This is a genomic window from Pseudomonas frederiksbergensis (assembly GCF_003732275.1).
GTDB classification, from domain to species: domain Bacteria; phylum Pseudomonadota; class Gammaproteobacteria; order Pseudomonadales; family Pseudomonadaceae; genus Aquipseudomonas; species Aquipseudomonas frederiksbergensis_H.
In genome coordinates this window covers 170983-228653 of the sequence record NZ_MOBM01000019.1, presented here as the reverse complement: position 1 = coordinate 228653, position 57671 = coordinate 170983, and the positions used below count along the sequence as shown (strand labels likewise).

48 protein-coding genes, 2 tRNA genes and 1 riboswitch (1 of these 51 running past the window's edge) are annotated in these 57671 nt (G+C 60.2%); of the genes, 31 read left to right on the top strand and 19 right to left on the bottom strand.

The genetic code is table 11. The features are described 5' to 3' along the window. Positions 1-240 precede the first annotated feature (240 nt). The 3 genes from BK662_RS15105 to BK662_RS15095 form a co-directional block, all read right to left on the bottom strand. On the bottom strand, positions 241-1056 hold the full coding sequence (locus BK662_RS15105) for an aldo/keto reductase (protein ID WP_123358719.1): 816 nt from the start codon (positions 1054-1056) through the stop codon (positions 241-243). Next, entirely contained in the window at positions 1053-2228 is a 1176-nt protein-coding gene (locus BK662_RS15100; RefSeq protein WP_123358718.1) for an NAD(P)/FAD-dependent oxidoreductase, read from the bottom strand. The genes BK662_RS15105 and BK662_RS15100 overlap by 4 nt, the downstream gene beginning before the upstream one ends. A gap of 146 nt (positions 2229-2374) precedes the next feature. After that, the gene (locus BK662_RS15095; protein WP_052965993.1) at positions 2375-2707 is read right to left on the bottom strand and encodes a DMT family transporter; all 333 of its coding nucleotides are present in this window, start codon (positions 2705-2707) and stop codon (positions 2375-2377) included. Between the two features lie 102 nt (positions 2708-2809). On the opposite strand from BK662_RS15095, the gene BK662_RS15090 reads away from it, so the two are divergent. Beyond that, a complete protein-coding gene (locus tag BK662_RS15090) occupies positions 2810-3700 on the top strand; it encodes a LysR family transcriptional regulator (protein ID WP_123358717.1) in 891 nt (296 codons plus the stop codon). A 22-nt stretch (positions 3701-3722) separates the two neighbouring features. After that, positions 3723-5000, top strand: coding sequence for a lipid IV(A) 3-deoxy-D-manno-octulosonic acid transferase (waaA, locus tag BK662_RS15085; protein ID WP_123358716.1), 1278 nt, complete (start codon positions 3723-3725; stop codon positions 4998-5000). A gap of 101 nt (positions 5001-5101) precedes the next feature. On the opposite strand, the gene BK662_RS15080 is transcribed toward waaA, so the two are convergent. Beyond that, positions 5102-6535 (bottom strand): TolC family outer membrane protein, encoded by a 1434-nt coding sequence (locus BK662_RS15080; RefSeq protein WP_123358715.1) that lies wholly within the window; start codon positions 6533-6535, stop codon positions 5102-5104. A 193-nt stretch (positions 6536-6728) separates the two neighbouring features. Then, positions 6729-6834, top strand: a riboswitch (TPP riboswitch). A gap of 166 nt (positions 6835-7000) precedes the next feature. Between BK662_RS15080 and thiC the strand changes: the two genes are divergently transcribed. Beyond that, positions 7001-8890: a phosphomethylpyrimidine synthase ThiC gene (gene thiC, locus BK662_RS15075; RefSeq protein WP_123358714.1), complete on the top strand. Its 1890-nt coding sequence runs from the start codon at positions 7001-7003 to the stop codon at positions 8888-8890. A gap of 151 nt (positions 8891-9041) precedes the next feature. Beyond that, positions 9042-10334, top strand: coding sequence for a putative hydroxymethylpyrimidine transporter CytX (gene cytX, locus BK662_RS15070; RefSeq protein WP_123358713.1), 1293 nt, complete (start codon positions 9042-9044; stop codon positions 10332-10334). On the opposite strand, the gene BK662_RS15065 is transcribed toward cytX, so the two are convergent. Further along, complete coding sequence (locus tag BK662_RS15065; RefSeq protein ID WP_123358712.1) at positions 10303-11049, bottom strand: RsiV family protein; 747 nt, start codon at positions 11047-11049, stop codon at positions 10303-10305. The genes cytX and BK662_RS15065 overlap by 32 nt on opposite strands. 243 nt (positions 11050-11292) lie before the next feature. Here BK662_RS15065 and BK662_RS15060 point away from each other — a divergent pair, with 243 nt between their 5' ends. The 9 genes from BK662_RS15060 to BK662_RS15015 all read left to right on the top strand — a co-directional run bounded on the left by BK662_RS15060 (position 11293) and on the right by BK662_RS15015 (position 20675). Then, positions 11293-11910: an NUDIX domain-containing protein gene (locus tag BK662_RS15060; protein WP_052965984.1), complete on the top strand. Its 618-nt coding sequence runs from the start codon at positions 11293-11295 to the stop codon at positions 11908-11910. Continuing rightward, positions 11901-12353 carry a DUF1249 domain-containing protein gene (locus BK662_RS15055; protein WP_095634759.1) on the top strand — a complete coding sequence of 151 codons (453 nt, stop codon included), beginning with the start codon at positions 11901-11903 and terminating at the stop codon, positions 12351-12353. Before BK662_RS15060 ends, BK662_RS15055 begins: the two co-directional genes overlap by 10 nt. 111 nt (positions 12354-12464) lie before the next feature. Continuing rightward, entirely contained in the window at positions 12465-13280 is an 816-nt protein-coding gene (cpdA, locus tag BK662_RS15045; RefSeq protein ID WP_123358710.1) for a 3',5'-cyclic-AMP phosphodiesterase, read from the top strand. Between the two features lie 152 nt (positions 13281-13432). Then, positions 13433-14041, top strand: a complete 609-nt coding sequence (locus tag BK662_RS15040; protein ID WP_123358709.1) for a YqiA/YcfP family alpha/beta fold hydrolase — start codon at positions 13433-13435, stop codon at positions 14039-14041. 54 nt (positions 14042-14095) lie between these two features. Continuing rightward, positions 14096-16000 carry a DNA topoisomerase IV subunit B gene (gene parE / locus BK662_RS15035; protein ID WP_123358708.1) on the top strand — a complete coding sequence of 635 codons (1905 nt, stop codon included), beginning with the start codon at positions 14096-14098 and terminating at the stop codon, positions 15998-16000. Continuing rightward, positions 16000-16989: an esterase-like activity of phytase family protein gene (locus tag BK662_RS15030; RefSeq protein ID WP_123358707.1), complete on the top strand. Its 990-nt coding sequence runs from the start codon at positions 16000-16002 to the stop codon at positions 16987-16989. The genes parE and BK662_RS15030 overlap by 1 nt, the downstream gene beginning before the upstream one ends. Continuing rightward, positions 16986-17507, top strand: a complete 522-nt coding sequence (locus BK662_RS15025; protein ID WP_123358706.1) for a retropepsin-like aspartic protease family protein — start codon at positions 16986-16988, stop codon at positions 17505-17507. The genes BK662_RS15030 and BK662_RS15025 overlap by 4 nt, the downstream gene beginning before the upstream one ends. A gap of 10 nt (positions 17508-17517) precedes the next feature. Beyond that, the gene (gene parC, locus BK662_RS15020; RefSeq protein ID WP_123358705.1) at positions 17518-19785 is read left to right on the top strand and encodes a DNA topoisomerase IV subunit A; all 2268 of its coding nucleotides are present in this window, start codon (positions 17518-17520) and stop codon (positions 19783-19785) included. Positions 19786-19961: 176 nt separating this feature from the next. Then, on the top strand, positions 19962-20675 hold the full coding sequence (locus BK662_RS15015; RefSeq protein ID WP_123358704.1) for a PqiC family protein: 714 nt from the start codon (positions 19962-19964) through the stop codon (positions 20673-20675). A 253-nt stretch (positions 20676-20928) separates the two neighbouring features. Here BK662_RS15015 and BK662_RS15010 read toward each other — a convergent pair whose 3' ends face one another. Then, positions 20929-22464 carry an AhpA/YtjB family protein gene (locus BK662_RS15010; protein WP_123358703.1) on the bottom strand — a complete coding sequence of 512 codons (1536 nt, stop codon included), beginning with the start codon at positions 22462-22464 and terminating at the stop codon, positions 20929-20931. A 134-nt stretch (positions 22465-22598) separates the two neighbouring features. Between BK662_RS15010 and serB the strand changes: the two genes are divergently transcribed. Beyond that, positions 22599-23813: a phosphoserine phosphatase SerB gene (serB, locus tag BK662_RS15005; RefSeq protein WP_007902606.1), complete on the top strand. Its 1215-nt coding sequence runs from the start codon at positions 22599-22601 to the stop codon at positions 23811-23813. A gap of 128 nt (positions 23814-23941) precedes the next feature. Here serB and BK662_RS14995 read toward each other — a convergent pair whose 3' ends face one another. The 4 genes from BK662_RS14995 to BK662_RS14980 form a co-directional block, all read right to left on the bottom strand. Continuing rightward, a complete protein-coding gene (locus tag BK662_RS14995) occupies positions 23942-25732 on the bottom strand; it encodes a cyclic-di-GMP receptor FimW-related protein (protein WP_123358701.1) in 1791 nt (596 codons plus the stop codon). Positions 25733-25977: 245 nt separating this feature from the next. Next, on the bottom strand, positions 25978-26838 hold the full coding sequence (gene asd, locus BK662_RS14990) for an archaetidylserine decarboxylase (RefSeq protein WP_123358700.1): 861 nt from the start codon (positions 26836-26838) through the stop codon (positions 25978-25980). Between the two features lie 19 nt (positions 26839-26857). Next, positions 26858-27673, bottom strand: a complete 816-nt coding sequence (locus BK662_RS14985) for a rhodanese-like domain-containing protein (protein ID WP_123358699.1) — start codon at positions 27671-27673, stop codon at positions 26858-26860. Between the two features lie 270 nt (positions 27674-27943). Continuing rightward, positions 27944-29476, bottom strand: coding sequence for an HDOD domain-containing protein (locus tag BK662_RS14980; RefSeq protein WP_123358698.1), 1533 nt, complete (start codon positions 29474-29476; stop codon positions 27944-27946). A gap of 166 nt (positions 29477-29642) precedes the next feature. Here BK662_RS14980 and motA point away from each other — a divergent pair, with 166 nt between their 5' ends. Together motA and motB are read left to right on the top strand one after the other, a co-directional pair. Then, positions 29643-30494 (top strand): flagellar motor stator protein MotA, encoded by an 852-nt coding sequence (gene motA / locus BK662_RS14975; RefSeq protein ID WP_123358697.1) that lies wholly within the window; start codon positions 29643-29645, stop codon positions 30492-30494. A 3-nt stretch (positions 30495-30497) separates the two neighbouring features. Next, positions 30498-31526: a flagellar motor protein MotB gene (gene motB / locus BK662_RS14970; RefSeq protein WP_123358696.1), complete on the top strand. Its 1029-nt coding sequence runs from the start codon at positions 30498-30500 to the stop codon at positions 31524-31526. A gap of 365 nt (positions 31527-31891) precedes the next feature. Here motB and BK662_RS14960 read toward each other — a convergent pair whose 3' ends face one another. The 4 genes from BK662_RS14960 to rsgA form a co-directional block, all read right to left on the bottom strand. Beyond that, positions 31892-32377: a toll/interleukin-1 receptor domain-containing protein gene (locus tag BK662_RS14960; RefSeq protein ID WP_123358694.1), complete on the bottom strand. Its 486-nt coding sequence runs from the start codon at positions 32375-32377 to the stop codon at positions 31892-31894. Next, the gene (locus BK662_RS14955) at positions 32377-33336 is read right to left on the bottom strand and encodes a caspase family protein (RefSeq protein WP_123358693.1); all 960 of its coding nucleotides are present in this window, start codon (positions 33334-33336) and stop codon (positions 32377-32379) included. Before BK662_RS14955 ends, BK662_RS14960 begins: the two co-directional genes overlap by 1 nt. 3 nt (positions 33337-33339) lie before the next feature. Continuing rightward, positions 33340-33747, bottom strand: coding sequence for a TIR domain-containing protein (locus tag BK662_RS14950; protein ID WP_123358692.1), 408 nt, complete (start codon positions 33745-33747; stop codon positions 33340-33342). 213 nt (positions 33748-33960) lie between these two features. Next, positions 33961-34992, bottom strand: coding sequence for a small ribosomal subunit biogenesis GTPase RsgA (gene rsgA / locus BK662_RS14945; protein WP_123358691.1), 1032 nt, complete (start codon positions 34990-34992; stop codon positions 33961-33963). Positions 34993-35099: 107 nt separating this feature from the next. Here rsgA and orn point away from each other — a divergent pair, with 107 nt between their 5' ends. Together orn and BK662_RS14935 are read left to right on the top strand one after the other, a co-directional pair. Further along, positions 35100-35642: an oligoribonuclease gene (orn, locus tag BK662_RS14940; protein ID WP_123358690.1), complete on the top strand. Its 543-nt coding sequence runs from the start codon at positions 35100-35102 to the stop codon at positions 35640-35642. A 235-nt stretch (positions 35643-35877) separates the two neighbouring features. Beyond that, positions 35878-36489 (top strand): trimeric intracellular cation channel family protein, encoded by a 612-nt coding sequence (locus BK662_RS14935; protein ID WP_007902638.1) that lies wholly within the window; start codon positions 35878-35880, stop codon positions 36487-36489. A 90-nt stretch (positions 36490-36579) separates the two neighbouring features. On the opposite strand, the gene queG is transcribed toward BK662_RS14935, so the two are convergent. Beyond that, positions 36580-37644: a tRNA epoxyqueuosine(34) reductase QueG gene (gene queG / locus BK662_RS14930; protein ID WP_123358689.1), complete on the bottom strand. Its 1065-nt coding sequence runs from the start codon at positions 37642-37644 to the stop codon at positions 36580-36582. Between the two features lie 63 nt (positions 37645-37707). Between queG and BK662_RS14925 the strand changes: the two genes are divergently transcribed. From BK662_RS14925 to BK662_RS14870, 12 genes are all read left to right on the top strand, one after another. Beyond that, positions 37708-39207: an NAD(P)H-hydrate dehydratase gene (locus tag BK662_RS14925; protein WP_123358688.1), complete on the top strand. Its 1500-nt coding sequence runs from the start codon at positions 37708-37710 to the stop codon at positions 39205-39207. Further along, positions 39195-39665, top strand: coding sequence for a tRNA (adenosine(37)-N6)-threonylcarbamoyltransferase complex ATPase subunit type 1 TsaE (tsaE, locus tag BK662_RS14920; RefSeq protein ID WP_038978707.1), 471 nt, complete (start codon positions 39195-39197; stop codon positions 39663-39665). Before BK662_RS14925 ends, tsaE begins: the two co-directional genes overlap by 13 nt. Continuing rightward, the gene (locus tag BK662_RS14915; protein WP_123358687.1) at positions 39666-41093 is read left to right on the top strand and encodes an N-acetylmuramoyl-L-alanine amidase; all 1428 of its coding nucleotides are present in this window, start codon (positions 39666-39668) and stop codon (positions 41091-41093) included. It begins immediately after the preceding gene. Next, entirely contained in the window at positions 41090-43000 is a 1911-nt protein-coding gene (gene mutL / locus BK662_RS14910; RefSeq protein ID WP_123358686.1) for a DNA mismatch repair endonuclease MutL, read from the top strand. Before BK662_RS14915 ends, mutL begins: the two co-directional genes overlap by 4 nt. Further along, entirely contained in the window at positions 43000-43971 is a 972-nt protein-coding gene (gene miaA, locus BK662_RS14905) for a tRNA (adenosine(37)-N6)-dimethylallyltransferase MiaA (RefSeq protein WP_123358685.1), read from the top strand. Before mutL ends, miaA begins: the two co-directional genes overlap by 1 nt. Positions 43972-44065: 94 nt before the next feature. After that, positions 44066-44326, top strand: coding sequence for an RNA chaperone Hfq (hfq, locus tag BK662_RS14900; RefSeq protein WP_007902656.1), 261 nt, complete (start codon positions 44066-44068; stop codon positions 44324-44326). Positions 44327-44338: 12 nt separating this feature from the next. Then, positions 44339-45640 (top strand): ribosome rescue GTPase HflX, encoded by a 1302-nt coding sequence (gene hflX / locus BK662_RS14895; protein ID WP_008009827.1) that lies wholly within the window; start codon positions 44339-44341, stop codon positions 45638-45640. Positions 45641-45736: 96 nt separating this feature from the next. Continuing rightward, positions 45737-46909, top strand: a complete 1173-nt coding sequence (gene hflK / locus BK662_RS14890) for an FtsH protease activity modulator HflK (RefSeq protein ID WP_123358684.1) — start codon at positions 45737-45739, stop codon at positions 46907-46909. Next, complete coding sequence (hflC, locus tag BK662_RS14885; protein WP_123358683.1) at positions 46909-47778, top strand: protease modulator HflC; 870 nt, start codon at positions 46909-46911, stop codon at positions 47776-47778. Before hflK ends, hflC begins: the two co-directional genes overlap by 1 nt. Positions 47779-48093: 315 nt before the next feature. Continuing rightward, positions 48094-49281 (top strand): ATP phosphoribosyltransferase regulatory subunit, encoded by a 1188-nt coding sequence (locus BK662_RS14880; protein ID WP_007902665.1) that lies wholly within the window; start codon positions 48094-48096, stop codon positions 49279-49281. Between the two features lie 54 nt (positions 49282-49335). Further along, entirely contained in the window at positions 49336-50628 is a 1293-nt protein-coding gene (locus BK662_RS14875) for an adenylosuccinate synthase (RefSeq protein ID WP_008068879.1), read from the top strand. A gap of 149 nt (positions 50629-50777) precedes the next feature. After that, entirely contained in the window at positions 50778-52712 is a 1935-nt protein-coding gene (locus BK662_RS14870; RefSeq protein ID WP_123358813.1) for a methyl-accepting chemotaxis protein, read from the top strand. Between the two features lie 124 nt (positions 52713-52836). Here the strand turns inward: BK662_RS14870 and BK662_RS14865 are convergent, their stop codons facing one another. The 4 genes from BK662_RS14865 to BK662_RS14850 form a co-directional block, all read right to left on the bottom strand. After that, positions 52837-54402 (bottom strand): ABC transporter permease, encoded by a 1566-nt coding sequence (locus BK662_RS14865; RefSeq protein ID WP_123358682.1) that lies wholly within the window; start codon positions 54400-54402, stop codon positions 52837-52839. Then, on the bottom strand, positions 54402-55412 hold the full coding sequence (locus BK662_RS14860; RefSeq protein WP_123358681.1) for an iron ABC transporter substrate-binding protein: 1011 nt from the start codon (positions 55410-55412) through the stop codon (positions 54402-54404). The genes BK662_RS14865 and BK662_RS14860 overlap by 1 nt, the downstream gene beginning before the upstream one ends. A 334-nt stretch (positions 55413-55746) precedes the next feature. Further along, positions 55747-55833 (bottom strand) — tRNA-Leu (locus BK662_RS14855). Between the two features lie 165 nt (positions 55834-55998). Then, a tRNA-Leu gene (locus BK662_RS14850) sits at positions 55999-56085 on the bottom strand. A gap of 226 nt (positions 56086-56311) precedes the next feature. On the opposite strand from BK662_RS14850, the gene rnr reads away from it, so the two are divergent. Then, a protein-coding gene (gene rnr / locus BK662_RS14845) for a ribonuclease R (RefSeq protein ID WP_123358680.1) crosses the window boundary here: on the top strand, positions 56312-57671 show its 5' portion. Its footprint extends 1280 nt past the window's final position; 1360 of the gene's 2640 nt are visible here — the first part of the coding sequence; it begins with the start codon at positions 56312-56314; its stop codon lies off the right edge, out of view.

Here is a 57671-nt window from a genome sequence, read left to right as displayed (position 1 = left end):
GTTTGGTGGCGAACCGCGTTGCGCGCCAAAGAGCGCGAGGCAAGGCGCGGGATGCCGCCCATGGTTGTTCCCTTGGCAAATCCCGCAACGCAGCCTCGCGCTCTTTGGCGCGCAACCCGAAGGGACGTGGCCCATTTGGCGCAGGGCTGCGTTGCTCGGAACTTATTTGGAACAACCAAACCACGTTCCTCGCGCCTTGCCCTGCGCCAAATGGGCCGGCGTCGCGGTCGTCACCAAACGTCAACAGACCCTATGAAGGACCTGGGCAACGGTCGCGACGTTGTGGGCGAGGTGCAGCGGATTGATGGTCCCGACAATAGCACTGGCCACACCCGGGTGTTCAAACAACAACTCGAAGCTGGCGCGCACCGGGTCCACGCCCGGGCTCAAGCACACATGGCCGCTGGCCAGGGCTTTTTTGACCAGGATCGCTTTGCCGTGAGCAGCAGCATAGTCAATGACCGGCTTCTCGTTCTGATCGTTCAGATTGTAGGTGACCATCGCGCAATCACCTTGTTCCAGAGCCTTCAAGCCGCCTTCGACGGTTTTGCCGGAAAAACCGAAACCGCGAATCTTGCCTTCGCGCTTGAGCTCGGCAAGGGTCGCATAGACCTCGCTGTCATTGAGGATTGCCAGGTCGTTGCCGTCGGAATGCACCAGCACCAGATCGATAACATCCGTTTCCAGACGTTGCAGGCTGCGTTCCACCGACAGGCGAGTGTGGGCGGCGCTGAAGTCGTGGTGCGATTGGCCGTCGGCAAACTCTTCGCCAACCTTGCTGACGATCACCCAATCCTGACGTTGACCACGCAGCAACGGGCCGAGACGCTCTTCGCTGCGGCCATAGGCCGGCGCAGTGTCGATCAGGTTGATGCCCAAATCGCGCGCGAGTTTGAGTAGCATGCGCGCTTCGTCATCGCTGGGGATCTGGAAACCGTTGGGGTATTTCACCCCTTGATCGCGGCCGAGTTTCACCGTGCCCAGACCCAGGGGCGAAACCAGCAGGCCGGTGCTCCCCAAAGGGCGATGCAGATCGTGCAGGGTCGGTTGGCTCATGGCAGCAGTTGCTCCCAGGCAGGGACGCCCATCGGCGGTTTCGGCAGTTCCGGCAGCGGCGCCGGATGGCTCGGCTGGATGCCGTCGCGCTGCAGCGAAGCGATGACACGGTCAGCGAAGTCCGGCGCCAGGGCCAATTTGGTCGGCCAACCCACCAGCAGACGATTCTGCTCGGCGAGGAAGGCATTGTCCGGGCGAGTCAGGCCCGATTGCAGCGGCTCCGCGCGTTCGACCCGCAAGGTCGCCCACTGTGCGGTACTCAAGTCGATCCACGGCAGCAGGTTACCGAGTTCTTTTTGCGCGCTGGCGATCTGCGCCGCAGGCTCGCGGGCCACACCTTCGGCTTCGGCGATGTCGCCTCCCACGTACCAGACCCACTGGCCATCGGCGGCCGGGTGAGTGGTCACGGTGACGCGCGGCTTCGGCCCGCCGCCCAGGCAATGGGCGTACAGCGGTTTGAGGCCCGGGCCTTTGACGATGATCATGTGCAGGGGACGACGCTGCATGGCCGGTTGACTCAGGCCCAGCGCCGTGAGCAGGTCGGCAGTGCCGGCACCGGCGCTGAGAATGATGCGCTGGGCGCGGATCTCACGTTCGTCGATTTTCAAGCCGACCAGTTCGCCGTTTTCCAGCAGCGGTTCGATGTGCTGACCGGCCAGCAGACCGTCGCCAGCCAGATCGGCCAGGCGCTGGATCAGGCTCGGCACGTCGACCACCAGTTCCGTCAGGCGATAGACCTTGCCCTTGAAGCGCTTGTCTTGCAGCGCCGGCGGCAATTGATCGCCTTTAACCTGATCGACCCGCCCGCGCACGGCCTTGCTGGCGAAAAAACTGGTGAGGTTGCCGGCGAGGGTGCCGGGGGACCAGAGGTAATGGGCATCGGACAACACGCGCACGCCGGACAGGTCCAGTTCGCCGTCGCCGGCCAGCGCTTCACGCCAGCGACGCGGCATGTCGGCGATGGCTTCCGAGGCGCCGGTCAGGGCACCGTGCAGCGCGTACTTGGCGCCGCCGTGGATGATGCCCTGGGACTTCAGGCTCTGCCCGCCACCGAGGCTGGCGCTTTCCACCAGCACGGTTGAAAAGCCCTGGCGGCGCAGGCGCGCATTCAGCCAGAGGCCGGCGACACCAGCGCCGACAATCAGAACGTCGGTGGAAATAACGGATGGCATGCAGCGACCTCAGTGTTCAAGACGAGGGCGCAGTATACAGACTCGTGGATCGGAGCTAAGACGTGAAAAAAGATCGCAGCCTTCGGCAGCTCCTACAGGGTTATGTGTACACCTGTAGGAGCTGCCGAAGGCTGCGATCTTTTCTTTTAATGCCCCGCAGTCTTCGAGAACAACTGAATAACCACAACGCCCAGCACAATCAGCGCCATCCCCAGCATTGCCGGCACATCCAGCTTCTGCCCGTAGATAAACAGTGCCGCGACGCTGACCATCACGATGCCCATGCCGGCCCACACCGCGTAGGCCACCCCCACCGGTACGCTGCGCACCACCAGGGTCAGCATCCCGAAAGCAATACCGTAACCGACGATGACCAGCAGCAGCGGCAGTGGCGTGCTGAAACCTTTGACCGCTTTCATCGAAACGGTAGCGATTACTTCGGCGCAGATAGCAATGGCCAGGTAGTAGTAAGCGGTCATGGGTCAATCCTCGTGTGAAGTGTTGCTTCTGAGGTCGGCATTCTAGAGACTCGCCAGATGCGGTAAAGTCATTACCTATCTGCTCTGGAGATGGGTTGAGCCATGAACATGCAATGGAATCTGGAACAGCTGCGCTTGTTTGTCAGCGTAGCGGAACAGCGTTCGTTTTCTGCGGTGGCGCGGGATCAGCGCAAGGCGCAGTCGGCGGTCAGCAGTTCGATTGCCCTGCTGGAAGAGGACTTGGGTGTCAGCCTGTTCGATCGCAGCAGTGGTCGTCAGCCGAAACTCACCGAAGCCGGCACCGCCTTGCTTGAAGAGGCGCGGGAAGTGCTGCGCCAATGCGAGCGCCTCAATGGCCGGGCGCTGGCGATGATGCGCGGCCAGGAAGCGAGCCTGCGGGTGGCTCAAGACGAGGCGATGCCCTATCAAGCCGTCGTTGAGAGTTTCGAGGCTCTGGCGGAAAAGTTTCCCACCCTTGAGGTGCAGCTGACTAGCGCCGCGCAGGGTGATGTCGCGCGCAAACTGGTGGAGCGTCGGGCCGACCTGGGCTTGCTGTTTTATCACGATCAGATTCCCGAAGCCCTCGAGCGGCGAGTGCTGGGCAGCATCGAAATGGTCACGGTGTGCGGCGCGGGGCATCCCTTGGCGAAGCAGGCGCAGGTCGATTGTCAGCAGTTGGCGCAGCATCGACAGTTGCTGATGTCCACGCAGTCCAGCGTTTACCCCGGGAGTGAGCCAGCCAGCCCGCTGGTCTGGCGCGCCGACAGTTTTTACGTGATGGCCGAATGGGTGATGCGTGGTCTTGGCTGGGCCTGGTTGCCGCGACATGTGGTGCAGTACCCGGCATATCAGGATCAGATGGTCGAGCTGGCCAGCGAATGGACGCCGCCGGCATTGATTGTGGAGTTGGTCTGGCGTCGCGATGAGCCCCTCGGCCCGGCGGCCCGTTGGCTGGCGGAACGTTTTGCCGTGCATTTGCAGGCGATCAGCTAAAAAACCGATAAACTCCGCCGCCATGAATAGAACTCTCTACACCGCGCTGTTTTACCTGGGGCTGCCATTGGTAGCTATTCGGCTCTGGCTGCGGGCGCGCAAGGCGCCGGCGTACGCCAAACGCATTGGCGAACGTTTCTCTCTGGCGCTGCCGACGATGAAGCCGGGCGGCCTCTGGGTACACGCGGTGTCGGTGGGCGAAAGCATCGCCGCGGCGCCGATGATCCGTGCTTTGCTGCAACGGTATCCGACGCTGCCGATCACCGTCACCTGCATGACCCCAACCGGGTCTGAGCGCATTCAGGCACTGTTCGCCAACGAGCCGCGCATCCAGCACTGCTATTTGCCTTATGACTTGCCTTGCGCAGCAAAGCGATTCCTTGATCGGGCTCGACCGAAACTGGCGGTGATCATGGAAACCGAGCTCTGGCCCAACCATATCCATCAATGCGCCAAACGCGGAATTCCCGTGGCCCTGGCCAATGCGCGACTGTCTGAACGCTCAGCCAAAGGCTATGGCCGCTTTCATAAACTGACCCGGCCGATGCTCGCCGAGATGAGCCTGTTCGCGGTGCAGACCGAAGCCGAGGCGCAGCGCTTCCGGGATTTGGGCGCGCGCCCGGAAACCGTCGAAGTGACCGGTTCGATCAAGTTCGACCTGACCATCGACCCGCAACTGCTGCAGCGTGCCGGCGAATTGCGTGCGCAGTGGCAGGCACAGGATCGTCCTGTGTGGATCGCCGCGAGTACGCATGAAGGCGAAGACGACGTGGTGCTGGCTGCTCATCGTCGGCTGCTGGCCAATCATCCTGAGGCCTTGCTGATTCTGGTGCCGCGTCATCCGGAGCGTTTCAACCCGGTGTTCGAGTTGTGCCGGCAGCAGGGTTTCACCACGGTGCGGCGTTCGACGGGCGAGCCGGTTACCGCCAGCACTTCGGTGCTGTTGGGCGACACCATGGGCGAGTTGCTGTTTCTCTACGCCTTGGCCGATAGCGCGTTCGTCGGTGGCAGCCTGGTGCCGAACGGCGGTCATAACCTGCTGGAGCCGGCGGCCCTGGCCAAACCGGTGCTCAGTGGGCCGCACCTGTTCAACTTCCTCGAAATCGCCGCGCAGTTGCGCAGTGCCGGGGCGTTGGCCGAGGTCGATGATGCCGAAGGTCTGGCGCTGGCGGTGCAGCGGCTGTTCGAATTGCCGAGCGATGCGCAGCGGATGGCAGAGGCGGGGCTGAAAGTGATGCGCACCAATCAGGGCGCGTTGCAGCGGTTGCTGGATGGGTTGGGGCGGTTGATCGAGCGTTAGACCGAGTTGCCTGAAACAAAAAGATCGCAGCCTTCGGCAACTCCTACAGGGTGTACATCAATCCCAATGTAGGAGCTGCCGAAGGCTGCGATCTTTTGCTTTTAAGGTCTGGCTTTGAGCTGTTCCGCCGCAGCCTTGGCCAGATCCGGCGGCAGGAAGTCCTTGTCCGGGTTGTAGTCGGCTTTGAGATAGCGCGTCAGGTCCTGCAAATCCCCCGGGTTCAAGGTGCCGGCGGCTTGCTTCAAGCGCAGGTTGTCGAGGATGTAGTCGTAGCGGGTGTTGTTGTAGTTGCGCACCGAGGTGTACAGCTGACGCTGGGCATCGAGCACGTCAACGATGTTGCGCGTCCCCACCTGATAGCCGATTTCGGTTGCTTCCACCGCGCTCTGGTTGGAGATGATCGACTGCCGACGGGCCTGCACCTGCTCGACGTCGGTGTTCACGGCGCGGTGCAGGTTGCGGGTGTTTTCCACCACTTGGCGACGCAGGCCTTCACGTTGTTGTTCGGTCTGGTCCAGACGGGAGTAAGACTCGCGCACCTGGGAGCTGGTCAGGCCGCCGCTGTAGATCGGAATATTCAGCTGCAAGGCGAGCGTACGTTGCTCGACGTTGCCGCCATACGGCGTTCCAAACGAATTCGGGTTGCTGAAACCCAAGGCATCGTTGTCGCCTTTCTCATACTTCGCCACCGCATCCAGCGTCGGTGCGTGACCGGCCTTGCGTTGCTTGAGGGTTTCTTCGGCGGCGCTGACCGCGTAGTTGCTGGCCAGCAAATTCAGGTTCTGTCTGGCGGCGGTGTCGACCCAGGCCTTGGCGTCGTTCGGCGCTGGCGGCAGGATCGGCAAGGTGTGGACGATGCCCTGGATCGAGTTGTACTGTCGGTTGGTCAGGGTGATCAAGGCTTCAAACGCATCATCCACCTGACGCTGGGCCAGAATCCGGTTGGCCCGCGCGGTGTCGTAGCTGGCCTGTGATTGCAGCACGTCGGTCTTGTCCGACAGGCCGACATCGAAGCGTTCATTGGACTGGTCGAGTTGGCGCTTGAATGCCGCTTCTTCGGCCTTGGTCGAGGCCAGGTTGTCCTGGCTGCGCAGCACGTTGAAGTAGCTTTCGGCGCTTTGCAGGATCAGGTTCTGCTCGGTGGCCGAGAGTTGCAATGCGGCTTGCTCGTTGACGTCCTTGGCCGCTTGGAACTGGAACCAGCGATCGGCGCGGAACAGCGGCTGCGCAAGGGTTGCCTGATACGAATGAGCGCTGCGGTTAGCGACGGCTGAAGGCTGGTCGATCGAGGTGCGCACGTTGGCCACTTCGGCACCACCGGAAATGTTCGGCAGCAGGCCGGCGCGGGCCTGGGGCACGACTTCCTTCTGAGCGCCGTATTGGGCACGGGCGGCGGCGAGGTCGGCGTTGTTGTCCATCGCTTCCTGATAGACGCTGACCAGGTCAGTCTTGGTCGATAAGGGCGCTTCTGCTGCCCAGGCCATTCCATTGGACGCACAAGACACGGCAAGGGCCAGTGAGAGTTTGCGCAGCATGAGGCCATCCCTAAAAAATTACGCTGATAATTTGAGCGCCAAGGCTACGGCGCGGCGCCCTGCAGCGTCAAGGCGCGGCACGGCGTAGCGAGTGTAGTTGCACGCAGGCACGGCAACAATCCGGTAATTGCGCCATTCATCATGGTGTTTGCTGCGGAGTTGGCGTTCTTTGCCGGTTGTGTCTAGACTGGCCGGGTTCTTGTCGGGGTGCCTTGCTATGAGGCTGAGATCGAATAATTTCGGATCCCGTTGAACCTGATCAGGTTAGCGCCTGCGTAGGGAACAAGATTTCTCGTCACCCGGCGAGTCCTCTTGTGCTTCGTCCGGGATGTTGTTCGACAATCGAACACCCCTCGAGCACCGAGCACAGCACCAGCTGGTTTTCCCAGCGCCCGTGCGTCCATTCGTTTACAGGTTCGCTCCGACAAAAATCCACTGCCTGGATGTGTGTCTGGAGAGCCCGTGATGACTACAAAATCAAAAATCGAAACCAATCTGAGTGACTCGGCCAAGGTCGATCAGCAATCGGTTCAGCCGTTTACCCGCTCGCAAAAAATCTATGTCCAGGGCACTCGCCCGGACATCCTCGTGCCGATGCGCGAAATCAGCCTGGACGTGACCCCGACCGACTTCGGCGGCGAAATCAACGCGCCGGTGGTGGTGTATGACACCTCGGGCCCGTACACCGACCCCAACGTCATCATCGACGTGCGCAAAGGCCTCTCCGATGTGCGTTCACCGTGGATCGAGTCCCGTGGCGACACCGAGCGTCTGCCCGGCCTGAGCTCCAACTTTGGTCAGGAACGCCTGGCCGATGCGGAATTGACCAAGCTGCGTTTCGCCCACGTGAACAACCCGCGCCGCGCCAAGGCCGGGGCCAACGTCAGCCAGATGCACTATGCGCGCAAAGGCATCATCACCGCCGAGATGGAATACGTCGCCATCCGCGAAAACATGAAGCTCGAAGTGGCCCGTGCCGCGGGCTTGCTGGACCAGCAGCACGCCGGCTACAGCTTCGGCGCCAGCGTGCCGAAAATCATCACGCCGGAATTCGTCCGTGAAGAGATCGCCCGCGGTCGTGCGATCATTCCGGCCAACATCAACCACACCGAACTGGAACCGATGATCATCGGCCGTAACTTCCTGGTGAAGATCAACGGCAACATCGGCAACAGCGCCTTGGGTTCGTCCATCGAAGAAGAAGTGGCGAAACTGACCTGGGGCATTCGCTGGGGTTCGGACACGGTCATGGACTTGTCCACCGGCAAGCACATTCACGAAACCCGTGAATGGATCATCCGCAACTCGCCGGTGCCGATCGGTACCGTGCCGATCTACCAGGCCCTGGAAAAAGTCGGCGGCGCCGCTGAAGACCTGACCTGGGAGCTGTTCCGCGACACGCTGATCGAGCAGGCCGAACAGGGCGTCGACTACTTCACCATCCACGCCGGTGTGTTGCTGCGCTATGTGCCACTGACCGCCAAGCGCGTGACCGGCATTGTTTCCCGTGGCGGTTCGATCATGGCCAAGTGGTGCCTGGCGCACCACAAGGAAAACTTCCTCTACACCCATTTCGAAGACATCTGCGAAATCATGAAGGCCTACGACGTCAGCTTCTCGCTGGGTGATGGCCTGCGTCCGGGCTCGATTGCCGACGCCAACGACGCCGCACAATTCGGTGAATTGGAAACCCTCGGCGAGCTGACCAAAATCGCCTGGAAGCACGACGTACAGTGCATGATCGAAGGCCCGGGCCACGTGCCGATGCAGTTGATCAAAGAGAACATGGACAAGCAGCTCGAGTGCTGCGACGAGGCGCCGTTCTACACCCTCGGCCCGCTGACCACCGACATCGCCCCAGGCTACGACCACATCACCTCCGGTATCGGTGCGGCGATGATTGGCTGGTTCGGTTGCGCCATGCTCTGCTACGTGACGCCGAAGGAGCACTTGGGCCTGCCGAACAAGGATGACGTGAAGACCGGGATCATCACCTACAAGATCGCCGCTCACGCTGCCGACCTTGCGAAGGGGCATCCGGGCGCGCAAATTCGTGACAATGCCTTGAGCAAGGCGCGTTTCGAATTCCGTTGGGAAGACCAGTTCAACCTGGGCCTGGACCCGGACACCGCGCGTTCGTACCACGACGAAACCCTGCCGAAGGATTCGGCCAAGGTCGCGCACTTCTGCTCCATGTGCGGACCGAAATTCTGCTCGATGAAGATCACTCAGGAAGTCCGTGAATACGCGGCCAACCAGCGGATCGAAACTGTCGATGCGGAAGTTGCGCAAGGTCTGGCAGAACAGGCTGAGCGGTTCAAACAGGAAGGTAGTCAGTTGTACAAGAAGGTTTGATCTGGCTTTCGGCGGCGGTGATTTCACCGCCGCCATCGCGAGCAGGCTCGCTCCCACAGGGGATTTGTGAACGACACAGATCCAATGTGGGAGCGAGCCTGCTCGCGATAGCGATCAAAAAAACAACAAATGTCCCTCTGAGATAACACCCTTGAGCATTCAACCCAGCACTTATTCCCCGGATTCCGCGGTGCCGATCGACAAGCGTGTCTTCGGCGGCCGTGATCTGTGTTCCCTGTGGTTCTCCCTCGGCATCGGCCTGATGGTGTTGCAGACTGGCGCTTTGCTCGCACCAGGTCTGGGCCTGTCCGGCTCATTGCTGGCGATTTTTCTCGGCACGCTGGTCGGCGTTCTGCTCCTGGCCGCTGTCGGCGTAATTGGCAGCGACACTGGTCTGTCGTCGATGGCTGCGCTAAAGCTCAGCTTGGGCCGTCATGGCGCCAGCCTTCCGGCGGTGTTGAACCTGCTGCAACTGATCGGTTGGGGTTCGTTTGAAATCATCGTGATGCGCGACGCTGCCAGCCTGCTTGGCGCCCGTGCCTTCAGCGAAGGCAGCCTGTTGTCGAATCCGCTGTTGTGGACGCTATTCTTCGGCGCACTGGCCACCTTGCTCGCAGTCAGTGGCCCACTAACCTTCGTGCGTAAGATCCTGCGCAAGTGGGGCATCTGGCTGCTGCTGGCCGCGTGCATCTGGCTGACCTGGAACCTGTTCGCCAAAGCCGATCTGGCCGCGTTGTGGGCGCAGGCCGGTGATGGTTCGATGCCGTTTGCCGTGGGCTTCGACATTGCGATCGCCATGCCGCTGTCCTGGCTGCCATTGATTGCCGACTACTCGCGGTTCGGCAAGCGTGCGAAGAATGTCTTCGGCGGTACGGCGCTGGGCTTCTTTATCGGTAACTTCTGGCTGATGAGCCTGGGCGTGGCCTACACCCTGGCGTTCGCGCCAAGCGGTGAAGTGAATGCGTTGCTGCTGGCATTGGCCGGTGCAGGTTTGGGGATTCCGTTGCTGCTGATTCTGCTGGACGAGTCGGAAAATGCCTTTGCCGATATTCACTCGGCGGCGGTGTCCAGCGGGATTCTGTTGCGCTTGAAAGTCGAGCATCTGGCCTTGGCCATCGGCGTGATCGGCACACTGATCGCCTGTCTGGCGCCATTGGCTCAGTATCAGAACTTCCTGCTGTTGATCGGCTCGGTGTTTGCGCCGCTGTTCGGCGTGGTGCTGGTGGATCACTTCATCCTGCGCAAGCGCAGCGCTCACGTAGCATCAGCCGCATTGCGCTGGCCGGCGTTGCTCGCCTGGTTGGGCGGGGTGAGCACCTATCATCTGCTGGCCAATCTCTATCCTGACATCGGCGCAACCCTGCCGTCGCTGGTACTGGCAGGGCTGCTGCAACTGCTGCTCGGTCGAGCCTTCAGCTACGGCCGGGAAACAGCTCGGGTTTGAAAATACCGTTCAGGCGCGGGTAGGGGATCTTCAGTTCGACGTGGCCCAATGCGTAAGGCGCGATGGTGCTCACTTCGTACTTGAGGATCACCCCGCCGTAGGTCAGCGCTACGTTCTGGGTTTTCACGAAGGGCCAGCTCTTCACGAACTCCGGTTCCTGATCGAGTTTGGTGCTGATCAGCCAGCTGTTGTGCGCCACTTGGGCCGCTTTCCAGAACGCCTCTTCCTGCCCCGGGATCAACATGTCCGAGAGGGTCAGCACTTTATGCTGCTGACGTGAATAGTTGATGAAACCGCGGCCCGGCGTGCCATGGGCACCGCCGGTGTCCAGATAGCTGGACAATTCAACGATCACCAAGCCGTCATGCTGCTCACGTACCTTGGCTTGCAGGTAGCTGCTGTAGCGCGGGCCGGCACTGCTCAAAAACTGCTCGCGATACGCCGCCAATGTCGGCGCTACTGGGGCGTCAGGCGAGGTGCGGGTCATTTGCAACAGGCGTTTTTCGATGATGCCGTCAAGCGCAGGCTCATCCGGGAAACGCAGCGTATCGATGTTCACCAACGGGCAGTCAGGGGTCGTGCAACTTGGTTTCAACTGTTCCGATGCGTCGCGGGTAGTTTCCAGCGGCGCCCGATAGTTGGGCTGAAACAAACTCTGGCAGGCGCCCAGGGTCAGGGCGATTGCGGCCACGGAGGCGATTTTAAAAAGCGACATGGGCGTCCTTCATAAAACAGGGAAAGGCGAAAAAGTTACCCGCTTCGACTCTTAACGAAGCAGTCAGTTCGCCACTAAGCTAATTAGAGTTGGTTTCGCCCTCACCGTCTATCCCGCTGACTGGAAAGGGGCTGCATCAAACATCGCGGGCGCGTTAGGATGGCGCGAAGTCGAGGTTGCAAGTAACGAGTTGCAAGTAAAAAAAAGGAACCTCATAACGGATTTGCAGTAAAGAGGATTGTCATGACTGATTTTGCCAACGCCATTCCGACCGCCGTTGATATTGTTCGGCGCGAAAAGTGCTACGAGGGCTTCTATAAGCTCGATCGTGTGCATTTGCGTCACGAATTGTTCGCCGGTGGCATGAGTCGCGAGATCAATCGTGAATTGTTCGTGCGCCATGATGCGGTGTGCGTGCTGCCTTACGATCCGCAGCGCGACGAAGTGGTGCTGATCGAGCAGTTTCGCGTCGGCGCCATGGGCAAGACCGACAACCCGTGGCTGATCGAACTGGTCGCCGGTCTGATCGACAAGGATGAAGTGCCGGAAGAAGTTGCTCACCGCGAAGCGCAGGAGGAAGCTGGGCTTGTATTCGGGGCACTCTGGCCGATCACCAAATATTTTCCATCGCCGGGTGGCAGTAACGAATTTGTGCATTTGTATCTGGGGCGTTGCGACAGTACCGGGGTTGGCGGCCTGCATGGGCTGGAGGAAGAGGCAGAAGATATTCGTGTCACGGTCTGGGCGTTCGAAGATGCCCTGCAAGCCGTACGCGACGGACGTATTGCCAACGCGCCAAGCATCATTGCCTTGCAATGGCTGGCTTTGAATCGCGTTGAAGTGAGGGGGTTATGGTCGTAAACAAGCTGCGCGATCGCTACCGGATCGACCTCGTGGGGCTGCAAGCCTCCTGCGAGGCCAACTACGCGCGCCTGATGCGACTGCTGCCGGACATGCGCAGCGAGCCGGAGGCGCGGCGCATTGCTGTGACCCACGGCGACCAGATGCTTGGCGTGCTGGCCCTGGAAGTGTTGCAAGTCTGTCCGTACACCACGACCCTGCAAGTACGCCAGGAACACAGCCTGCCGTGGCTGCCGGTTCCTCAACTTGAAGTTCAGGTCTATCACGACGCGTGCATGGCCGAAGTGGTCAGCGCCGAACATGCACGACGCTTCCGGGGCATCTATCCTTACCCGAACGCCGCGATGCATCAGCCGGACGAAAAGGCTCAGCTCAATCTGTTCCTGGGGGAATGGCTGAGTCATTGCCTGGCTTGCGGGCACGAGTACGCCGTTGTGCGCTAAGAGCCCTGTGTAGTTGTGAACTGCGTCCGGTTCACAGGTTTCCTCTTTTGATCGTCCCCCAGCATAATTGCGGCACTTACCCATCCCGTGATCACGCCCTGGGAGAACGCCTTGCCGAGCGTATCCACATTGACCACCGCCGATCCGGCGTTGCTGGTGCAACTTTCCGACAGCCATCTGTTTGCCGAGGCGGACGGGACATTGCTGGGCATGAATACCCGCGACAGCCTGCAACAGGTCATTGAGCTGGTAAAGCTTCAGCAGCCACAGATCGACTTGATCATTGCCAGTGGCGATCTTTCCCAGGACGGGACGCTGGAGTCATATCAGCTGTTTCGTGACCTGACCCGGCAGATCGACGCGCCGGCACGCTGGATTCCCGGTAATCATGACGAGCCGCAGATTATGGCCGAGGCGGCAGTGCAGAGTGCGCTGCTGGAACCGGTGGTGGACATCGGCAACTGGCGGGTTACGTTGCTCGATTCGGCGGTGCCGGGTTCTGTGCCGGGGTATTTGCAGGATGAGCAATTGCAATTGCTGGCCCGCTCATTGAGTGAGGCGCCGCAGCGGCATCATCTGGTGTGTTTCCATCATCATCCGGTGTCGATCGGGTGTGCGTGGATGGAGCCCATTGGGTTGCGCAATCCAGAAGCGTTATTCGCGGTTCTGGATCGCTTTCCACAGGTGCGTGCGGTGTTGTGGGGGCATGTGCATCAGGAAATTGACCAGATGCGCAACGGTGTGCGCCTGATTGCATCGCCCTCGACCTGTATTCAGTTCGAGCCGGGCAGTGATGATTTCAAGGTGAGCGAGCAGGCGCCGGGGTATCGGTGGTTGCGGCTTTTGCCGGATGGTCGGCTGGAAACTGGTGTGGAACGCGTCACCGGGTTCGATTTCCGGATTGATTACGGCTCCAACGGCTACTGATTTATTTGTCATTCAGAGGGGCTTGCTCGCGAAGGCGGCCTGACAGGCAATGTAAGTCGTGAGGGTGCACCCGATTCTTTCGATCGACCGAACACCCAACCCCGCCCATCTCCCTGTAAACTGCGCCTCTTTCCGACGCACAGGGCGCTCAAATGTCTGGTTCGATCCTTTATATCCACGGTTTCAACAGCGCGCCGGCGTCGAAAAAGGCCTGTCAGTTGATCAATGTGATGGAACGGCTGGGCTTGAGCGATCAGTTGCGTGTACCGGCCCTGCATCACCATCCCCGCGAGGCCATCGTTCAGCTGGAACAGGCGATTGTGGAGCTGGGGCGGCCACTGCTGGTCGGCAGCTCACTCGGCGGCTACTATGCGACTCACCTGGCCGAGCGCCATGGCTTGAAAGCCCTGTTGATCAACCCTGCCGTCAACCCACACCAGATGTTCGACGGGTTTCTGGGGACGCAGAAAAACCTGTATACCGATGAGACCTGGGAAATGACCCACGACCACGTGACGGCCCTGGCCGAGCTGGAAGTGCCGGCGCCCCAGGATCCGCAGCGGTTTCAAGTGTGGTTGCAGACCGGCGATGAAACGCTGGATTATCGCCTCGCCCAGCAGTATTACCGGGCCTGTGCCTTGCGTATCCAGGCGGGCGGCGACCATAGTTTCCAGGGTTTTGCCGAGCGATTGCCGGCAATGCTGAGTTTCGCCGGCATCGGCGCAGATTTGTATCAGGCGATTGATTTCACTGCACTGTGATTGCTCGCCCCTTTTTCATAGAACACTCTTTTCACTGAAGGACGACGAGACCCCATGGCCACTCCCAGCGCTAGCTCTTATAACGCCGACGCCATCGAAGTCCTCTCGGGCCTCGACCCGGTGCGCAAACGCCCCGGCATGTACACCGACACCAGTCGGCCGAACCACCTCGCCCAGGAAGTCATCGACAACAGCGTCGACGAAGCCTTGGCCGGGCATGCGACATCGGTGCAGGTCATCCTGCACGCCGATCACTCTTTGGAAGTCAGCGATGACGGCCGTGGCATGCCAGTGGACATTCACCCGGAAGAGGGTGTGTCGGGCGTCGAGCTGATCCTTACCAAGCTTCATGCGGGCGGCAAGTTTTCCAACAAGAACTACCAGTTCTCCGGCGGATTGCACGGGGTAGGTATTTCCGTGGTCAACGCCTTGTCGACCGAAGTCCGGGTGCGTGTAAAGCGCGACGGCAACGAATACCAGATGACTTTCGCTGACGGTTACAAGAAGACCGAGCTGGAAGTGATCGGCACCGTCGGCAAGCGCAACACCGGCACCAGCGTGTTCTTCGCACCGGACCCGAAGTATTTCGATTCGCCGAAATTTTCCATCAGCCGCCTCAAGCACGTGCTCAAGGCCAAGGCCGTTCTGTGCCCGGGGCTGCTGGTCAGTTTTGAAGACAAGGCCACCGGCGAGAAAGTCGAATGGCATTACGAAGACGGCCTGCGCTCCTACCTGGTGGACGCGGTCAGCGAATTCGAACGCCTGCCGGACGAACCGTTTTGCGGCAGCCTGGCCGGTAATAAAGAAGCGGTCGATTGGGCGTTGCTGTGGTTGCCCGAGGGCGGCGACAGCGTTCAGGAAAGCTACGTCAACCTGATCCCGACGGCCCAGGGTGGTACGCACGTCAATGGTCTGCGTCAGGGCTTGCTCGATGCGATGCGCGAGTTCTGCGAGTTCCGCAGCCTGTTGCCGCGTGGCGTGAAGCTGGCGCCGGAAGACGTCTGGGAACGCATTGCGTTCGTCCTGTCGATGAAGATGCAGGAACCGCAATTCTCCGGTCAGACCAAGGAGCGCCTGTCATCCCGTGAAGCGGCCGCTTTCGTTTCCGGTGTGGTCAAGGACGCTTTCAGCCTGTGGCTCAACACTCACTCGGAAACCGGCATGCTGCTGGCGGAACTGGCGATCAACAACGCCGGCCGTCGTCTGAAGGCCAGCAAGAAGGTTGAGCGTAAGCGCATTACCCAAGGTCCGGCGTTGCCGGGCAAACTCGCCGACTGCGCCGGGCAGGACCCGATGCGTTCCGAGCTGTTCCTGGTGGAAGGTGATTCCGCCGGCGGTTCGGCCAAGCAGGCGCGGGACAAGGAATTTCAGGCGATCCTGCCATTGCGCGGCAAGATTCTGAACACCTGGGAAGTCGACGGCAGCGAAGTGCTGGCCAGCCAGGAAGTGCATAACATCGCCGTGGCCATCGGTGTCGATCCGGGCTCGGCGGACATCGCCCAGCTGCGTTACGGCAAGATCTGCATCCTCGCCGACGCCGACTCCGACGGTCTGCACATCGCCACATTGCTGTGCGCCTTGTTCGTCCAGCATTTCCGCCCGCTGGTGGATGCCGGTCACGTCTACGTCGCCATGCCGCCGCTGTACCGTATCGACCTTGGCAAAGAAATTTACTATGCCCTGGACGAGGCTGAGCGCGATGGCATTCTTGATCGTCTGGTAGCCGAGAAGAAACGCGGCAAACCACAGGTCACCCGATTCAAAGGTCTGGGTGAAATGAACCCGCCGCAGCTGCGCGAAACCACCATGGACCCGAACACACGGCGTCTGGTGCAGTTGACGCTGGAAGATTTCGACGCGACCTCGGAAATGATGGACATGCTGTTGGCGAAAAAGCGCGCCGGCGATCGCAAGTCCTGGCTGGAATCCAAGGGCAACCTGGCCGAGGTTCTGGGCTGATGCGATTTGGCTGGGCCCTGGCGTGTGCGTTGCTGCTGCCCTCGGTAACGATTTGCGCAGAGCCTGCACCCGAGCTGCGCCTGTTGTCCGAGCATGCCGTCGAAGGCATGCGCGGCGGCAATTTGTCGGGGCTGGCCCAGTGCGGCAAGGATCTGTGGACCGTTTCGGATCGTGACGATGATCAAATCTATCGCCTCGACACCCGCAACAACACCTGGCAAGCCGAAACCGTGCGCATCGACGTACCCCTGGCGCCCGACAGCGGCTTGCCCTGGGGCTTGCGTTCGCGGACCTGGGCGGCATCGTTCGTGCGGGGCGGGGACCTGGATTTCGAAGGCATCACCTGCGACAGCGCTGGCAATCGCTACATCGTCAGCGAAGCGCACGCCGCGGTGCTGCAAGTTCCGCCAATCGGGCCTGCGTCCTGGCTGAAAATCTCGCCGATGCTGGTGCGCGAAGCGCGGGCCAGCGGCATGTTGCTGCACTTCAATGCGTTGTTTGAAGGCCTGGCGATCAATCCGGCCGGTGACACGCTGTGGCTGGCCGCCGAACGGGAGCGCCGAGGTTTGCTGCTGATCAAGCGCCAGCAAACGGTCTGGGACTGCAAGGGTGGTTGCGTGCTGCTGAGTGAAGCAGGGGTGGAGATGCAACCGGCGCAATTTCCCAAGGCCAGAGCACGCTCCCGGGATTTTGCCGATCTGTCATTGTTCGACGGCAAGCTGTTTACCCTTGAGCGCAATGTCTTTCAGGTTTGCCGTCGCGATGCGGTGACGGCCAAGGTTGAGCGCTGCTGGTCGTTTGCCGCCGAGGCCTTGCAGGAAAACCGTCGTTATTCACAGCCCTTTGGGCTGGCGGAAGCGTTGATTGTGGACGCCGACGGTGCCTGGATCGGTATCGACAACAATAATGGTGCGCGCGCCGACGGCGAGAAACGCCCGATTGTCTGGCGCTTTGCCGCGCCTGAAGGTGGCTGGAGTGCCAAGCCATGAGTCAGCAACCGCCGGGCAAACGCGTCGGTCGTGTGTTGATGGTGTTGGCCTGGTGCGCCGCGCTGTTTCTGGCAACGCGGTTTTTCGGCCAGTGGGAGGCGCGTCAGCAAAATCCCAACGCCGTCGTCAGCTCCGAGCAGGGCGAAGGTTTTATCGAAGTGAAGCTGATCAGCAACAGCCAGGGGCATTTTATCGCCACTGGTCAGATTAACGGCCAGCCCGTGGATTTCATGCTCGATACCGGCGCGACCGATGTGGCGATCCCGGCCGAAGTGGCCGAGCGGCTGAAACTGGAAAAAGGCTTTGGGGTGACCCTGAGCACGGCCAATGGCTTGAGCGAGGGCTATCGAACCCGCCTCGACCGGCTGCAATTGGGCGACATCGTGCTGCGTGATGTCCGCGCGCTGGTGGCGCCCGGTTTGCACGGCAATCAGGTGCTGCTCGGTATGAGCGCACTGAACAAACTTGAATTTACCCAGCGCGGTGGCACCATGCTGCTGCGCCAGACAACGAACTGATGAGGCCCGCATGAGCGACTCCCTTGATCTCAGCCTGGACGGTGTAGAGCGCCGGTCACTGGCTGACTTCACCGAAAATGCCTACCTCAACTACTCCATGTACGTGATCATGGACCGTGCCTTGCCGCATATCGGCGACGGCCTGAAACCGGTACAGCGGCGCATCATCTATGCGATGAGCGAGTTGGGGCTGGACGCCGATTCCAAGCACAAGAAGTCGGCGCGTACCGTCGGTGACGTGCTCGGTAAGTTCCACCCGCACGGCGACTCGGCGTGCTACGAAGCCATGGTCCTGATGGCCCAGCCGTTCAGCTACCGCTACACGCTGGTCGACGGCCAGGGTAACTGGGGTGCGCCGGACGATCCGAAGTCCTTCGCCGCCATGCGTTACACCGAAGCGCGGCTGTCGCGTTATTCCGAAGTGCTGCTCAGCGAACTGGGCCAGGGCACCGCGGACTGGGGCCCGAACTTCGACGGCACGCTGGAAGAACCTTTGGTGTTGCCGGCCCGTTTGCCGAACATCCTGCTCAACGGCACCACCGGTATCGCCGTGGGCATGGCCACCGACGTACCGCCGCATAACCTGCGCGAAGTCGCGACCGCTTGCGTGCGCTTGCTGGATGAGCCGAAAGCCACGGTCGAGCAGCTCTGCGAACACATCCAGGGCCCGGATTACCCGACCGAAGCGGAAATCATCACGCCGCGCGCCGACCTGCTGAAAATCTACGAAACCGGTAAGGGCTCGGTGCGCATGCGCGCCGTGTACCACATTGAAGACGGCGACATCATCGTCACCGCGCTGCCGCACCAGGTGTCCGGTGCCAAGGTGCTGGAACAGATCGCGGGCATGATGCAGGCCAAGCCCTCCAAGGCTCCGCAGATCGCTGACCTGCGCGACGAGTCCGACCACGAAAACCCATGCCGCATCGTGATCATTCCCGGTGCGCGCAAAAACTTCGATCACGACGCGCTGATGCAGCACCTGTTCGCCAGCACCGAGCTGGAGTCGAGCTACCGGGTCAACATCAACATCATCGGTCTGGATGGCAAGCCGCAGTTGAAAAACCTGCGGGCCTTGCTGGTCGAGTGGCTGGAGTTCCGGGTGCAGACCGTGCGTCGTCGTCTGCAATTCCGCCTGGACAAGGTTGAGCGTCGCCTGCACCTGTTGGATGGTTTGTTGATCGCTTACCTCAATCTGGATGAAGTGATTCACATCATCCGTACCGAGGAACACCCGAAAGCCGCACTGATCGAGCGTTTCGCCCTGAGCGAAATCCAGGCCGATTACATCCTCGACACCCGTTTGCGTCAGTTGGCGCGACTGGAAGAAATGAAGCTGCGCGCCGAGCAGGATGAACTGCTCAAGGAACAGGCCAAGCTGCAAGCCCTGCTGGGCAGCGAAGCCAAGCTGAAAAAGCTGGTACGCACCGAGCTGATCAAGGACGCCGAAACTTACGGCGACGACCGTCGCTCGCCAATCGTCGAGCGTGCAGAAGCCAAGGCCTTGACCGAGCACGATCTGCTGCCGAACGAGAAAGTGACCGTAGTTCTGTCGGAAAAAGGTTGGGTTCGCTCTGCCAAGGGGCACGAAATCGACGCCACCGGGCTTTCCTACAAGGCCGGGGATGGTTTCAAGGCCTTGGCGCCCGGTCGCTCCAACCAGTTTGCAGTGTTTATCGACTCCACTGGTCGCAGCTATTCGGTGGCTGCACACACGCTGCCATCGGCCCGTGGCCAGGGCGAACCACTGACCGGCCGTCTGACGCCGCCGCCAGGGGCGAGCTTTGAATGCGTGCTGATGCCGGAAGACGATTCGCTGTACGTGATCGCGTCTGACGCCGGTTACGGGTTCGTGGTCAAGGGTGAAGACCTGCAAGCCAAGAACAAGGCGGGCAAGGCCCTGTTGAGTTTGCCGAACAACGCCAAAGTGATTCTGCCGCGTCCGGTAGCCGATCGTGAGCAGAACTGGCTGGCCTCGGTGACCACCGAAGGTCGCCTGCTGATTTTCAAAATCAGCGATCTGCCACAATTAGGTAAAGGTAAAGGGAATAAGATCATCGGGATTTCCGGCGAACGTGTTGCCAGTCGCGAAGAATATGTCACGGACATTGCCGTTTTGCCGGAGGGTGCCACTTTGGTGCTACAGGCCGGAAAACGTACCTTGTCGCTGAAGGCGGACGACCTCGAACACTACAAAGGTGAGCGTGGGCGTCGCGGTAACAAACTGCCACGTGGCTTTCAGAGGGTTGATGCGCTGTTCGTCGAAAACCTCAATTAGGCGTCCTAGAGCGCTCGATCTACGATTTAACGCGTAGATCGACGCTTTGCCGCTGGAGTCGGAACGCATATTCACGGATGATATGGCCTTTCAAGCGCCGGCGTAGCCGAGTGTTCTTCATATTTTTTGAGTATTTTCACTGTGGTTAGCCTTGTGGCAGCCACCTGGATGGGACGATGACTGCTCTGCGCCTTCCTTTTATTTTGATGCTCGCCGGCGTACTTGGCCTGGCGGGTTGCAGCGTTCACCAACCGGTGTCGCTGTATCAGCTGGACAGCGGAAGTCCGGCTCAGCCTGCGCAAAGCGCTGGCATGGCGGTATTGCTTGGCCCGGTAACGGTTGCCGACTACCTGCAACGCGAAACCTTGTTGCAGCGTCAGCCCGATGGCAGCCTGCAAGCTTCGGCTGATGGTCGTTGGGCAGGCAGCCTGTCGTCGGACATCGATCAGCTGTTGCTGCGTCAGGTCGCCGGTCATCTGGACAGCCAACGCGTTGTCCTGGCACCGGCAACACTGGGCTTCACGCCGGATGTTCAGGTTTTGCTGACGATCACGCGTCTGGACTCGGGTGCATCGCAACCGGCAGTCCTTGATGCGCAATGGCGTCTGATCGACCGTCGTGGTCAGGTGCGCGATAACCGCATCATTCATCTGCAGGAGCAGCACGCTGGCGGGACTGCCGCTCAGGTTCAGGCTCAGGGTGTGTTGCTGCAACGTCTGGCCGAGCAGCTGTCGACAGCGCTCAAGCCGCTGGCCAACCAGCCGCCGATCGCCGAAGCGCCTCGCAAACAGGCTGCCAAGCCTGTGGCACCGGCAGCAGAGCCGGAGAAGCAACCGAAGATCCCGATGGCTTCGCCGATTCGCACGGATATGGAAGTGTTCAGGTTCTAAGCCTGGATTGATCCAAAGCAAAGCCCGCCATTGATGCGGGCTTTGTTGTTTCTACGGAATGAAATCTTCAGTGCTTCTGATGGCCTCTTCGCGAGCAAGCCCGCTCCCACAGTGGATCTTCAGTGAGCACACCGTTTGTGGACAGCCGAGATAAATGTGGGAGCGGGCTTGCTCGCGAAGAGGCCGGGACAGGCAACAAAAAGCCCGCGGACGATCACTCGTCTGCGGGCTTCTTTACAGCGGGGGCCAACGTTTACGCCCGGCGTTCGTGCATCCGCGCCAGTTGCCGTTCCAGCATCGACGGATAAGGCTCCATCAAGCGCTCTACGCAGCACGCACCTTCAGGGCTTGCGATAGGCCGGATTCGCGCACGCTGGCGAATCAGCGCGTCGTCGCTGATCTTGCGCTCCACCAGCAGCAGGTTGCGGCTGTGTTGCGACAGGGCCAGTGCATCCTGAGCTGTTTCGGTCAGCAGCAGATCAATTTGGCTCAAGCCGAACAACTCGTCACCCAGCGTCAGGCCTAGTTGCAATTGCAGAGTGATGCCGCTGTCGGCGACTTCGATCTGCAACTGATGACCCAGGGCGCGCAGTAACTCACCGCAGCAGATGGCGTTTGTCAGGTAGTCGTCGCCGCTGTCTTCGGTGTGGAACAGCATCAGCGTGCTGCCATCGTTCAGGGTGTGCAGTTCGCTCTGGTAAAGCGATGCGGCCTGATCGAGGCAGTCGCGATAGCGTTTCAGCAGCTCTTCCAGGCGTGCGCGGGGCAGGCGGCGCAGCTGATCTTGCGCGCCCAATTGCACGGCCAGTACGGCGCTGTGCTGCGGCAGGTTCGATGCCTGCGGCTTTACGACTGGTTTCGGCGCGCTGTCTGCCGAATCATCACGCAGATCGGCAAACGGATCTTCGTCGTCCTCATCGTCTTCGACGGTGCTGACAATACGCCGTGGCGCAGGCTTGAGGCCGGCTACAGGCTTGGTTTCGTCGAAACCTGGATCGCGCAGGTTGCGTACTTCGAAGGTCGGCTCATTGTCGTCAGCGTCTTCGTAATCGCTGTCGTCATATTCTGGCTCCGGCGCAGGTTCCGGCTCGGCCGGCTCCGGTGCGAAATTGGCGTGCAGCTGACGAGCGAGGTCGCCGATCTCATCCTGGCGCTCGGTGGCCGGGGTGTATTCGTCGATATTGCGCAACCACACTCGCAATTGCAGCAATGGCGTAGAAATATGCCGGCCCAGACGCAGACTCAAGGCCAGGGACAGCGCCAGCAGAATGGCGCTCAGAATGCCCATGCTTTGCAGGCTGATGGTCATCGGCTGCTGGAACTGATCCATGTCCAGGCTGATACGCAGTTGCCCGGCGGTCACGTCCTGGAAAGTGATTTTGCTCTGGTACATGCCTTCGGCTTCGCCCAGCAGGCTATGCTTGGGACGCTGACCGGCTTCGGCGAGGATGCGGTTATCCACGCTGTAGATGGCGGCGTGGGCCACCAGTTTGTTCTTGGTCAGGTTGTTGAGCAGCACGTTCAGGCTGAGGATGTCATTGGACACCAACAGTTCCGTGGCCGAGGTCGCGGTCTGGGTAGTCAGGCTTTCGCCCAGGGCATCCGCCTGCTCGTGCATGGCCTGCTTGAACTGCAAACCCATCACACAGGCATAGATCACCAGGGCCAGAGCGACCAGGATCACGTTATGGCTGGCAATGCGCAATGCGATCGGTACACGGCGATGACGCAGTGCGCGGAAGATCAGCAGAAAGAAGTTATCGGTTTTTACTGGCGTGGGCCGGTTCACTTGAGCTCGGCTCTTTGTCCGTGAAGTTGACGCGCAGTATAGCGACAGGCCCTAGACCGTCAAAGCGCTCGCGGTGCCCGATGGTCACTGAAAATGGGTAGAATGCGGTTTTTTTCCACCTGCGGGGGTGCGCCTTGCGCGAAATCGTCCTGATAAACATCACGGGAGTCGACCGTCCGGGTCTGACTGCGGCCATTACCGGCGTTCTGGCCCAGGGTGGTGTGAACATTCTCGACATCGGTCAGGCGGTGATCCACGACACCCTGTCGTTTGGCATCCTGGTTGAAATTCCCGATACCGAACAAGGTAACTCGGTGCTCAAGGACATCCTGTTCAAAGGCTATGAGCTTGAGCAACAGGTGCGTTTCACGCCGGTGTCCGAAGAGGATTACCAACTGTGGGTCGGTAATCAGGGCAAGAAACGCCACATTGTCACCCTGTTGACCCGCAAAGTGACCGCCGAGCAATTGCAGCGCGTGAGTTCGATCACCGCCAAATATGGGCTGAACATCGACCATATCGATCGCCTGTCCGGGCGCATGCCGCTGGACACCCCGGCCGACAAGGGCAAGGGCTGCATCGAGTTTTCCGTGCGCGGCGAGGCGGCGGATCCGCAAGCGCTGCGGGCCGAATTCCTCAGCGTCGCTCAAGAATTGAACGTCGACATCGCCTTCCAGGAAGATTCGCTGTTCCGCCGTAACCGCCGTCTGGCGGTGTTCGACATGGACTCGACGCTGATCGAGGCCGAAGTCATCGATGAACTGGCCAAGGCCGCCGGTGTGGGCGACCAGGTTTCTGCGATTACCGAGCGGGCGATGGCCGGCGAGCTGGACTTCCGCGCCAGCTTCAAAGAGCGCCTGGCCTTGCTGCAAGGTCTGGACGTGAGCGTGCTGGACTCCATCGGCGCCTCGCTGCGCCTGACCGAAGGCGCCGAAACCCTGTTCGCCGAACTCAAGCGTCTGGGCTACAAGACGGCGATTCTGTCAGGCGGCTTCACCTACTTCGCCAAGCAATTGCAGGCCAAGCTGGGCATCGACTACGTGTTCGCCAACGAACTGGAAGTGGTCGACGGTAAGGTGACTGGCGTGGCGGTCGAGCCGATTGTCGATGCGCAACGCAAGGCGGATCTGCTGCGTGAGCTGGCGCATAAGGAAGGTTTGCGTCTGGAGCAGACGATTGCCGTCGGTGATGGTGCCAACGACCTGCCGATGTTGGCGATTGCCGGACTGGGCGTGGCGTTCCGCGCCAAGCCGCTGGTCAAGCAATCGGCGAAGCAGGCAATTTCCACCCTTGGGCTGGATGGCGTGCTGTATCTGCTGGGTTTCCGGGATCGCGACGGGCAGCTCTGAGTTTTCGACAGTCTGGGCTGGCCCCATCGCGAGCAGGCTCGCTCCCACACTGGATCTGCGTCAAACAGAGATCAGATGTGGGAGCGAGCCTGCTCGCGATGGTGGCGCCGCGGTCTCTCGGTTCGTCCTCAAAGCGACTTCCACAACGAATCAAACTCTTCCACTGCCCCGACCACGCCGCTCCTCGCGGCGTTTTCGTTTCTGGCTGTCTCAAGTGAACGGTAGGCAAACTGATTAAAGCTGTTGGTGCTCGCCACCCGACGCTCCAGCCCGGCCGGGTGTTCCTCGCCGTTGATATTGATCAGCACCTTGTTGCCTTCCTGGAACGGCAGGCGCGGTGTGAGCAGGGTGGCCGGCAGGTCGATGGCGCTGATGGCGGGCAGTAACAGCCCGCGCAAGTACTGGCTGTGCTCGTCGCCGGAGCGCATCAGTTGCAGGCCGCAGGGTTCGGCGCAAGGTGCGACTTGCTCGATACCCATCTGCGTGCCGCCGCCCCGCACCTGGCGGATCCAGCGCACCACTGCAATGCTCCAGCCTTGACCGGCAGTATCCTCGATACCGACCATTTCGCCAGCCTGTAGCTCGGCGGGCACCGCGCCGGGCCAGGCCAGGCAATAGCCGCCAGGGCTGTGATTGATCACCGCCAGCACATAGGTCGGGAAGTGCTGCTGGCGGTCGGATGCCTCGTGGCTGTCATCGTTTTGAAGGTGCGGGTATTCGATCTCCTCGTATGGCAGCAGCGTATCTGCGGTGCCATGAGGTGCGGCGTCGAAGGCCTGGTTCCATTGGTCTTTGGCGCGAGCTGTCGGGTCGGTGGCCGAGAACTGCGCGGGACGGGCGCCGCGTTTCTTCAGGATGTCGTTGAACGAGCGTTGCCCGCCGAGATAAAAGTGCAATGCGCTCATGCCCACGCACAGGGTCAATGTGCCGTGGCCGACAGTGCGCTGGAAGCTGCGCTCTGCGGCCTGGCCCCAGGCGGCATGCAGGTGTTGCAGCGTGTCCAGATTCAGCCCCGTCGGAACGGGCAACGGCGATACCTTGTCAGCCGGCTGTTGCAGATGGATTTCGATGGCCGCGACCAGAGGTTGCGGGTCAATCCCCAGCAAGCGCTCCTGTTGTTCGGCGAGGAATTTGGAGCGGTAACGCGGCCCGGTGTCGAGATCCGGGGCGATGGCAAACAGCCCGTTGTCCGGTTTGGCCGGTTGCAGCTTGATCCACTGGCTCCAGGGTTCGAGCACCTCGGCGAGCCGGGCGATCTGGTTCTGGCGCAGTTGATTGCAGCGTGAAGCACCCAACAGGAGGGCGACGACGTAGGTTTGCTCGATGCTCAGGTTTTGCGTCTGGCTGGCCAGTTCATCGCGCACGCTCAGATGTTGCAGTTGGAACTGACAGCCAATCCGGTACAGCTGATGTAACTCGAGCCACAGATTTTCGGGCGCCGGACAATAGAGTTCAGTGGCGCGGATCAACGCACCGTTCAGGCAATGGATTGCCCGTTGCAATGCCTGGGTCAGCAGCGGTGCTCGGTCCTTGCTGAAGCGCGGTGCGTTGCGGATGACGATTTGCTTGTAGCCAATCGCCAAGTGGCTCTGCAACGCCTGACAAAGGTTGGCTATCTTGCGCGAGCGCTCGTCGAGCACAATGGCTTGATGCAGGAAATGCCGCTCCAGGTGCTTGCAAACGTAATACACCTCGGGCCGCAGCAGTTCGAGCAATTGCAGGCGATTGTCGCTGGGTGTGAGCAGTTGGTTGAGTTCGCTCAAGCCGTGATACAACTGGCGAGCGGTTTCACCGATGTTGGCTTTGGGCAGGTTGGCGATCCAACGCTTGAGGTCGCGAGGCGTGGCTTCGCAGAAAGACAGGCGCGACTGCGTCGGGATCGGTGCGCGTAGCAGCAGGACAGGATTGGTCTCATTCATGCCGTAGACAAACTCCGACCGGGAAATGGGCAGTGAATGACTTGACTGTAGCAGCTATGAACGCTGGAGGGGGTGTCGCGATATTTACGTCATGCTTGCCTGCCGAAGGCTGCGATCTTTTTTCGGAGGGTGCCGCAGATCAAGATCAAAAGATCGCAGCCTTCGGTAGCTCCTACACGGGGATGGTGCGCAGCAGGAGGAAATGTCCGGCCCCACGAAAGAGCTTCGTGGGGTCGGATCCGGGATCAGGCTGTCGGCAAACCGATGCCCTGGCCCATCTGCACCGGTGAAAGAGCGCCCAGCCCTTCAGCCCATTTCACTTGATCCGGCCCGAACAGCACGACAGCCGTAGAGCCGAGCTTGAAGCGACCCAATTCCGCGCCTTTCTCCAGATGGATCGGCGCACGGGCGGCTTCGTCGTAACGGAAGGTTTTCAGCTCGCGTTTTGGCGGCGTGATCAACCCGGCCCAGACAGTTTCGATCGACGCCACAATCATCGCACCCACCAGCACCACGGCCATCGGCCCGCGCTCGGTATCGAAAATGCACGCCACACGCTCGTTGCGAGCGAACAGTTCCGGTACGTTTTCAGCGGTGGTCTGGTTGACCGAGAAGATGCGGCCGGGGATGTAGACCATCTCGCGCAGAGTGCCGGCCAGCGGCATATGCACGCGGTGGTAATCCTTGGGTGACAGGTAAATGGTGGCGAAATCACCGCCCATGAATGGCGCTGCGTTGGCTGCGTCACCACCGAGCAGTTCCAGCACGCTGAAGCTGTGGCCCTTGGCCTGGAAAACGCGACCGTGTTCGATCGGGCCGAGCTGGCTGACGGCACCGTCGGCCGGGCTGAGGATCGCGCCTGGGGTTTGGTCCAGCGGGCGAGCGCCGTCTTTCAAGGCGCGGGTGAAGAATGCATTGAAGTGCTCGTAAGCCGTCAGGTCTTCGACCTGCGCCTGGGACATGTCCACTTGATAACGCTTGGCGAACCAGGCGGTTAAGGCGTTCTTGAACCAGCGCACGCGGCATTCGGCAATGCAGCCGGCCAGTCGCGAAAGCAAGTGGTGGGGCAGCAGGTATTGGCTGAGGATAAACAAACGCTTATTCATTAACTGTCCTTAAAAAACCTTAAATCTCTACGGGCGTGTCGGGATGGTTGCCCCATTCGCCCCAGGAGCCGGCGTAACCTTTGACTCGCGGATAACCGAGCGACTTGGCTACTAGATACGTGAAGCCAGAACGGTGGTGAGTCTGGCAGTGGGTAATGACTTCTTTGTCTTTGGTGATACCGAGTTGTTCCAGGATTTTCGGCATGTCGGTGCGGATGCGCAGGTTGCGCGCCTGATCCATGCCGGCGGTCCACTCGAAATTGACCGCGCCGGGAATGTGCCCGCCCTTGGCCGCCAGCACTTTCTCACCGGAGTATTCCAGCGGCCCGCGTGCGTCCCAGATCGCCAGGTCGACGGCACCAAGACGGCTTTGCAGGTATTCGCGGGTGGCGATGGGTTCATCGTGCAAGGTCAGGGCGACCGGGCCGCCGACCGCTGGCGGGATCTGGATCGACATTGGCAAGCCTTCTGCCAGCCAGGCCGGCAGGCCGCCATCGATATAGTGATACTTGCTGTGGCCGATGACATCCAGCAGCCAGATAAAGCGCCCGGCCCAACCGCCGCCTTCGTCGTCATAGACGACGTAGACCGCATTGGGGTTGTGGCCCAGTTCGCCGAATAATGCTTCAAGCGCGGCCTGGGTCGGTAGCAGGCCTGGCGCAGGCGCCTGACCCAGTTGAGTGCGTTTTGGATCGACAAAGCGTGCCCCGGGGATATGCCCTGCGGCATAGCGGGCGCTACTGGTCAGGTCCACCAGAATCAGTTCGCGGGAGTCGAGACGCGGGAGCAGGTCGCTCGGCTCGATCACCAGCGCCAAGCCAGAGAAGTCAGACATGTGAGGTCTCCAGAGCACAAAGGGAGAGGATTGTAGCGCAGCGTCATGAGGGCCTGTTAAGAAAAGGGCGTGCCAAGTGCAGAACCTGTGGCGAGGGGGCTTGTCGGAACGCCGCATCGCCCCGTTGGACTGCGAAGCAGTCCTGAAACCTGCAACCTCGTTCTGCCAGGCACACCGCATGCAGCGGATTTGCGACTGCTTCGCAGCCGAACGGGGGCAAGCCCCCTCGCCACAGGTTTTGGCCTTCACTTAACGGATCGGCATCTGCCCCTAGCGGTGGCTAAAGCTGTGCAGGGCTTTTTCGATGCACTGCGCGGTTTTGCCGAACGCCTGCACGGTGATCTCCGAGAACGGCCCGCCGCCCTGATCCGCCACCACGATCATGATCACCCGACCGTTGTTGACCAAGGAACGCAGCAGCAGGTGTTCACCGCTGAACTGTTTACGCAGGCTGGCCGGCAACAGGGCCGAGAATTGTGCGTTGTTGGCCGGTGTCAGGCGCACCTGGGCCTGTTGCGCGAGCAGGCGTTGCAGCACGGTGCTTTGGCTGACCACCAGGTTCAGGCCGGCCACTTCTTTGGGCAGCCCGGCAGTCTGATGCACGCGCAGATTGGCGTGCGTGCGGTCGGCCATCAGGATCATCACCCGTCGCATGCCACATGCCACCAGGGCGTCTCGGGCCGATGTCGTCAAGTGCATGGCATTGGTAAAACGGCTCGGCTCCACCAGCAGTTCGGCGCATTGTTTACGCCACTTCGCCAGGTCTTCGGCAGCGGGCGCCGGGGCCGGCAGCAAACCGGCGTGAACGCGGTTCATGCCCTGCGGCCAGATCAGCGATTCGGCCGGATGCCAGAGATCCGGCATGGTGTGTTGGCGGGCACTGTTGGCGGCCTGTTGGTGCAATTGTTGTTGCACCTCATCCATCGGCATTTGCAGGTAAAGGCTGGTCAGGTACTGCCAGCGTTCACAGTGGGGACTGTCCCATGCCTGTTGCGCCGACAACGCCAGGCCGTTGGCCAGCAGCACGGTATTGGCGGGCTGATTGAGCCAGCGTCGCAACGTCGGGTCGTCATCGAGGCGGTTTTGTTGGCGTAATGGGTGATCACTGTCGCGAGCGATGCGCAGGACTTTCACCAGTTCGCGTTGTTCGCTGCGTAGCAGCCGATAACCCTGCTGGACCCAGATCGGCAAACGCCAGACATCCACCAGCGCCAGACAGATTTCCAGCAGGCGCACGCCGAACAATTGTTTTTCGACTTTGCGCGCCGACTCACCTTTATGGATGACCCGCAGCTCCCATCCTTCAAGCAACTGCGGATGGGTCAACGCCATGGGCCACAGTGGCGAAAGAAACAGCAGGCTGCCCCAGTGGATGTCCTGCCACAACCGCGCCAGGCGACCGGCAAAAAAACCATTGGCCTGTTGGGTGGCGTGCTGGCTGATCAATTGAAGCTGGCGCAGGGCGACAGGGATCTGCAGATGGGGTTCGGCGGGCAGTCGCTCGAGCAATTCTTCGGTGCGTTTCAAGCCGAGCCGATTGATTGCCACTTCAAGGTTTTCAGCGGGCTCGGTCATGCTGCCATGGGTATGGCGATTAGCTTCGCGAATTACGCTCAAGGCAAGAGCCGGGCTGTCCTGCATCAGTTCGGCGATGTCTCGCAGCGAGCTGCGGTTATCGCGGATGGCTTTGCAGACGCGGTCGTGACTGGCTTGCGGAACTGGCAAGCGCACGCTATCGAGCAGCTTGACCCAGCCTTCGCGCGTGGTCGGTTTTGGCGTTGGGACGTTCGTTTCGTTAGCCATGGCTGGACGCAATCATTGTCTGCACTACCTGTGCCCGGAGCGGGCTAATTTAGCTTTTCGATTGAACTGGCTATAGTCTGGCGCAGTTTTGCCGATAAGGAGAAGAAGAGATTTTTTAACTTCCGAATATGACCTTGAACCCGACTCAGTAAGTGCTCTCCTACCTATGGCTAAAATTATCGGCATCATCGTCGTATTCGCGAGCGTGCTCGGCGGATACGTGCTTTCCCACGGCAAGATTGCCGCTCTTATCCAGCCTTTCGAGGTGATGATTATCGGGGGGGCAGCCCTTGGCGCATTTTTGCAGGCCAACCCTGGTTACATGACAATGCATGTGCTCAAGAAGTCCTTGGGCATGTTCAGTTCGCGTTTCAACCACACCTTCTACCTGGAAGTGCTGGGGCTGATTTACGAGATCCTCAACAAGAGCCGCCGCGAAGGCATGATGGCGATCGAAGGTGACATCGAAGATGCCGCCGCGAGCCCGATCTTCGCCAAGTACCCGGCGGTTCTGAAAGATGAACGCATGACCGCATACATCTGCGATTACCTGCGCATCATGTCCTCCGGCAACATGGCTCCCCACGAGCTCGAAGGCCTGTTCGACATGGAGTTGTACAGCCTCAAGGAAGATCTGGATCATCCTTCCCACGCGGTGAATGGTATTGCCGACGCCATGCCCGGTTTCGGTATCGTTGCGGCGGTATTGGGTATCGTAGTGACCATGGCTTCCCTCGGTGAAGGCGACCAGAAATCCATCGGTTTGCACGTGGGTGCGGCACTGGTGGGTACCTTCTTCGGTATTCTCGCGGCTTACGGTTTCTTCGGCCCGCTGGCCCACTCCCTGGCTCACGACGCCAAGGAAGAACTGAACGTCTACGAAGCCATCAAGGCCTCGCTGGTAGCTTCGGCTTCCGGCATGCCGCCATCGCTGGCAGTGGAGTTTGGCCGCAAGGTTCTGTACCCGGCGCACCGTCCTAGCTTCGCTGAGCTGGAACAAGCGGTTCGCGGTCGCTAAGTCATGGAAAATAACCAGCCGATAATCATCAAGCGCGTCAAGCGTTACGCCGGCGGGCATCACGGGGGCGCCTGGAAAATCGCCTTCGCGGACTTCGCGACGGCGATGATGGCGTTCTTCCTGGTGCTGTGGCTGTTGTCCACGGCAACGCCGGAACAGAAGATCGCCATTGCCGGTTACTTCAAGGACCCGGTCGGTTTTTCTGAAAGCGGCACGCCGTACATCATCGATCTGGGCGGCTCGCCGACCCTGGCGCCGGAGAACACCCTCAACCCCGAAGTGAAATCCCAGCCACAGCCGGACAAGGTGACCATCGACTCCGAACAGGTCGAAGGCATGGCTGAGCAGGTCGAGAAGGAGCGCCTGGAATTGCTGTTGCAAGAGTTGCAGAACAAGGTCGAAGAAAACCCGCAGCTGCAGAAGTTCAAGGACCAGATTCTCTTCGAGATCACTCAGGACGGTTTGCGCATTCAGATTGTGGATGCCGAAAACCGCCCGATGTTCGACTCCGGCAGTGCGCGTCTGAAGCCGTATTTCGAAGACATCCTGCTGGCCATGGCCGACACCATCAAGGCGGTGCCGAACAAGATCAGCATCAGCGGCCACACCGATGCCAAGCCATACTCGGGCACCGGCGACTTCGGCAACTGGGAACTCTCGGCCAACCGCGCCAACGCGGCTCGCCGTGCATTGATTGCCGGCAGTTATCCGGACGCTCAGGTGGCGCGAGTCGTGGGTTATGCCTCGTCAGCGTTGTTCGACCGGGAGAACCCGTTCAACCCGGTCAACCGCCGCATCGACATCGTGGTGCTGACCAAGAAAGCCCAGCGTGCCATCGAAGGTTCGCAAGGTGTCGAACCTGCGCCAGTGCCGACGCAAGGGCAGGGTGGCCCAGGCGAAGTGCCCACGCCGCCAGCCGATCCGAATGCCTTGCCGGCAGATAAAGAACCGTTGCCGGCACATGAGCTTCGTGAGCGTTTGAATCTGTTTGATAACCCGGCGCCGAAACCGGGTGAGCCACCGAAGCAGTGACCCACGAAAAAGCCGCGAATGACCGCGGCTTTTTTGTTCGTGCGAAGGCATGACGTTGCTGGCGGTAAAAAACAAGGAATCAGGATCGCGCTGGGCCGGAAGCTGAAAAAACCGCACGCTGAAGACGGGAAAGCCGCGATCATCGCGATGCTGTTCACTTCAGCGAGACTCTTCAGTCATGTCTACCTTTGTGGCGAGCGAGCTTGCTCGCGCTGGGCTGCGTAGCGGCCCCAAAAATCTGACAACCATTGCCGATTTTTGTGAGCGCTACGCACTCAAGCGGGAGCAAGCTCCCTCGCCACAGGTTTCTCACTGACTCAAGACTCTCAGCATTGCGCGATCATCGCGGCTTTTTTTGGCACCTGTCAGAAACCGCGTCGGATGCGGTTCTTGAGTTGGTCGTGGAACAGGTCTGCATTTCCTTTGTAGATGCCGCGAACCGACTCACTGATCGATTCCAGTCCTATCGAGCGTTTGGTTATCACCTCCTCACGATAAGCATCAATGAAAAAATTGATGTCCGTATCGCCGCTCAGTTTCGGCCATTTGTCGAGGTACAACGGTAAAGCGCTGGGGCCTATCTGGTACGAGCAGATGCGGCGATTGCTGATGGTCGCTTCTCCGATTTCGAACGGCACCCACCAGGACTGTGCGGTGTTCTCCGAAATCACGGCGAGCAAGTGCGTGCACGCGGTGATGTTGCGGGTGATGACCCCGGTGATGTCGTCAGTGGTCTGTGATTCCGGATCCAGCACGTCGAAGTAGGTCTTGATGTTGGCCTGAATAAGACGGGTGTTGATGGCGATGGCGTGGGGCCGATCGCTATGGCGGTAGCTGATAAATACAGGCATCAGAAATGTCCCTTGATCGCGAGTTCTCGGTAATAGGCGCCGAGGGCGGTGAGGCGGCAACCGGTGGAATGGATGGCGGCGTAGTACATGTGTTCGGCGTCCACCGGTTCGATCAGGCTGTGGCGATTGCACTTTTGCAGTTGGGCTAAGACTTCGCCGTGCTCCGGGTCGAACGTGGCTTCGGTAGGTTCGTAGCTGGGGTCGAGGGCAAACATTGATTCCGCCTCTTCGAACCAATCAGGCAGTTTGCGCAGAATCTCTTTGGGGATCAGCGGCGAGACTTCTCGCAATGAAATGAACTGCGACACATTGGTCTTGAACACCGGGCGCTGTTCCCACGCGTCGAGAGCGTTGTCGACGAATGAATAGAGGCTGCCGGGGGTAATCTTTCCCAATATGTTTGCGGCGCCGCCGTGCAGGGCTTGCAGCAACAGCCCCGTGAAGACCCCGTGGTTGGCGCCTTCCATCGCCGGCTCTTCCTTTTTGCACGCGGTGAGGATGGTCATGCCTTCGCACACCATGCTGCTTTCGCTGCGTAGCGCCCGCACTTCGCCCGCCGAGCCCGCCTGGCAGCAGTCGAGAATAATCACTTTGTTTTTGATTTTTACGGCTTTGGTCGCCCAATTCAGGATGTCGCTGATGCGAATTCCATCCTTGGCGGATTTGTAGTCCTGGGGGAGGAGCATGCCTTCGTCCGTATCGACGTCGAAGTTGCCGTGGCCGGCGAAGTACAGCAGTGCAACGCTGCAATCGCCCGAAAACAACTCCTGGATATGCCCTTCGAGCTTTTCACGGCTCAGATAATCTTCGGCGGAGGTCAGGACCAGGTTCTTGAAATTCGGATCGCCATTGGCGTCGGTTTTCAGCACCGAAGCCATGGCCATCGCGTCGTTGTTGCAACCACTCAACTGTGAAACATGGCTGTAGTTATTAATGCCGATGAACAGTCCCTTGCGCATGGTTCAGCCCGCCGCGTGAGTGCGAATGGCACTGATGATGCTGTTGGTGTTCCACGCACACTCCGCGTGCGCCGCCCGGCGTACCACCGTGGAAATCCGCTCCGCACCAAACGGCTTGACCGCGATAATCACCTTGTTCATGCGTTTGGCGATCTCGATTTCCTTGTTGATCCACTTGCTGTAGGTCGAATACATCCCAGCCATGATCAGCACTGCCGAGCACAGCCGAATCTTGTTTTCGATGGCTTCTTCAAGTTGTTTGTCTGTTTTCGCGCCGACGATCGGATTGTCTGGTGGCACCGAAAAATTCTTGAACGTGAAGTCGGGCTTCGCATTGAGCAGGCGAACCAGATTGTCGTGGGCGTCTGAGTAGTTCCACGAGTGGCTGATGAACAAATGATAGGTTTGCATGGCTGTCCCTCGGTATCGCCAGAAATGCGATGAGGGCTCGAATGTATGCACTGGAGTGGCCGCAACAAGGCCTTGGTGGTTAAAGAGACGCATCCTTCAGGCAGGCGCGAAAAAGCCTTACAGAGAGGTCTGACGTTTAATTGAGGGAGTTTTTGTAGGACGCCACGAGCGACCTACCGCCCCGTAAGAGTCAGGGGCGGCTGGCACGTCTGTTTAGTAGCTGCTTTCAGGCAAACTGGCGATGATCGAGCGATAGCTGTTCATCCGTTGCTGCTGCACGCGGCCCTCTTCCAGGGCCTTGAGCAGGGCGCAACCCGGCTCGCGGTCGTGCTTGCAGTCGCGGAAGCGGCAGGTGCCGATCAAGTCGTTGAACTCGATGAAGCCGGCTTCGACGTCGGCACGGCTGACGTGACCCAGGCCGAATTCCCGGATGCCCGGGGAGTCGATCAACTCACCGCCACCGGGGAAGTGGAACAGCCGCGCGGTGGTGGTGGTGTGGGTGCCCTGGCCCGACAGCTCGGACAGCGGGCCGACGCGGGTGTCGACTTCCGGCAGCAGGCTGTTGACCAGCGACGACTTGCCGACACCGGACTGGCCGACGAATACGCTGATGTGCCCGTCCAGCTGCTTCTGCAACTGCTCCATGCCATCGCCGTGGTGGGCCGACACTTCCAGTACCGGGTAACCCAGCGTGCGGTAAACCGCCAGCAAGGCATTCAGTGCCGGGGCGTTCTGCTCGTCGATCAGGTCGAATTTGTTCAGCAGCAGCAACGGCCGAATACCGGCGTGTTCCGCAGCGACCAAATAACGGTCGATCAGGTTGGCGTGAGGCTCGGGCAGCGGCGCGAAGACGATAACGATCAAGTCGACGTTGGCCGCCACCGGCTTGAGCTGGCCACGGCTGTCAGGACGGCAGAGTTCGGTTTTACGTGGCAGTTGCGCCACGATCACGCCGATGCCCTGGTTGCCGGCACGCCATACAACCTGATCGCCGGTCACCAGCGCTGGCAGGTTGGCGCGCAAATGGCAGCGGAACACCTGGCCGGCCAATTCGCCATCGAGGGCCTCGACTTCGACCTGCACACCGAAGTGCGCGATCACCAGGCCCGTCTGTTCCGGACCCAGGTCGCCGCCTTCGAGTGCCTCGACAGCCGAGGACTCGCGTTTGGCGGCGCGGGCAGCGCGCTCGCCCTGAATCTTTTCGATGCGCCAGTTTTGACGACGATTGAGTTGGCGTTTGGCCATGGGTGTTCCGTATCGAGAATGCAGCGATTAGGTAAAACGGCCGCGAGTTTAGCACGCCCGGTGGCCTCCCTAGGCTAAACTGCGCACCTACGCCGAGGAGCCGACTCATGCAAAACCCGCTGAACCTGATCTGGATCGACCTGGAAATGACCGGTCTGAACCCTGATACCGACGTCATCATCGAGATGGCCACTATCGTCACCGACAGTAATTTGAACACCTTGGCCGAAGGTCCGGTGATCGCCATTCATCACAGCGACGAGGTCCTCGCTGGCATGGACGAGTGGAATACCCGTCAGCACGGCGGTTCCGGGCTGACCCAACGGGTTCGCGACAGCCGCATCAGCATGGCCGAAGCAGAAGCCGAGACCATCGCCTTCCTGGAAAAATGGGTGCCGAAGGGCAAGTCGCCGATCTGTGGCAATAGCATCTGCCAGGACCGTCGCTTCCTTTATACCCACATGAAGTCGCTGGAAAGCTACTTCCACTACCGCAACCTCGACGTGTCGACCCTTAAAGAACTGGCCGCGCGCTGGGCACCGGACGTACGCGACAGCTTCAAGAAGGGCAGCACCCATCTGGCCCTGGACGACATCCGCGAATCGATCGCCGAGCTGCAGCACTACCGCAAGAATTTCATCAAGTTCTGATCGGGCATAGGGTGGGCTTTTGTGGCGAGGGAGCTCGCCCCCGCTCGGCTGCGCAGCAGTCGTAAAGTCAGCCGGCGCGGTCTATCTGAAGAATCGCTCTGTCGGCAAAGGGGCCGCTCCGCGGCCCAGCGGGAGCAAGCTCCCTCGCCACAGGTTTCTCTGTGCTTTCTCTTGCCCCCTTTTGGTGCCCTGACGATCTGAGTAGACTGCGCGCCTTCCTGCAAGGACCGCCACCATGTTGCTGATGCTCTACCTGATCGCCATTACTGCCGAAGCCATGACTGGCGCCCTGTCTGCGGGCCGTCGCGGCATGGACTGGTTTGGCGTGGTGTTGATTGCGTGCGTCACCGCATTGGGCGGCGGTTCGGTGCGTGACGTGCTGCTCGGCCACTACCCGCTGACCTGGGTCAAACACCCGGAATACCTGGTGCTGACCTCCGTCGCGGCGATGCTGACGATCTTCATCGCTCGCTGGATGCGCCACCTGCGTTCGCTGTTTCTGGTGCTCGACGCGGTGGGCCTGGTGGCGTTCACCCTGATCGGCTGCATGACGGCCCTGGAAATGGGCCACGGCATGTTGGTGGCTTCGGTCAGCGGTGTGATCACCGGGGTGTTCGGTGGCATCCTGCGGGACATCTTCTGCAACGACATCCCACTGATATTCCGCCGCGAGCTCTACGCCAGCGTCTCGTTTGCTGCGGCGTGGTGCTATTTACTCTGCATCTACCTGCAATTACCCGGCGAACAGTCGATCCTGATCACCCTGTTCGGCGGCTTCCTGCTGCGTTTGCTGGCGATCCGTTTCCACTGGGAAATGCCCAAGTTTGTTTATAACGACGAAGCCTGATCCCTACGATTCCTGAGTAGAAGCTGCCGCAGGCTGCGATCTTTTGACTTTGATTTTTCAAGATCAAAAGATCGCAGCCTGCGGCAGCTCCTACGCAAGGCCGTGTTGTTTCAAAGCCCATTCGACATGCTCGCGCACCAGCTCAGACGGATAGTTCCGCCGTGCCTTCAGCGCTTCCAGCACCGGAATGCTCGACGGCGCATTACCCAGACCGACCGCCAGATTGCGCAACCAGCGCTCGTAACCCGCGCGTCTGAGCGGTGAGCCTTCGGTGCTGCTGAGGAACTTCTCTTCGTCCCACATGAACAGTTCGGCCAATTCTGCGTTGTCCAGATTGTGCCTTGGTTTGAAATCGCTTTCGCCGGAAGGTCGGGCGAAGCGGTTCCACGGGCAGACGATCTGGCAGTCATCGCAACCGAACACCCGGTTGCCGATCAATGGCCGTAAATCTTCAGGAATCGCACTTTTCAGTTCGATGGTCAGGTACGAAATGCAGCGCCGGGCGTCCAGTACATACGGACCAACGAAGGCGTTGGTCGGGCAGATGTCCAGACAGGCAGTGCAGCGACCGCAGTGTTCGGTGGCGTGGGGCGGGTCGACCGGCAGCGGCAAGTCGACGAACAGTTCGCTGAGAAAGAAGTAGCTGCCGGCCTTGCGATTCAAGACCAGGGTGTTTTTGCCGATCCAGCCAAGGCCAGCCTGTTCGGCGATGGCTTTTTCCAGCACCGGGGCGCTGTCGACAAAGGCGCGATAGCCGAACGGGCCGATCACTGCCTGAATTTTTTCCGCGAGTTGTTGCACGCGTTTACGGATCAATTTGTGGTAATCGCGGCCCAAGGCATAACGGGATACATAGGCTTTTTCCGGTTGGGCCAGGCGTTTGGCCATTTCGGTGTCGCCCGGCAGGTAGTCCATGCGCAGGGAAACGACGCGAAGGGTGCCCGGCACCAGCTCTTCCGGGTGTGAGCGTTTGCTGCCGTGGGCGCCCATATACTCCATTTCGCCGTGGTAGCCGGCTTCGAGCCAGCGCTCCAGGTGCTGCTCATGCTCGGCCAGGTCGAGGCCGCTGATGCCGACTTGTTGAAAGCCCAGCTCGCGGCCCCAGTCCTTGATGGATTGGGCGAGGGCGGGCAGGTCTGTAGTAATAGCGGGCATGAGGCGAGAGAAACCGGAGCTGAGGTGCGTATAATTCTGCCAGACATCGGAGCCTGAAGACGCATGCCGCACACTAAAGATGAATTACCCGACGCGCTGTATAGCGCCGCGCAAGTCCGAGGGCTCGATGCGAGCCTGATTGCGGCCGGTACACCGGGCTTCGAATTGATGCAGCGTGCGGCGCGGGCGACCTGGCGCGCGCTGGTCCGTCATTGGCCGACGGCGCACGAATTGAGCGTGGTGGCCGGCCACGGCAATAATGCGGGCGACGGTTACCTGGTGGCCGTGCTGGCTCGACGTGCCGGCTGGCACGTGCGGGTGCTGGCCGCGGGTGATCCCGGGCGTTTGCAGGGCGATGCCGCATCGGCCCATGCCGAGGCAGTAGCCGAAGGCGTCGCCATTCAAGGCTGGAACGCGCACTGCGAATTACGCGGCATCGTGCTGGATGCCTTGCTCGGCACGGGCCTGACCGGTGAAGTGCGCGAGCCATACGCCAGTGTCATTGCCGCGATCAACGCCAGTGGGCTACCGGTTGCAGCGGTGGATATCCCTTCGGGACTGTGCGCCGATACGGGCCGCATACTTGGCATTGCGGTTCGAGCGGACCTGACGGTGACGTTCATCGGTTTGAAGCTGGGTCTGTTCACCGGTGACGCTGCGGATGTGGTTGGCGATTTGGTATTCAATGATCTGCAAGCCGCCCCTGAGACGTTTATCGGGGCCACGGTCATTGCTCGTCGCCTGACGGTCGGTAATGTGCCGCGTCTGACCGGGCGCGCTCCAACGTCCCACAAAGGCAAATTTGGCCACGTATTACTGATCGGCGGTGATCGCGGTTTTGGCGGCGCCATCCTGCTCGGTGCACAAAGTGCTTTGCGCAGCGGCGCCGGCATGGTGTCTGTGGCCACCCGCAACGAGCATGTTCCAGCCGCCTTGGCGCGTTTGCCTGAAGCTATGGTGCTCGGCACTTCGTCGGCCAATCAATTGATGGGGCTGCTTGAGAAGGTCACGGTGCTGGTCGTCGGCCCAGGGCTGGGGCAGGCAGCCTGGGGGCGCAGTCTGTTGTCGGCCGCAGCCAATGCGCCGCTGCCACAAGTCTGGGACGCCGATGCGTTGAACCTGTTGGCCGAAGGTGGCGTGAGTTTGCCCGCAGGTTGTGTTATCACGCCGCACCCCGGCGAGGCGGCGCGATTACTGGGGGTATCAACGGCCGAAGTTCAGGCCGACCGCCCGGCCGCTGCCCATGCATTGAGCAAAAAATATACAGCGGTGGTGATCCTCAAGGGCGCCGGCAGTTTGATCGCCAGCCCCGACGGGCGTCTGGCGTTGTGTCATCAGGGCCATCCGGCCATGGCATCTGCCGGTTTGGGCGATGTGCTGGCCGGTCTGGTCGGCGCCTTGCTCGCTCAGGGCATGGACGCGTACGACGCGGCGAGCCTGGCGGTCTGGCTGCACGCCAATGCCGGCGCGCAACAAGGTGAATTCGGCCGTGGGCTGGCGGCCAGTGATCTGATTCCAGCCATTCGTCAGTTGTTGGAGGAGCAAGCACCGTGTCTGAAGTAACCCTGTACCTGGCTGATGAAGAGGCGATGACCGCGTTTGGTGCGCGCATCGCACAAACCACTGAAGGGCACGGTCTGATTTTTCTCGAGGGAGATCTGGGTGCGGGGAAAACCACGCTGTCCCGGGGCATCATCCGGGGCCTGGGGCATACGGGCGCGGTAAAAAGTCCGACCTTTACCCTGGTCGAGCCATACGAGATTGGGGAGGTCCGCGCCTTTCATTTCGACCTGTATCGGCTGGTCGATCCGGAGGAGCTGGAGTACCTCGGCATCCGCGACTATTTCGAAGACGATGCACTGTGCCTGATCGAATGGCCCCGGAACGGTGCAGGCTTTTTGCCAAAGCCCGACCTGACCATTACCATTAGCCCGCAAGACAGCGGGCGTTCGCTGAAAATTTTGCCCCAGGGCTCGCGTGGCGAGTTGTGGTGTGCCGCTTTGGCATTGGAATCCAATTAAATGATGGGGTTAGGTATGCGCTTTCGCGCGTTGGTTGCTGCCGTAGGATTGTTGTTTCTGGCGGTGACCGTCGACGCTGTGGCCGAGACGAAGGTCAACAGTGTTCGCCTGTGGCGGGCGCCGGACAACACGCGACTGGTGTTCGACCTGACAGGGCCCGTCCAGCACAGTGTCTTTACCCTGTCCTCCCCGGACCGGCTGGTGATCGACATCAATGGCGCATCTCTGGGGTCGCCGCTGAACGTCAATACCTCGAATACTCCGATCACCGCAATGCGCTCGGCTCAACGTACGCCGACCGACCTGCGAGTGGTCATCGACCTGAAAAAGGCCGTCACGCCGAAAAGTTTTACCTTGGCGCCCAACGCCCAATACGGTAATCGCCTGGTGGTCGACCTGTTCGATAACGCCGCCGATGCCGCGCCAATTCCTGTGCCGACTAACGTCGCGACCGTGGCCCCGGTGCCGGTCACTCCGGTAGATCCGCCGGTCAAACTGCCACCAGCCCCCGCAGGCAAGCGCGACATCATTGTGGTGATCGATGCCGGCCACGGTGGCGAAGACCCAGGCGCCTCGGGCTCTCGCGGTCAGCGTGAAAAAGACGTGGTGCTGGCGATCGCCCGTGAACTGCAGCGTCAGGTCAATGGCATGAAAGGCTTCCGCGCCGAACTGACGCGTACAGGTGATTACTTCATTCCGTTGCGCGGGCGTACCGAAATCGCCCGCAAGAAGGGCGCCGATCTATTCGTTTCGATCCACGCCGACGCTGCACCATCGGCTGCCGCGTTCGGTGCCTCGGTGTTCGCCCTGTCTGACCGCGGCGCTACCTCGGAAACGGCCCGTTGGCTGGCCGACAGCGAGAACCGTTCCGACTTGATCGGCGGTGCCGGCAACGTCAGCCTCGATGACAAGGACCGCATGCTGGCCGGCGTGCTGCTCGATTTGTCGATGACCGCTTCCCTGACCTCCAGCCTGAACGTTGGCCAGAAAGTCTTGAGCAACATCGGTCGCGTCACACCGCTGCACAAACAGCGCGTGGAGCAAGCCGGATTCATGGTGCTGAAGTCGCCGGACATCCCGTCGATCCTGGTGGAAACCGGTTTTATCTCCAACGCCAACGAAGCTTCCAAGCTTGCCGCAGCGAACCACCAGCAGGCGCTGGCGCGTTCTATCAGTAGCGGCGTACGGCAGTTCTTCCAGCAGAATCCACCGCCGGGCACCTACATTGCCTGGCTGCGCGATTCCGGCAAGATCGCCCAAGGCCCGCGTGACCATCGGGTGAGTCCGGGCGAAACCCTGGCGATGATCGCCGTGCGCTATCAGGTGTCTCCGGCCACCTTGCGCAGCGCCAACAACCTCAAGAGCGACGAGCTGAAGATTGGTCAGACATTGACCATCCCCGGCACTGAACTGGCGGCCAAAGAATGAACCAGGTGCTGACCAACACGGCGCGCATCGAGCTGCTCAGCCCGCGGCTGGCGAACCAGATTGCCGCCGGTGAAGTGGTTGAGCGCCCGGCCTCGGTGATCAAGGAGTTGCTGGAGAACAGCCTCGACTCCGGTGCCAAACGCATCGATGTCGATGTGGAGCAGGGCGGCGTAAAGCTGCTGCGGGTGCGCGACGATGGTAGCGGTATTTCTGCCGATGACCTGCCCCTGGCCCTGGCCCGTCACGCCACCAGCAAGATTCGTAATCTGGAAGATCTTGAGCAGGTGATGAGCCTGGGCTTTCGCGGTGAGGCGCTGGCGTCCATCAGCTCCGTGGCGCGTCTGACCCTGACGTCCCGCACTCGCGATGCCGATCAGGCCTGGCAAGTGGAAACCGAAGGCCGGGACATGGCGCCTCGCGTGCAGCCGGCGGCCCATCCGGTGGGGACTTCAGTGGAAGTGCGCGATTTGTTCTTCAACACCCCGGCGCGCCGCAAGTTTCTCAAGACCGAAAAAACCGAATTCGATCACCTGCAAGAAGTGATCAAGCGTCTGGCGCTGGCGCGGTTCGATGTAGCGTTCCATCTGCGCCACAACGGCAAAACCATCCTCAGCCTGCACGAAGCCCACGATGACGCGGCCCGCGCCCGGCGTGTGGCGGCGATCTGCGGGGCGGGTTTTCTGGAGCAGGCGCTGCCGATCGAAATCGAGCGCAATGGCCTGCACTTGTGGGGTTGGGTCGGGTTGCCGACCTTCAACCGCAGCCAGGCAGACTTGCAATACTTCTTTGTAAATGGCCGCGCGGTGCGCGACAAACTGGTGGCCCACGCGGTGCGCCAGGCTTATCGCGACGTGCTGTTCAACGGTCGGCACCCGACGTTCGTGCTGTTTTTCGAAGTCGATCCGGCGGGCGTCGACGTCAACGTGCATCCGACCAAGCACGAAGTACGCTTCCGTGACGGGCGCATGGTTCACGATTTTCTCTATGGCACCTTGCACCGCGCCCTTGGCGATGTGCGGCCGGAAGATCATCTGGGCGCGCCTGTCGCGACGGCCATTGTCCGGCCCACCGGGCTCGACGCCGGTGAGTTCGGTCCGCAGGGCGAAATGCGTCTGGCGGCCAATGCGCTGCTGGAACAGCCTCAGGCACAACCTTCCTTTAATACGACGGCGGGCTCCGGCGCTGGCGCCGGTTATCAGTATCAATACACGCCGCGGCCTCAGTCCGGTGTGCCCGTCGCTGAAGCCCAGGCAGCCTATCGCGAGTTCTTCGCGCCATTGCCCGAAGCCAACGCGGTAGCGCTGCCGGCCGGGCAGGACGACATTCCGCCACTGGGTTACGCGTTGGCGCAGCTCAAGGGCATCTATATTCTTTCGGAAAACGCCCAAGGCCTGGTGCTGGTGGACATGCACGCCGCCCACGAGCGGATCATGTACGAACGCCTGAAAATCGCGATGGCCAGCGAAGGCTTGAGTGGTCAGCCGCTGTTGGTGCCGGAATCCCTGGCGGTCAGTCAGCGCGAAGCCGATTGTGCCGAAGAACATGTCGCGTGGTTCCAGCGGCTGGGCTTTGAGTTGCAGCGTCTTGGCCCGGAGTCGCTGGCGATCCGGCAGATCCCCGCGTTGCTGAAACAGGCAGAAGCCAATCGATTGGTCAGCGACGTTTTGGCGGATTTGATGGAATACGGCACCAGCGACCGGATTCAGGCGCACCTGAACGAACTGCTCGGCACCATGGCCTGCCACGGCGCAATTCGCGCGAATCGGCGTCTGGCCTTGCCGGAAATGAACGGTCTGCTGCGGGATATGGAAAACACCGAACGCAGCGGTCAATGCAACCATGGCCGACCGACCTGGACCCAATTGGGCCTGGACGATCTGGACAAACTGTTTTTGCGCGGTCGTTGATGAACCAGCTCCCTCCTGCGATTTTCCTGATGGGGCCGACGGCTGCCGGCAAGACCGACTTGGCCATCGAACTCACCAAGGTCCTGCCCTGCGAGCTGATCAGCGTCGATTCGGCGCTGGTTTACCGTGGCATGGACATTGGCACCGCCAAGCCTTCCAAAGAGTTGTTGGCCGAATTTCCGCATCGCTTGATCGATATTCTCGACCCTGCCGAGAGTTATTCCGCTGCGGATTTTCGTCGCGATGCGCTCGAGGCCATGGCCGAGATCACCGCGCGAGGCAAAATTCCGCTGCTGGTAGGCGGCACAATGCTCTACTACAAGGCTTTGCTCGAAGGTCTGGCCGACATGCCGGCGGCCGATCCTGATGTGCGCGCGCAAATCGAAGAAGAGGCTGCACGCCTTGGCTGGCAAGCCCTGCACGATCAGTTGGCGGTCATTGATCCGCAATCCGCAGCGCGAATTCATCCGAACGATCCGCAGCGCCTCAGTCGCGCGCTGGAAGTTTATCGCGTCAGTGGTCAGAGCATGACTGAGCTACGCTTGCGACAATCTGCGCAAAGTACTGAAGCAGCCGCTTCGGGACTGCAACAATTGCCCTATACTGTCGCGAACTTGGCCATCGCTCCGGCAAATCGCCAGGTACTGCACGAGCGCATTAAACAAAGATTCACAAATATGTTGGAACAGGGATTCATCGACGAGGTCGTAGCCCTGCGAGATAGAGGTGACCTGCATTCGGGAATGCCGTCTATACGTGCTGTAGGCTATCGACAAGTCTGGGATTACCTGGATGGCAAGCTGACGCAAGCCGAGATGCAGGAGCGTGGAATCATTGCCACGCGCCAATTGGCAAAGCGCCAGTTCACCTGGCTGCGCAGTTGGGCTGATTTACACTGGTTGGACAGCCTCGATTGCGACAATCTGCCGCGCGCCTTGAAATACCTTGGGACCATCTCCATATTGAGCTGAGTCCTTGCAATTGCCGTCTATCCTTGGGGGTGTGACGGCCCCAAGCCATCTGTTTACCTATTTTTTATATTGAATCCTTAAAGGAGTGCGGCACATGTCAAAAGGGCATTCGCTACAAGACCCTTACTTGAATACTTTACGTAAAGAGAAAGTGGGGGTTTCCATCTACCTGGTCAACGGGATCAAACTGCAAGGCACGATCGAGTCTTTCGACCAGTTCGTTATCCTGCTGAAAAACACCGTTAGCCAAATGGTTTACAAACACGCTATCTCTACAGTGGTGCCGGTTCGTCCAATTCGTCTGCCTAGCGCAACCGAATCCGAAGCAGGTGACGCTGAGCCAGGTAACGCCTGATAGGAGTCTCCTTTGTTCTTTGAGCGCCACGGTGGTGGTGAACGGGCAATTCTCGTTCACTTGGATGGTCAGGACCCTGAGGCGCGCGAAGATCCGCAGGAGTTTCAGGAGTTGGCAATTTCGGCTGGCGCCGAGACCGTCGCGTTTTTTAACGTGCCGCGTCATCGGCCAACCGCCAAAACCCTGATTAGCAGTGGCAAGGTCGAAGAGTTACGCGACCTGGTCAGCGCCGAACAGGTTGATCTGGTGATTTTCAATCACATCCTCACGCCCAGTCAGGAACGTAACCTCGAACGTATTTTCGAGTGTCGCGTGATTGACCGCACGGGTTTGATTCTCGATATCTTCGCCCAACGCGCCCGCACCCATGAAGGCAAGCTCCAGGTTGAACTGGCCCAGCTTGAACACATGAGTACGCGGCTGGTTCGTGGCTGGACTCACCTTGAGCGGCAGAAGGGCGGTATCGGTCTGCGCGGCCCGGGTGAAACCCAGCTGGAAACCGACCGGCGCCTGTTGCGGGTTCGCCTGCGGCAGATCAAGGGGCGCCTGGAAAAGGTCCGCAGCCAGCGCGAGCAATCTCGTCGCGGGCGTAAACGTGCTGACATTCCGACGGTTTCACTGGTGGGTTATACCAACGCCGGCAAATCGACGCTGTTCAACTCGGTCACCGACTCCGATGTCTTCGCCGCCGACCAGCTGTTCGCTACCCTCGACCCGACCTTGCGCCGACTCGAACTCGATGACCTCGGGCCGATCGTGCTGGCCGACACCGTGGGCTTCATTCGCCACTTGCCGCACAAACTGGTCGAGGCATTTCGGGCTACGCTCGAAGAGTCGAGCAACTCCGACCTGCTGCTGCACGTGATCGATGCGCATGAGCCTGAACGGATGGCCCAGATTGAACAGGTCATGGTGGTGCTCGGGGAGATCGGGGCGCAAGACTTGCCGATCCTTGAGGTATACAACAAACTCGATTTGCTCGAGGGTGTTGAGCCGCAGATCCAGCGCGATGCCGATGGCAAACCGCAGCGGGTCTGGTTGTCGGCCAAGGACGGTACCGGCCTGGACCTGCTCAAGCAGGCTGTGGCGGAACTGTTAGGCAGTGATTTGTTTGTTGGCACCTTGCGCTTGCCGCAACGTTTTGCTCGACTGCGTGCGCAGTTTTTCGAACTCGGTGCGGTGCAAAAAGAAGAGCATGACGAAGAAGGCATCAGCTTGCTGGCTGTTCGCTTGCCACGGATCGAATTGAATCGACTCGTGAGCCGCGAAGGTCTGCAACCGATGGAGTTCATCGAGCAACACACTTTGCAATAAAAGCCTGAGAAAGCGGTTGTGCCGTGGTGACAGGCATTCTGTAGCATTGGTCGGCGCGCCGTGGGTGCGTCTTTGCTTTATCAGATGGAGAGCGCTATGGCTTGGAATGAGCCGGGTGGCAACTCGAATAATCAGGATCCTTGGGGTGGCAAGCGCCGCAATAACGGCGACCGCAAGGGACCACCGGATCTCGACGAGGCCTTCCGAAAGCTGCAGGAAAGCCTGAACGGGTTGTTCGGTGGTGGTAAAAAACGCAGTGACGAGGGCGGCGGTTCGGGCAAGAGTGGCGGCTTCGGCGGCCTGCTCGGCATCGGCCTGGTCGTGCTGGCGGCCGTGTGGCTGTACAGCGCTGTCTACGTGGTCGACGAGCAGGAGCAAGCCGTAGTGCTGCGCTTCGGCAAATACTATGAAACCGTCGGCCCGGGCCTGAACATCTATTTCCCGCCGATCGATCGCAAGTACCTGGAGAACGTCACGCGTGAGCGTGCCTACACCAAGCAGGGTCAAATGCTGACTGAAGACGAAAACATCGTCGAAGTGCCGCTGACCGTGCAGTACAAGATCAGCAATCTGCAGGACTTCGTGCTGAACGTCGATCAGCCGGAAATCAGTCTGCAGCATGCGACCGACAGTGCCTTGCGTCACGTGGTGGGTTCTACCGCCATGGATCAGGTGCTGACCGAAGGTCGTGAATTGATGGCCAGCGAAATCAAGGAGCGTCTGCAACGTTTCCTCGATACCTATCGCACCGGTATCACTGTCACCCAGGTCAACGTACAGAGCGCAGCTGCACCGCGTGAAGTTCAGGAAGCCTTCGACGACGTGATCCGCGCCCGTGAAGACGAGCAGCGTTCGCGCAACCAGGCTGAAACCTACGCCAATGGCGTCGTGCCGGAGGCCCGTGGTCAGGCCCAGCGCATCCTTGAGGATGCCAACGGTTACCGCGACGAGACCGTCTCCCGCGCCAAGGGTGAGGCTGATCGCTTCACCAAGCTGGTGGCCGAGTATCGCAAGGCTCCTGAAGTCACCCGCCAGCGTCTGTACCTGGACACCATGCAGGAAATCTTCAGCAACACCAGCAAGGTTCTCGTGACCGGTAACAAGAATGGCCAGAACAATCTGCTGTACTTGCCGCTGGACAAGATGATCGACAGTGGTCGCAGCCCCGGCGCTTCAGTGACCGGCGCGGCAGCCAGCAGCAATGAAGTGAATGCGCGTGCGGCAGCTGATCTGCAGCAACAGCAAGCACGTACCAGGGAGAGTCGCTGATGAGCAATAAATCGCTGATCGCCCTTATTATCGGCGTCGTCGTGGCGATCGTTGCCTGGAACTGCTTCTACATTGTGGCTCAGACCGAGCGCGCGGTGATGCTGCAGTTCGGTCGCGTGGTCCAGGCCGATGTTCAGCCGGGCCTGCACGTGAAAGTGCCTTACGTGAACAAGGTGCGCAAATTCGACGCGCGCCTGATGACACTGGATGCACCGACACAACGCTTCCTGACGCTGGAAAAGAAAGCCGTAATGGTCGATGCCTACGCCAAGTGGCGCGTGAAAGATGCCGAGCGCTTCTACACCGCGACTTCCGGCCTCAAGCAGATTGCCGACGAGCGTCTTTCCCGTCGTCTGGAATCGGGCCTGCGTGACCAGTTCGGTAAGCGCACCCTGCACGAAGTGGTGTCCGGTGAGCGTGATGCGCTGATGGCAGACATCACCGCTTCGTTGAACAAGATGGCGGAAAAAGAGCTGGGTATCGAAGTTGTCGATGTCCGGGTCAAAACCATCGACCTGCCGAAGGAAGTGAACCGCAGCGTGTTCGAACGTATGAGCACCGAGCGTGAGCGTGAAGCTCGCGAGCACCGCGCCAAGGGTAACGAGCTGTCCGAAGGCATCCGTGCCGACGCCGATCGTCAACGCCGCGTGCTGCTGGCTGAAGCCTATCGTGAATCCGAAGAGGTTCGCGGTGACGGTGACGCCCAGGCTGCTGCGATCTACTCCAAGGCATACGGCCAGGACCAGGAGTTCTACGCGTTTTACCGTAGCCTGCGTGCCTACCGTGAAAGCTTCGCGAACAAATCCGACGTCATGGTCCTGGACCCGGGCAGCGACTTCTTCCGTTACCTGGAAAAAGCCAAGCCTTGATACGGCGTTGACCTGAATCGTCCCCCGCCTGGCGGCTAAAGCCTCGGGCGGGGTGATCCTTTGGGAAAACGTGTGTATGATGCGGCAGCCGGGAAATTCCCGGCTTTTTTGCGTCTGCACGTTTGATTGCTGTTTTTATGCAGGCGCCCGAGTTGAATGACTCGACAGGTTTTTCGAGGAAAGTGGTTGGCGAAGCCGGTTTCAGGCTTTTCGCCCCGTTGTTCATGCGCGTGGTTTGCACATGAGCCGATCATTTTCTGCTTCACTCAAGGCTCGCCCAAAGGCTTGTCGCCCGGATCATAGGGGAATGGCGTAATGGCAACGGTAGACCGCTGGCTGCTGCCAGATGGCATCGAAGAAGTACTGCCACCAGAAGCGGCGCGCATCGAAGTAGCGCGTCGCCAGGTGTTGGATCTGTTCCAGAGCTGGGGTTACGAGTTTGTCGTGACTCCCCATATCGAGTACCTGGAGTCCCTGCTGACCGGCGCGGGCTCGGACCTCGATCTGCGTACCTTCAAGGTCATCGACCCGCAGTCGGGCCGGCAGATGGGTTTTCGTGCCGACATCACGCCGCAAGTGGCGCGCATCGATGCGCATACCCTGCGTCGCGAAGGTCCAAGTCGTCTGTGCTATGCCGGTAGCGTGCTGCATGCTCAGCCGCGTGCCTTGTCGTCCTCGCGCAGCCCGATTCAGCTGGGCGCCGAGTTGTACGGCGATGCCAGCCCGAGCAGCGATGTGGAAGTCATCAGCCTGATGCTGGCCATGCTGCAACTGGCCGATGTGCCGGATGTGCACATGGACCTCGGCCATGTCGGCATCTATCGCGGCCTGGCCCGCGCCGCCGGTTTGTCCGGTGAGGTCGAGCAACAGTTGTTCGATGCGTTGCAACGTAAAGCCATCGACGAGGTCATTACCTTGACCGAAGGCCTGCCTGCCGATCTGTCGGGCATGCTGCGAGCGCTGGTCGACCTGTGCGGCGGTCGTGAAGTGTTGAGCGCAGCGCGTGAGCGTCTGGCCAATGCGCCGGCACCCGTGCTGGCGGCTCTGGACGATTTGCTGGCGATTGCCGAGCGTCTGTCCACGCGTTTCCCGGAATTACCGCTGTATTTCGATCTGGGCGAGTTGCGCGGCTACCACTACCACACTGGTGTAGTGTTCGCCGTGTTCGTACCGGGGGTTGGCCAGTCCATTGCTCAGGGCGGTCGTTATGACGACATCGGCGCCGACTTCGGTCGTGCCCGTCCGGCAACTGGTTTCTCTACCGATTTGAAAACCCTGGTGACCCTGGGGCGTGCTGAAATCGAGCTACCGTCTGGCGGTATCTGGATGCCTGACAGTACGGATGCAGCACTCTGGCAGCAGGTTTGCCAGTTGCGCAGTGAGGGTCAGCGTGTCGTTCAGGCATTGCCTGGGCAACTTTTGGCCGCCGCCCGTGAAGCGGACTGCGACCGGCAATTGATTCAGCAGAACGGGCTTTGGCAAGTATTGCCGCTGGCTTCTTGAGTTTTCCTGCCGGCCGCCGCCGGCACCAAGTTTGCGCGAATGAGGACAAGTGTTATGGGTAAGAATGTCGTAGTCCTGGGCACCCAATGGGGTGATGAGGGCAAAGGCAAGATCGTTGATCTGCTGACCGAACATGCTGCCGCCGTAGTGCGCTACCAAGGTGGCCACAACGCTGGCCACACCCTGGTGATTGACGGCGAAAAAACCGTCTTGCACCTGATCCCGTCGGGCGTGCTGCGCGAAGGCGTGCAGTGCCTGATCGGTAACGGCGTGGTGGTTGCACCCGACGCCCTGCTGCGGGAAATCATCAAGCTGGAAGAGAAAGGCGTACCGGTGCGCGAGCGCCTGCGTATCAGCCCGTCCTGCCCGCTGATCCTGTCCTACCACGTAGCGCTGGACCAGGCCCGTGAAAAGGCCCGCGGCGAGCTGAAGATCGGTACTACCGGTCGTGGCATCGGCCCGGCTTACGAAGACAAGGTTGCCCGTCGCGGTCTGCGCATCGGTGACCTGTTCCACCGCGAGCGTTTCGCCGCCAAGCTGGGCGAGTTGCTGGACTACCACAACTTCGTACTGGTCAATTACTACAAAGAGCCAGCAATCGACTTCCAGAAGACACTCGACGAGTGCATGGAATACGCCGAGCTGCTCAAGCCGATGATGGTCGACGTCACCGCTGAACTGCACGAGCTGCGTCGCGCTGGCAAAGACATCATGTTCGAAGGCGCCCAAGGCTCCCTGCTGGACATCGACCACGGTACCTACCCGTACGTGACCAGCTCCAACACCACCGCAGGCGGCATCGCCACCGGTTCGGGTTTTGGCCCGATGTACCTGGATTACATCCTCGGCATCACCAAGGCTTACACCACTCGCGTGGGTTCGGGTCCGTTCCCGACTGAACTGTTCGACGACGTCGGTGCTTTCCTGGCCAAGCGTGGCCATGAGTTCGGCGCTACTACCGGCCGTGCTCGTCGTTGCGGCTGGTTCGACGCCGTCATCCTGCGTCGCGCCATCGACGTCAACAGCATTTCGGGCCTGTGCCTGACCAAGCTGGACGTACTGGACGGCCTGGAAACCATCAACATCTGCGTGGGCTACAAGAACCAGGACGGTGCAGTGATCGACGCACCGACTGACGCCGACAGCTACATTGGCCTGGAGCCGGTGTACGAGCAAATGCCAGGCTGGACCGAATCCACCGTCGGTGCCAAGACCCTGGAAGAGCTGCCTCAGGCTGCACGCAACTACATCAAACGCGTCGAAGAGTTGGTCGGTGCGCCGATCGACATTATTTCGACGGGCCCGGACCGCAACGAAACCATCGTTCTGCGTCACCCGTTCGCTTAATAAGTCGTTGATGTAAAACACGAAGGCCCCTTAATTGGGGCCTTTGTCGTTTATGCCTGTCGAACGGCATGACCTTTGCTGGGAACATTGAAAAAGCATCGTTTCTGACGTGCTATCAATTTGATGGCGTCAAAGCAGAGGGATTTTCAGTGTCGGCCGTTCTCTCACTGTTACAAAGCCGTCTCTTGCGGCCCGTGTTCGTTACCCTTGGTATCGCCCTTTTGGTGCAGGTGCTGGTGGCTGTCGCTCTGACCCGGAGCACAGTGACTGCACTGGAAGCTGATTTGGGTATGCGCCTGGACGCCGACAGCCAAAAGCTCTCTGGTGAGCTTGAGCAGGCAGGGCGTGAAGTCACGTCGAGCCTGGATAACCTGTCCACCAGTACCCGTCAGCGCCTGACGGCCGGGCTGTCTTCGCGTCTGAAGGATGAGCAGGCACAACTGCGTACGACGCTGGAGAAGGACCTGAAGGAATCGGCCAACGACATGGCACAGCTTCTGGCCTCGGTCGCACCCCGCGCCATGTGGGACAGCGACATTCCCACCCTGTCCGAATTCGCTCGCCGTGCCCAGCGTAATCCCAACGTGTTATTCGTGGTCTACGACGACGCCACGGGCCAGCACCTGACGCGCTACCTCAACCGGGAGAACCCGATCAACAAGGCGCTTCTGGAAAAAGGCCAGGGCGAGCGGGCGTTGGACAAGGTCCTGGATGCGGCAAAGAACGATCCGTCGGTCTACTACCTTGAAGCCTCGATCAACCCCAATGGGGTGGAGATCGGCAAAGTTTTGATGGGCGTCTCGACCGCCTCCGTGGAAACCGATCTGGCGGCCCTGGACAAGCGCTTCTCGGCGCTGATCGCCAGCAGCGATCAATTGGTGGGCGACAGTCTCAAAGGCGCAGCGGCTGACAGCGCAGCGGCGATGCGCGGGCGTCTGCAATCGGCGCAGTCCACCGCCACTGAAATGAAAGCCAATACCACCACTGCCGTGCAGGAAGCGGCGGGGACTTTGCGTTGGCGCATTGGCATGGGCCTGGCGGTGGTGGGTTTTGCCGTGCTGCTGTTGCTGGCAGTGGTGCTGGGTCGTCGCGTGGTCAACCGCTTGAAGCTGCTGATCGCCGCCATGGATGACCTGGCGGCAGGTGAGGGCGATCTGACCAAGCGTGTGCAGATCAACAGCCAGGATGAGATTGGCGACATGGCCTCGGCGGTCAATCGCTTTGTGGATAAGTTGCAGCCGATCGTGCGGGAGGCGGGCGATGTGGCCCAGCGTACCGGCGTGGAAATCGGCGCCATGACCCTGCGCAATGCCGGTGCGGATGCGGCGGCGGGCATGCAGCGCGATGAAGTGGCCGAAAGCTTGCGCGCATTGTCGCAAATGGCTGACGAAGCTCAGTCTGAAAGCCATGCCATGCAGGCCGCTTTGCAGCAGGTGGTGGGCATTCGTCAGGCCACGGATGAAAACACACGGACCTCGGCGAAAGTCGGCGGCCTGATCGAAGCGTTGGCCGGACAGGTCGATACCGGCGCGAAAGTCATTGAGCGCCTGGCGCAGCAGAGTGAGCAGATTGAAGTGGTGCTGACGGTGATTCACGGGATCGCCGAGCAAACCAATTTGCTGGCGTTGAACGCTGCCATTGAGGCCGCGCGTGCCGGCGAGACCGGTCGCGGGTTTGCCGTAGTGGCGGATGAGGTGCGGGCACTGGCGAGCAAGACTCAGAGCTCAACCGGCGACATTCAGGCTCACATCGTTGCGTTGCAGCAGGGCGCATGGGAGGCTGTTGCAGCGATTGGCCAGGCCGGACGTCAGGCCAGCGAAGGTTTGCTGGTGTTGCGCGACAGTGCGCGGTTGCAGCAGTCGGTGCAGGCGTCGGTCGAGCAGGTGCATGCGGCGATCGGTCTGGCGACCCAGGCCGCGGCGCATCAGGCGCAAGGTGCGCAGGCCGTGCGTGGGCGGGTTGAAACTATCCATGCTCAGGCTGAGAAGGCTGCTCAGGCGGTGGTGGAAACCACGGCCAGTGGCAAGGTGCTGGATGGCTTGGCGGCGCAGTTGAAGGCGAGCCTGGGGCAGTTCAGGGCTTAAGGCTTGTATTGGCTGGTAGGGCCTCATCGCGAGCAGGCTCGCTCCCACAGTGATTGTTGGTGGACACAAAATGTGTGAACACCCTAAATCAAATGTGGGAGCGAGCCTGCTCGCGATGACTATGTCAGCGGCTCAAATACATCCGGGTTGTTAACAGGTACACAGGCAACCCCGACACCAATATCAACAACGCCGCATAAGGCGCCGCCGCCGCAAACTCCACATTCGCGGTATGCGCCCAGACTTCCGTTGCCAACGTATTCAGTCCGGTGGGGCTCAGCAACAGCGTCGCCGTCAGCTCCTTCATCGCATCCAGAAACACCAGTGCAAACGCTGCCCCCAAGGCAGGGAAGATTATCGGCAGCGTCACCCGACAAAACGCGCTGAAGGACGACGCCCCCAGCGTGCGTGCGGCCTCTTCCAGCTGCGGCGCTGCCTTGTTCAGAGCGGTGCGAATCGGTGCCTGTGCCAGCGGCAGAAACAACAGCGCATAAGCAATCAGCAGCAGCGCCGAGGTCTGGTACAGCACCGGCACATAATGCAGGGCGAAATACACCAGGGTCAGCGCAATCACCAATCCCGGCAGTGCATGCAGCAGGTATGGCAAGCGCTCGGCCCAGATTGCCAGTCGGCCTTTATGGCGTACCACCAGCAATCCCACCGGCACCGCGAGCACCAGGCACAGCGCCGCGCCACCGAGAGACAGCGCCAGAGACGACAACAATGCCTCGCTGATCGCGGCGACCGGAAACGCTGCTGACGAACCCACCATCAGCCAGTACGCCAGCATCCCCAGCGGAATGCCGCTGCCGATGATCGCCAACAGCAGGCAGTAGAGCTGGCCGACAGCCGCCCAAGGCCCCAGGTGAATCTGCTGCGCATGTCGCGCCGCGCCCTGGCCGGTGCGCACGTGTCGACCCTTGCCACGCACGCGCAACTCCAGCCATAGCAGCACCAGGCACAGCGCCAGAAGCACCGCCGAAAGCATCGCTGCGTTAGCGTTGCTGAATTCCAGCTCGAACTGTTGGTAGATCGCTGTCGTGAAAGTCTGCAGGCCGATGATCGACAGCGCGCCGAACTCCACCAGCATGTGCAGCGCAATCAGCAGCGAACCGGCCAGCAGTGATGGCCAGAGCAAGGGCAAGGTGATTTTGAAGAACACACCCCAGCGATTCTGCCCCAGAGTTCGTGCGGACTCCTCCAGGGACGGATCGAGATTACGCAGGGTTGCCGCCACCGGCAGAAAAATCAGCGGGTATTTGGACAGGGTCATCACCAGGATCGCCCCGCCCAACCCTTCGAAGTGAGCGCTCAGGGAGACCCAGGTGAAGCTGCTGACAAACGCTGGCACCGCGAACGGCAGACACAAGATCACGCCCCATAGCCGTCGACCTGGCAGATTGCTGCGTTCCAGCAACCAGGCGAGCGACAAGCCAATCACACCGCAAGCCAGCGTGACGCCCACCATCAGCGCCAGCGTATTGCGCAGCAGGCCAAACACGTAGGGTCGCCACAACAGATGCAGCGCCTCGGCCCAGCCGGCTTGCCAGGTCTTGAGGCCGACATAAGCCAGTGGCAATAGACTGAGCACCACCAGCAGCAAAACCGGCAGCAACAACCAGATCGACGGCCGCTTGCGCCGTGGCACGTAGCCCCCGCGCAAGGCGGGGGCAGATAACGATGCGCTCATCAGTTCAAGCCAACGTCACGTTCCAGGTCCAGGGCTTCTTCGGCGTTGCCGAGATCGGCTGGCGTGACTTTCGGTGCTTGCAGTTCGCTGAACGGCTTGAGGCCACGATCCGATTCCATGCCTTTGTGCAGCGGGTATTCGGCGGTGGTCTGGGTGATCACGCGCTGACCTTCTTCGCTCGCCATGTAGGCGAGGAACTGCTGGGCTTCTTTTGGATGTTTGCTGGATTTCAGTACCGCTGCGCTGGAGACGGTGATCAGCCCGCCGACGTCGCCACCGGTGAAGTAATGCAGTTTCGAATCGAGCTGGCCTTTTTCACGCTGCAAGGCGAACCAGTAGTAATTGTTCACCAGTACGGTGGCGACTTCGCCGTTTTCCACAGCCTTCAGCGCGACCATGTTGTTGCTGTAGGTCTTGCCGAAAGCGCGCAGGCCGGTCAGCCATTCTTCGGCCGCATCCATGCCATGCACTTTGATGATTGCTACAGCCTGTTCCTGGAATGCGCCACTGGTTGGAACGAAGCCGACCTTGCCTTGCCATTTCGGATCGGAGAATTCCATTACCGACTTGGGCAGGTCTTTTTCATCGATCAACTTGGGATTGAACGCCACCACGCGGACTCGCGCAGTGATACCGATCCAGGTGCCGTTGCCGGCCACGTAGTCTTTTGGCAGAACAGCGAGGGTGGCGGCGTCGGTTTCCGCCAGCAGGCCTTGTTCGCCGAGTTTGTTCAGCGGTGGGGATTCTTCGGTGTAGATCACGTCGGCGGGGGAGCGATCGCCTTCTTCGACTATCTGGCTGGCGAGCTGGTTGCTGCTGCCCTTGCGCACATTGACGTGAATTCCAGTCTTGGCTTCGAAGGCTTTGGCGACGGCGTCGCCGACTTCCTTGTGTTGGCCGTTATAGAGTGTCAGGGAAACCGGATCGGCGGCTTGGGTGAGGGGAGTGGCGAGTGTCAGGCCGAGCAGGGTGATGGTCAGGCCGCGGCGCAGGGTATTTCGAAACATCATTCGCAGGGTTCCTCACTGTCGCATTGCAAAATCTTGCAACAATGATAAACGATATTGTTTCTCATGTGCGTCTTGCGGGTCTGAGGAGTGTTTGCTGGAGGGACAGGGGCGAGTTTTTGTGGCGAGGGAGCTTGCTCCCGTTCGGCTGCGAAGCAGTCGTAAATCCTGAAATTGCGGTATGACTAACGAGTGATGAGGGCCGCTTCGCGACCCAACGGGGGCAAGCCCCCTCGCCACGGGGAAGTAATGGCTTGGGGTTTTCGAAAGCCAGAAACGCAAAAACCCGCTTTCGCGGGTTTCTGTGAAATTCAAGATCGTGACCTTGAATTTGAATTGGTGCCCAGAAGAAGACTCGAACTTCCACGACCTTGCGGTCACCAGCACCTGAAGCTGGCGTGTCTACCAATTTCACCATCTGGGCATAATCTTCAGCGTTGCCGCTGTTGATGTGGCGCACTATACGGAGAGCATTTTGATCTGTAAACCCCTGATTTAGTTTTAATAAACCGGAAGCTTAAAATGCAAAAACCCGCTTTCGCGGGTTTTTGTGTGAGCCTTGAAATTGTTCTAATCTCAAGCTCGAAATTGGTGCCCAGAAGAAGACTCGAACTTCCACGACCTTGCGGTCACCAGCACCTGAAGCTGGCGTGTCTACCAATTTCACCATCTGGGCAGTATCGGCAGCGCGTGTGCGTCGTCGATGGCGCGCACTATACGGAGCGTCTTTTTAACTGTAAACCCCCGGCATCGAAAAAACCTGGAAAATTTCTCCAGTGGTATTCAAATCAGCTTTGCGATGTCGATAAAGGGCTTTAGATGGGCTGTCATAGCCTGAAATTTCCCGTTTCATTACGCCTATGCCAAACTAACCCGCATATAGACAAGGTGAAAACTCTCTAATGGCCGATTGGCAGTCCCTCGATCCCGAGGCCGCTCGTGAAGCGGAAAAATATGAAAACCCTATTCCTAGCCGCGAACTGATCCTTCAGCACCTTGCTGATCGAGGTTCGCCTGCTAACCGCGAGCAGCTGGTCGAAGAGTTTGGTCTGACCACAGAAGACCAGATCGAAGCCCTGCGTCGCCGCCTGCGCGCCATGGAGCGCGACGCTCAACTCATCTATACCCGTCGCGGCACTTATGCGCCGGTGGACAAGCTCGACCTGATCCTGGGCCGCATCAGCGGTCATCGTGACGGCTTCGGCTTCCTGGTCCCGGACGACGGCAGTGACGATCTGTTCATGAGCCCGGGGCAAATGCGCCTGGTGTTCGATGGCGACCGTGCCCTGGCCCGTGTTTCCGGCCTCGACCGTCGCGGTCGCCGCGAAGGCATGATCGTCGAAGTGGTGTCCCGTGCCCACGAGACCATCGTCGGTCGTTACTTCGAAGAGGGCGGTATCGGTTTTGTCGTCGCGGATAATCCGAAGATCCAGCAAGAAGTGCTGGTGACGCCGGGCCGCAACGCCAACGCCCAGATCGGTCAGTTCGTCGAAGTGAAGATCACCCACTGGCCGACGCCACGCTTCCAGCCGCAAGGCGACGTGGTCGAAGTCGTGGGTAACTACATGGCGCCGGGCATGGAAATCGATGTCGCCCTGCGCACCTACGATATTCCTCACGTCTGGCCTGAAGCGGTGCTCAAGGAAGCCGCCAAGCTCAAGCCGGAAGTCGAAGAGAAAGACAAAGAGAAGCGCATCGACCTGCGCCATCTGCCGTTCGTGACCATCGACGGTGAAGATGCGCGCGACTTTGATGACGCGGTCTACTGCGAAGCCAAGCCGGGCAAGCTGCGCCTGTTCTCCGGTGGCTGGAAGTTGTACGTGGCGATTGCCGACGTTTCCAGCTACGTGAAAATCGGTTCGGCACTGGATAACGAATCCCAGGTTCGTGGCAACTCGGTGTACTTCCCCGAGCGCGTCGTGCCGATGCTGCCAGAGCAACTGTCCAACGGCCTGTGCTCGCTGAACCCGCACGTCGATCGCCTGGCCATGGTCTGCGAGATGACCATCTCCAAATCCGGCGAGATGACCGACTACTGCTTCTACGAAGCGGTGATTCACTCCCACGCCCGCCTGACCTATAACAAGGTCAGCGCCATGCTGGAGACGCCGAAAGCTACCGAAGCGCGTCAGCTTCGTGGTGAGTACACCGACGTCCTGCCGCACCTCAAGCAGCTGTATGCGCTGTACAAGGTTCTGCTGGCGGCCCGTCACGTGCGCGGCGCGATCGATTTCGAAACGCAGGAAACCCGGATCATCTTCG

Coding starts and splice junctions, on each gene's coding strand:
- BK662_RS15105 (WP_123358719.1), bottom strand. CDS start 1,056: ATGAGCCAACCGACCCTGCACGATCTGCATCGCCCTTTGGGGAGCACC.
- BK662_RS15100 (WP_123358718.1), bottom strand. CDS start 2,228: ATGCCATCCGTTATTTCCACCGACGTTCTGATTGTCGGCGCTGGTGTC.
- BK662_RS15095 (WP_052965993.1), bottom strand. CDS start 2,707: ATGACCGCTTACTACTACCTGGCCATTGCTATCTGCGCCGAAGTAATC.
- BK662_RS15090 (WP_123358717.1), top strand. CDS start 2,810: ATGAACATGCAATGGAATCTGGAACAGCTGCGCTTGTTTGTCAGCGTA.
- waaA (WP_123358716.1), top strand. CDS start 3,723: ATGAATAGAACTCTCTACACCGCGCTGTTTTACCTGGGGCTGCCATTG.
- BK662_RS15080 (WP_123358715.1), bottom strand. CDS start 6,535: ATGCTGCGCAAACTCTCACTGGCCCTTGCCGTGTCTTGTGCGTCCAAT.
- thiC (WP_123358714.1), top strand. CDS start 7,001: ATGACTACAAAATCAAAAATCGAAACCAATCTGAGTGACTCGGCCAAG.
- BK662_RS15065 (WP_123358712.1), bottom strand. CDS start 11,049: ATGTCGCTTTTTAAAATCGCCTCCGTGGCCGCAATCGCCCTGACCCTG.
- BK662_RS15060 (WP_052965984.1), top strand. CDS start 11,293: ATGACTGATTTTGCCAACGCCATTCCGACCGCCGTTGATATTGTTCGG.
- BK662_RS15055 (WP_095634759.1), top strand. CDS start 11,901: ATGGTCGTAAACAAGCTGCGCGATCGCTACCGGATCGACCTCGTGGGG.
- BK662_RS15040 (WP_123358709.1), top strand. CDS start 13,433: ATGTCTGGTTCGATCCTTTATATCCACGGTTTCAACAGCGCGCCGGCG.
- parE (WP_123358708.1), top strand. CDS start 14,096: ATGGCCACTCCCAGCGCTAGCTCTTATAACGCCGACGCCATCGAAGTC.
- BK662_RS15030 (WP_123358707.1), top strand. CDS start 16,000: ATGCGATTTGGCTGGGCCCTGGCGTGTGCGTTGCTGCTGCCCTCGGTA.
- BK662_RS15025 (WP_123358706.1), top strand. CDS start 16,986: ATGAGTCAGCAACCGCCGGGCAAACGCGTCGGTCGTGTGTTGATGGTG.
- parC (WP_123358705.1), top strand. CDS start 17,518: ATGAGCGACTCCCTTGATCTCAGCCTGGACGGTGTAGAGCGCCGGTCA.
- BK662_RS15015 (WP_123358704.1), top strand. CDS start 19,962: ATGACTGCTCTGCGCCTTCCTTTTATTTTGATGCTCGCCGGCGTACTT.
- BK662_RS14995 (WP_123358701.1), bottom strand. CDS start 25,732: ATGAATGAGACCAATCCTGTCCTGCTGCTACGCGCACCGATCCCGACG.
- asd (WP_123358700.1), bottom strand. CDS start 26,838: ATGAATAAGCGTTTGTTTATCCTCAGCCAATACCTGCTGCCCCACCAC.
- BK662_RS14985 (WP_123358699.1), bottom strand. CDS start 27,673: ATGTCTGACTTCTCTGGCTTGGCGCTGGTGATCGAGCCGAGCGACCTG.
- BK662_RS14980 (WP_123358698.1), bottom strand. CDS start 29,476: ATGGCTAACGAAACGAACGTCCCAACGCCAAAACCGACCACGCGCGAA.
- motA (WP_123358697.1), top strand. CDS start 29,643: ATGGCTAAAATTATCGGCATCATCGTCGTATTCGCGAGCGTGCTCGGC.
- motB (WP_123358696.1), top strand. CDS start 30,498: ATGGAAAATAACCAGCCGATAATCATCAAGCGCGTCAAGCGTTACGCC.
- BK662_RS14960 (WP_123358694.1), bottom strand. CDS start 32,377: ATGCCTGTATTTATCAGCTACCGCCATAGCGATCGGCCCCACGCCATC.
- BK662_RS14955 (WP_123358693.1), bottom strand. CDS start 33,336: ATGCGCAAGGGACTGTTCATCGGCATTAATAACTACAGCCATGTTTCA.
- BK662_RS14950 (WP_123358692.1), bottom strand. CDS start 33,747: ATGCAAACCTATCATTTGTTCATCAGCCACTCGTGGAACTACTCAGAC.
- rsgA (WP_123358691.1), bottom strand. CDS start 34,992: ATGGCCAAACGCCAACTCAATCGTCGTCAAAACTGGCGCATCGAAAAG.
- orn (WP_123358690.1), top strand. CDS start 35,100: ATGCAAAACCCGCTGAACCTGATCTGGATCGACCTGGAAATGACCGGT.
- BK662_RS14935 (WP_007902638.1), top strand. CDS start 35,878: ATGTTGCTGATGCTCTACCTGATCGCCATTACTGCCGAAGCCATGACT.
- queG (WP_123358689.1), bottom strand. CDS start 37,644: ATGCCCGCTATTACTACAGACCTGCCCGCCCTCGCCCAATCCATCAAG.
- BK662_RS14925 (WP_123358688.1), top strand. CDS start 37,708: ATGCCGCACACTAAAGATGAATTACCCGACGCGCTGTATAGCGCCGCG.
- BK662_RS14915 (WP_123358687.1), top strand. CDS start 39,666: ATGATGGGGTTAGGTATGCGCTTTCGCGCGTTGGTTGCTGCCGTAGGA.
- mutL (WP_123358686.1), top strand. CDS start 41,090: ATGAACCAGGTGCTGACCAACACGGCGCGCATCGAGCTGCTCAGCCCG.
- miaA (WP_123358685.1), top strand. CDS start 43,000: ATGAACCAGCTCCCTCCTGCGATTTTCCTGATGGGGCCGACGGCTGCC.
- hfq (WP_007902656.1), top strand. CDS start 44,066: ATGTCAAAAGGGCATTCGCTACAAGACCCTTACTTGAATACTTTACGT.
- hflK (WP_123358684.1), top strand. CDS start 45,737: ATGGCTTGGAATGAGCCGGGTGGCAACTCGAATAATCAGGATCCTTGG.
- hflC (WP_123358683.1), top strand. CDS start 46,909: ATGAGCAATAAATCGCTGATCGCCCTTATTATCGGCGTCGTCGTGGCG.
- BK662_RS14880 (WP_007902665.1), top strand. CDS start 48,094: ATGGCAACGGTAGACCGCTGGCTGCTGCCAGATGGCATCGAAGAAGTA.
- BK662_RS14875 (WP_008068879.1), top strand. CDS start 49,336: ATGGGTAAGAATGTCGTAGTCCTGGGCACCCAATGGGGTGATGAGGGC.
- BK662_RS14865 (WP_123358682.1), bottom strand. CDS start 54,402: ATGAGCGCATCGTTATCTGCCCCCGCCTTGCGCGGGGGCTACGTGCCA.
- BK662_RS14860 (WP_123358681.1), bottom strand. CDS start 55,412: ATGATGTTTCGAAATACCCTGCGCCGCGGCCTGACCATCACCCTGCTC.